General features: G+C 66.2%; 53 protein-coding genes, 4 tRNA genes, 1 pseudogene and 1 riboswitch (2 of these 59 running past the window's edge). Of the genes and pseudogenes, 12 read left to right on the forward strand and 46 right to left on the reverse strand.

The window, feature by feature from the left end; all coding sequences use genetic code 11:
* From OVA31_RS05370 to rplJ, 15 genes are all read right to left on the reverse strand, one after another.
* Positions 1-2035 carry the 5' portion of a DNA-directed RNA polymerase subunit beta' gene (locus OVA31_RS05370; protein WP_267630075.1) on the reverse strand. 1922 nt of this gene lie to the left of the window's left edge, so only the first 2035 of its 3957 coding nucleotides appear in the window; it begins with the start codon at positions 2033-2035; its stop codon lies off the left edge, out of view.
* A 42-nt stretch (positions 2036-2077) separates the two neighbouring features.
* A complete protein-coding gene (locus tag OVA31_RS05375; RefSeq protein WP_267630076.1) occupies positions 2078-5566 on the reverse strand; it encodes a DNA-directed RNA polymerase subunit beta in 3489 nt (1162 codons plus the stop codon).
* 354 nt (positions 5567-5920) lie between these two features.
* Positions 5921-6871 carry a hypothetical protein gene (locus OVA31_RS05380; protein ID WP_267630078.1) on the reverse strand — a complete coding sequence of 317 codons (951 nt, stop codon included), beginning with the start codon at positions 6869-6871 and terminating at the stop codon, positions 5921-5923.
* Positions 6871-7533, reverse strand: coding sequence for a hypothetical protein (locus tag OVA31_RS05385; RefSeq protein ID WP_267630079.1), 663 nt, complete (start codon positions 7531-7533; stop codon positions 6871-6873). Before OVA31_RS05385 ends, OVA31_RS05380 begins: the two co-directional genes overlap by 1 nt.
* Before the next feature lie 76 nt (positions 7534-7609).
* A complete protein-coding gene (locus OVA31_RS05390; protein ID WP_267630080.1) occupies positions 7610-8851 on the reverse strand; it encodes an MCE family protein in 1242 nt (413 codons plus the stop codon).
* Positions 8852-8921: 70 nt separating this feature from the next.
* Positions 8922-10295 (reverse strand): MCE family protein, encoded by a 1374-nt coding sequence (locus tag OVA31_RS05395; protein WP_420714195.1) that lies wholly within the window; start codon positions 10293-10295, stop codon positions 8922-8924.
* A 14-nt stretch (positions 10296-10309) separates the two neighbouring features.
* Positions 10310-11647 (reverse strand): MCE family protein, encoded by a 1338-nt coding sequence (locus tag OVA31_RS05400; protein WP_267630081.1) that lies wholly within the window; start codon positions 11645-11647, stop codon positions 10310-10312.
* Entirely contained in the window at positions 11647-12750 is a 1104-nt protein-coding gene (locus OVA31_RS05405) for an MCE family protein (protein ID WP_267631414.1), read from the reverse strand. Before OVA31_RS05405 ends, OVA31_RS05400 begins: the two co-directional genes overlap by 1 nt.
* Before the next feature lie 78 nt (positions 12751-12828).
* A complete protein-coding gene (locus OVA31_RS05410) occupies positions 12829-13911 on the reverse strand; it encodes an MCE family protein (protein ID WP_267630082.1) in 1083 nt (360 codons plus the stop codon).
* Complete coding sequence (locus OVA31_RS05415) at positions 13908-15242, reverse strand: MCE family protein (RefSeq protein WP_267630083.1); 1335 nt, start codon at positions 15240-15242, stop codon at positions 13908-13910. The genes OVA31_RS05410 and OVA31_RS05415 overlap by 4 nt, the downstream gene beginning before the upstream one ends.
* A gap of 3 nt (positions 15243-15245) precedes the next feature.
* Positions 15246-16118 (reverse strand): MlaE family ABC transporter permease, encoded by an 873-nt coding sequence (locus OVA31_RS05420; protein WP_267630085.1) that lies wholly within the window; start codon positions 16116-16118, stop codon positions 15246-15248.
* A gap of 2 nt (positions 16119-16120) precedes the next feature.
* Positions 16121-16927 carry an MlaE family ABC transporter permease gene (locus OVA31_RS05425; RefSeq protein WP_161061927.1) on the reverse strand — a complete coding sequence of 269 codons (807 nt, stop codon included), beginning with the start codon at positions 16925-16927 and terminating at the stop codon, positions 16121-16123.
* 2 nt (positions 16928-16929) lie between these two features.
* Positions 16930-18159, reverse strand: coding sequence for an ABC transporter ATP-binding protein (locus OVA31_RS05430; RefSeq protein ID WP_267630087.1), 1230 nt, complete (start codon positions 18157-18159; stop codon positions 16930-16932).
* A gap of 326 nt (positions 18160-18485) precedes the next feature.
* Positions 18486-18875 (reverse strand): 50S ribosomal protein L7/L12, encoded by a 390-nt coding sequence (rplL, locus tag OVA31_RS05435; protein ID WP_164310988.1) that lies wholly within the window; start codon positions 18873-18875, stop codon positions 18486-18488.
* 90 nt (positions 18876-18965) lie between these two features.
* Entirely contained in the window at positions 18966-19490 is a 525-nt protein-coding gene (rplJ, locus tag OVA31_RS05440; RefSeq protein WP_267630088.1) for a 50S ribosomal protein L10, read from the reverse strand.
* A 306-nt stretch (positions 19491-19796) separates the two neighbouring features.
* On the opposite strand from rplJ, the gene OVA31_RS05445 reads away from it, so the two are divergent.
* Together OVA31_RS05445 and OVA31_RS05450 are read left to right on the forward strand one after the other, a co-directional pair.
* A complete protein-coding gene (locus tag OVA31_RS05445) occupies positions 19797-20981 on the forward strand; it encodes a glycoside hydrolase family 76 protein (RefSeq protein WP_267630089.1) in 1185 nt (394 codons plus the stop codon).
* Positions 20982-21154: 173 nt separating this feature from the next.
* Positions 21155-23180: pseudogene (locus tag OVA31_RS05450) on the forward strand (CocE/NonD family hydrolase).
* Positions 23181-23310: 130 nt separating this feature from the next.
* On the opposite strand, the gene OVA31_RS05455 reads toward OVA31_RS05450, so the two are convergent.
* From OVA31_RS05455 to OVA31_RS05465, 3 genes are read right to left on the reverse strand one after another with little or no spacing between them, the layout of a single operon-like run.
* A complete protein-coding gene (locus OVA31_RS05455) occupies positions 23311-24954 on the reverse strand; it encodes an ABC transporter permease (protein WP_267630090.1) in 1644 nt (547 codons plus the stop codon).
* Positions 24951-25889: an ABC transporter ATP-binding protein gene (locus tag OVA31_RS05460; protein ID WP_267630091.1), complete on the reverse strand. Its 939-nt coding sequence runs from the start codon at positions 25887-25889 to the stop codon at positions 24951-24953. Before OVA31_RS05460 ends, OVA31_RS05455 begins: the two co-directional genes overlap by 4 nt.
* A gap of 7 nt (positions 25890-25896) precedes the next feature.
* Positions 25897-26403 (reverse strand): TIGR04338 family metallohydrolase, encoded by a 507-nt coding sequence (locus OVA31_RS05465; protein WP_267630092.1) that lies wholly within the window; start codon positions 26401-26403, stop codon positions 25897-25899.
* 98 nt (positions 26404-26501) lie between these two features.
* On the opposite strand from OVA31_RS05465, the gene OVA31_RS05470 reads away from it, so the two are divergent.
* On the forward strand, positions 26502-27452 hold the full coding sequence (locus OVA31_RS05470) for a YhjD/YihY/BrkB family envelope integrity protein (protein ID WP_267630093.1): 951 nt from the start codon (positions 26502-26504) through the stop codon (positions 27450-27452).
* Between the two features lie 4 nt (positions 27453-27456).
* Here the strand turns inward: OVA31_RS05470 and OVA31_RS05475 are convergent, their stop codons facing one another.
* The 5 genes from OVA31_RS05475 to OVA31_RS05495 form a co-directional block, all read right to left on the reverse strand.
* The gene (locus OVA31_RS05475; protein WP_267630094.1) at positions 27457-28287 is read right to left on the reverse strand and encodes a DUF2786 domain-containing protein; all 831 of its coding nucleotides are present in this window, start codon (positions 28285-28287) and stop codon (positions 27457-27459) included.
* A gap of 52 nt (positions 28288-28339) precedes the next feature.
* Positions 28340-28795 (reverse strand): VOC family protein, encoded by a 456-nt coding sequence (locus tag OVA31_RS05480; protein WP_267630095.1) that lies wholly within the window; start codon positions 28793-28795, stop codon positions 28340-28342.
* On the reverse strand, positions 28792-29271 hold the full coding sequence (locus OVA31_RS05485) for a helix-turn-helix domain-containing protein (protein ID WP_267630096.1): 480 nt from the start codon (positions 29269-29271) through the stop codon (positions 28792-28794). Before OVA31_RS05485 ends, OVA31_RS05480 begins: the two co-directional genes overlap by 4 nt.
* Before the next feature lie 22 nt (positions 29272-29293).
* Complete coding sequence (locus OVA31_RS05490) at positions 29294-29563, reverse strand: excalibur calcium-binding domain-containing protein (protein WP_267630097.1); 270 nt, start codon at positions 29561-29563, stop codon at positions 29294-29296.
* A 100-nt stretch (positions 29564-29663) separates the two neighbouring features.
* Entirely contained in the window at positions 29664-30617 is a 954-nt protein-coding gene (locus tag OVA31_RS05495; protein ID WP_267630099.1) for an L-lactate dehydrogenase, read from the reverse strand.
* 153 nt (positions 30618-30770) lie between these two features.
* Here OVA31_RS05495 and OVA31_RS05500 point away from each other — a divergent pair, with 153 nt between their 5' ends.
* Both OVA31_RS05500 and OVA31_RS05505 read left to right on the forward strand, forming a co-directional pair.
* Positions 30771-31235 carry a hypothetical protein gene (locus tag OVA31_RS05500; RefSeq protein ID WP_267630100.1) on the forward strand — a complete coding sequence of 155 codons (465 nt, stop codon included), beginning with the start codon at positions 30771-30773 and terminating at the stop codon, positions 31233-31235.
* Entirely contained in the window at positions 31232-31540 is a 309-nt protein-coding gene (locus OVA31_RS05505; RefSeq protein ID WP_267630101.1) for a transcriptional regulator, read from the forward strand. Before OVA31_RS05500 ends, OVA31_RS05505 begins: the two co-directional genes overlap by 4 nt.
* A gap of 97 nt (positions 31541-31637) precedes the next feature.
* On the opposite strand, the gene rplA is transcribed toward OVA31_RS05505, so the two are convergent.
* The 6 genes from rplA to OVA31_RS05535 form a co-directional block, all read right to left on the reverse strand.
* Entirely contained in the window at positions 31638-32354 is a 717-nt protein-coding gene (gene rplA, locus OVA31_RS05510) for a 50S ribosomal protein L1 (RefSeq protein ID WP_267630102.1), read from the reverse strand.
* Positions 32355-32435: 81 nt separating this feature from the next.
* Positions 32436-32870, reverse strand: coding sequence for a 50S ribosomal protein L11 (rplK, locus tag OVA31_RS05515; RefSeq protein ID WP_164310977.1), 435 nt, complete (start codon positions 32868-32870; stop codon positions 32436-32438).
* Positions 32871-32994: 124 nt separating this feature from the next.
* Positions 32995-33864 carry a transcription termination/antitermination protein NusG gene (gene nusG, locus OVA31_RS05520; RefSeq protein ID WP_267630103.1) on the reverse strand — a complete coding sequence of 290 codons (870 nt, stop codon included), beginning with the start codon at positions 33862-33864 and terminating at the stop codon, positions 32995-32997.
* 69 nt (positions 33865-33933) lie between these two features.
* Positions 33934-34380 carry a preprotein translocase subunit SecE gene (gene secE, locus OVA31_RS05525; RefSeq protein WP_164310975.1) on the reverse strand — a complete coding sequence of 149 codons (447 nt, stop codon included), beginning with the start codon at positions 34378-34380 and terminating at the stop codon, positions 33934-33936.
* Positions 34381-34418: 38 nt separating this feature from the next.
* Positions 34419-34491: transfer RNA gene (locus OVA31_RS05530), tRNA-Trp, on the reverse strand.
* 234 nt (positions 34492-34725) lie between these two features.
* Positions 34726-36126, reverse strand: a complete 1401-nt coding sequence (locus OVA31_RS05535; protein WP_267630104.1) for a PLP-dependent aminotransferase family protein — start codon at positions 36124-36126, stop codon at positions 34726-34728.
* Here OVA31_RS05535 and OVA31_RS05540 point away from each other — a divergent pair.
* Entirely contained in the window at positions 36125-37096 is a 972-nt protein-coding gene (locus tag OVA31_RS05540; protein WP_267630105.1) for a DMT family transporter, read from the forward strand. The genes OVA31_RS05535 and OVA31_RS05540 overlap by 2 nt on opposite strands.
* A gap of 17 nt (positions 37097-37113) precedes the next feature.
* On the opposite strand, the gene OVA31_RS05545 is transcribed toward OVA31_RS05540, so the two are convergent.
* The 5 genes from OVA31_RS05545 to OVA31_RS05565 all read right to left on the reverse strand — a co-directional run bounded on the left by OVA31_RS05545 (position 37114) and on the right by OVA31_RS05565 (position 39070).
* Entirely contained in the window at positions 37114-38196 is a 1083-nt protein-coding gene (locus OVA31_RS05545; protein WP_267630107.1) for a fused (3R)-hydroxyacyl-ACP dehydratase subunits HadA/HadB, read from the reverse strand.
* Between the two features lie 249 nt (positions 38197-38445).
* Positions 38446-38613, reverse strand: a complete 168-nt coding sequence (gene rpmG / locus OVA31_RS05550) for a 50S ribosomal protein L33 (protein ID WP_003929651.1) — start codon at positions 38611-38613, stop codon at positions 38446-38448.
* 82 nt (positions 38614-38695) lie between these two features.
* Positions 38696-38769: transfer RNA gene (locus OVA31_RS05555), tRNA-Met, on the reverse strand.
* A gap of 21 nt (positions 38770-38790) precedes the next feature.
* A tRNA-Thr gene (locus OVA31_RS05560) sits at positions 38791-38863 on the reverse strand.
* Between the two features lie 126 nt (positions 38864-38989).
* Positions 38990-39070 (reverse strand) — tRNA-Tyr (locus tag OVA31_RS05565).
* Positions 39071-39307: 237 nt separating this feature from the next.
* On the opposite strand from OVA31_RS05565, the gene OVA31_RS05570 reads away from it, so the two are divergent.
* The gene (locus OVA31_RS05570) at positions 39308-39799 is read left to right on the forward strand and encodes a YajQ family cyclic di-GMP-binding protein (RefSeq protein ID WP_267630108.1); all 492 of its coding nucleotides are present in this window, start codon (positions 39308-39310) and stop codon (positions 39797-39799) included.
* 133 nt (positions 39800-39932) lie between these two features.
* Here the strand turns inward: OVA31_RS05570 and OVA31_RS05575 are convergent, their stop codons facing one another.
* Positions 39933-40592, reverse strand: a complete 660-nt coding sequence (locus OVA31_RS05575) for a hypothetical protein (RefSeq protein ID WP_267630109.1) — start codon at positions 40590-40592, stop codon at positions 39933-39935.
* Between the two features lie 97 nt (positions 40593-40689).
* Between OVA31_RS05575 and OVA31_RS05580 the strand changes: the two genes are divergently transcribed.
* Complete coding sequence (locus OVA31_RS05580; RefSeq protein ID WP_267630110.1) at positions 40690-41619, forward strand: oxidoreductase; 930 nt, start codon at positions 40690-40692, stop codon at positions 41617-41619.
* Positions 41620-41870: 251 nt separating this feature from the next.
* The gene (locus OVA31_RS05585) at positions 41871-43289 is read left to right on the forward strand and encodes a stealth family protein (protein WP_267631415.1); all 1419 of its coding nucleotides are present in this window, start codon (positions 41871-41873) and stop codon (positions 43287-43289) included.
* Here OVA31_RS05585 and OVA31_RS05590 read toward each other — a convergent pair.
* Positions 43234-44199 carry a phosphodiesterase gene (locus tag OVA31_RS05590; protein WP_267630111.1) on the reverse strand — a complete coding sequence of 322 codons (966 nt, stop codon included), beginning with the start codon at positions 44197-44199 and terminating at the stop codon, positions 43234-43236. The genes OVA31_RS05585 and OVA31_RS05590 overlap by 56 nt on opposite strands.
* A 113-nt stretch (positions 44200-44312) precedes the next feature.
* A riboswitch (TPP riboswitch) is annotated at positions 44313-44405 on the forward strand.
* On the opposite strand from OVA31_RS05590, the gene OVA31_RS05595 reads away from it, so the two are divergent.
* A complete protein-coding gene (locus OVA31_RS05595; RefSeq protein ID WP_267630112.1) occupies positions 44396-45178 on the forward strand; it encodes a 3-oxoacyl-ACP reductase in 783 nt (260 codons plus the stop codon). Its footprint overlaps the riboswitch before it by 10 nt.
* 15 nt (positions 45179-45193) lie before the next feature.
* Here OVA31_RS05595 and htpX read toward each other — a convergent pair whose 3' ends face one another.
* Positions 45194-46054 carry a zinc metalloprotease HtpX gene (gene htpX, locus OVA31_RS05600; RefSeq protein WP_164310965.1) on the reverse strand — a complete coding sequence of 287 codons (861 nt, stop codon included), beginning with the start codon at positions 46052-46054 and terminating at the stop codon, positions 45194-45196.
* A gap of 89 nt (positions 46055-46143) precedes the next feature.
* Positions 46144-47163 (reverse strand): polyprenyl synthetase family protein, encoded by a 1020-nt coding sequence (locus OVA31_RS05605; RefSeq protein WP_267630113.1) that lies wholly within the window; start codon positions 47161-47163, stop codon positions 46144-46146.
* Positions 47164-47265: 102 nt separating this feature from the next.
* Here OVA31_RS05605 and OVA31_RS05610 point away from each other — a divergent pair, with 102 nt between their 5' ends.
* Positions 47266-48540 (forward strand): geranylgeranyl reductase family protein, encoded by a 1275-nt coding sequence (locus tag OVA31_RS05610; RefSeq protein WP_267630114.1) that lies wholly within the window; start codon positions 47266-47268, stop codon positions 48538-48540.
* A 26-nt stretch (positions 48541-48566) separates the two neighbouring features.
* Positions 48567-49544, forward strand: a complete 978-nt coding sequence (locus tag OVA31_RS05615) for an oxygenase MpaB family protein (RefSeq protein WP_267630115.1) — start codon at positions 48567-48569, stop codon at positions 49542-49544.
* Between the two features lie 100 nt (positions 49545-49644).
* Here OVA31_RS05615 and OVA31_RS05620 read toward each other — a convergent pair whose 3' ends face one another.
* The 8 genes from OVA31_RS05620 to OVA31_RS05655 form a co-directional block, all read right to left on the reverse strand.
* On the reverse strand, positions 49645-50343 hold the full coding sequence (locus OVA31_RS05620) for a demethylmenaquinone methyltransferase (RefSeq protein ID WP_267630116.1): 699 nt from the start codon (positions 50341-50343) through the stop codon (positions 49645-49647).
* A gap of 129 nt (positions 50344-50472) precedes the next feature.
* Complete coding sequence (locus tag OVA31_RS05625) at positions 50473-51615, reverse strand: glycosyltransferase family 4 protein (protein ID WP_267630117.1); 1143 nt, start codon at positions 51613-51615, stop codon at positions 50473-50475.
* 94 nt (positions 51616-51709) lie between these two features.
* On the reverse strand, positions 51710-52867 hold the full coding sequence (locus OVA31_RS05630; protein ID WP_267630118.1) for a phosphotransferase family protein: 1158 nt from the start codon (positions 52865-52867) through the stop codon (positions 51710-51712).
* 12 nt (positions 52868-52879) lie between these two features.
* On the reverse strand, positions 52880-53383 hold the full coding sequence (locus tag OVA31_RS05635) for a hypothetical protein (protein ID WP_267630119.1): 504 nt from the start codon (positions 53381-53383) through the stop codon (positions 52880-52882).
* A 40-nt stretch (positions 53384-53423) separates the two neighbouring features.
* Positions 53424-54164: a hypothetical protein gene (locus OVA31_RS05640; RefSeq protein WP_267630120.1), complete on the reverse strand. Its 741-nt coding sequence runs from the start codon at positions 54162-54164 to the stop codon at positions 53424-53426.
* Positions 54165-54286: 122 nt separating this feature from the next.
* Positions 54287-55093: an AAA family ATPase gene (locus OVA31_RS05645; RefSeq protein ID WP_267630121.1), complete on the reverse strand. Its 807-nt coding sequence runs from the start codon at positions 55091-55093 to the stop codon at positions 54287-54289.
* Positions 55090-56622: a nitric oxide reductase activation protein NorD gene (locus OVA31_RS05650; protein WP_267630122.1), complete on the reverse strand. Its 1533-nt coding sequence runs from the start codon at positions 56620-56622 to the stop codon at positions 55090-55092. The genes OVA31_RS05645 and OVA31_RS05650 overlap by 4 nt, the downstream gene beginning before the upstream one ends.
* Before the next feature lie 175 nt (positions 56623-56797).
* On the reverse strand, positions 56798-57315 hold the 3' portion of the coding sequence (locus OVA31_RS05655) for a TetR family transcriptional regulator (protein ID WP_267630123.1). The gene runs 91 nt beyond the window's last position; only the last 518 of its 609 coding nucleotides appear in the window; its start codon lies off the right edge, out of view; it ends in the stop codon at positions 56798-56800.

A 57315-nucleotide genomic window follows, 5' to 3' on the forward strand; every position in this document is an offset into this window, starting at 1 on the left:
CCACCGGGAGCAGCTCGTTGAACAGCACGCGACCCAGAGTGGTCTCGAGCTGCCACGGCTGACCGTACTTCCAGCCGTCGGGGAACTCCGCGGCCTCGATCTCGGCAGGCGGACGCTGATCGGTCAGCCGCACCTTGATCGCCGACTGCACGGTGAGTGCACCACGGTCGACGGCCATGATGGCCTCGGCCGGGGTGGAGTACACGCCACGCTCGACGTCGTCGGAGTTGGCCGCGCTGTACTCGCCTGCCGCACCATCGGTGAGGGTGGTCAGGTAGTACAGGCCGGTCACCATGTCCAGTCGCGGCATGGCCAGCGGACGACCCGAGGCCGGCGACAGGATGTTGTTCGACGACAGCATCAGGATGCGCGCCTCGGCCTGCGCCTCCGAGGACAGCGGGAGGTGCACGGCCATCTGGTCACCGTCGAAGTCGGCGTTGAACGCCTCACAGACCAGCGGGTGCAGCTGGATGGCCTTGCCCTCCACCAGCTGCGGCTCGAAGGCCTGGATACCGAGGCGGTGCAGCGTCGGAGCACGGTTCAGCAGCACCGGGTGCTCGGCGATGACCTCTTCGAGGACATCCCACACCGCAGGACGCTGACGCTCGACCATCCGCTTGGCGGACTTGATGTTCTGCGCCTGGTTCAGGTCGACGAGACGCTTCATCACGAACGGCTTGAACAGCTCGAGCGCCATCAGCTTCGGCAGACCGCACTGGTGCAGCTTGAGCTGCGGGCCGACGACGATGACCGAACGGCCCGAGTAGTCGACGCGCTTGCCGAGCAGGTTCTGACGGAAACGTCCCTGCTTGCCCTTGAGCAGATCGGACAGCGACTTCAGCGGGCGGTTGCCCGGTCCGGTGACCGGACGTCCACGACGACCGTTGTCGAACAGTGCGTCCACCGACTCCTGCAGCATCCGCTTCTCGTTGTTGACGATGATCTCGGGCGCGCCGAGGTCGATCAGTCGCTTGAGGCGGTTGTTGCGGTTGATGACACGGCGGTACAGATCGTTGAGATCGGAGGTCGCGAAGCGGCCACCATCGAGCTGAACCATCGGACGCAGCTCCGGCGGGATCACCGGGACGGCGTCGAGAACCATGCCGAGCGGCGAGTTGCCGGACTGCTGGAACGCCGCGACGACCTTGAGACGCTTGAGCGCACGCAGCTTCTTCTGGCCCTTGCCGCTGCGGATGGTCTCGCGCAACGAGTCGGCCTCGGCATCGATGTCGAAGGTCTCGAGGAGCTTCTTGATCGCCTCGGCGCCCATCGCGCCGGCGAAGTACTCGCCGAAGCGCTCGTCGAGCTGGCGGTAGAGCTTCTCGTCGATGATCAGCTCGCCCGGGCTCAGCTTGACGAAGCGGTCCCAGATCTCCTCGAGGTCGTCGAGCGCACGCTGCGCGTGATCGCGCATACGACGCATCTCGCGCTCGGCCCCATCGCGCACCTTGCGGCGTACGTCGGCCTTGGCACCCTCGGCCTCCAACTCGGCCAGATCCTGCTCGAGCTTCTGCTGACGCTCGTTCAGGTCGACGTCGCGCTGGTCGGCGATCGCCTTCTTCTCGACCTCGATCTCGGCCTCACGGGTCGAGAGCTCCGCGTGGCGCAGCTCGTCGTCCACCGAGGTGATCACGTACGCGGCGAAGTAGATGATCTTCTCGAGATCCTTCGGCGCGAGGTCGAGCAGGTAGCCGAGACGGCTCGGCACACCCTTGAAGTACCAGATGTGGGTGACCGGGGCGGCCAGCTCGATGTGGCCCATCCGCTCACGACGCACCTTGGCGCGGGTCACCTCCACGCCGCAGCGCTCACAGATGATGCCCTTGAAGCGCACGCGCTTGTACTTGCCGCAGTAGCACTCCCAGTCGCGAGTCGGTCCGAAGATCTTCTCGCAGAACAGGCCGTCCTTCTCGGGCTTGAGCGTGCGGTAGTTGATCGTCTCCGGCTTCTTGACCTCACCGTACGACCAGTTGTGGATGTCATCGGCCGTCGCAAGACCGATCTTGAGTTCGTCGAAGTAATTGACGTCGAGCACTTGTTACCTTTCGAGAGCTCTAATGTCGTATGTCGGTGAGGGTCAGTTGGCCAGGTCGTCTACCGTCGCGGATTCGTTGCGCGACAGGTTGATGCCCAGGTTCGCCGCGGCGCGCTCGAGATCCTCGTCGTCGGTGTCGCGCATCTCGATGGCGGCACCGTCCGAGCTGAGCACCTCGACGTTGAGGCAGAGCGACTGCAGCTCCTTGAGCAACACCTTGAACGACTCCGGGATACCGGGCTCGGGGATGTTCTCGCCCTTGACGATCGCCTCGTACACCTTCACGCGACCGACCACGTCGTCCGACTTGATGGTGAGCAGCTCCTGGAGGGTGTAGGCGGCGCCGTAGGCCTGCATGGCCCAGCACTCCATCTCACCGAAGCGCTGACCACCGAACTGCGCCTTACCACCGAGCGGCTGCTGCGTGATCATCGAGTACGGACCGGTCGAACGAGCGTGGATCTTGTCGTCGACCAGGTGGTGCAGCTTGATGATGTACATGTAGCCGACCGACACCGGGTACGGGAACGGCTCGCCGGAGCGACCGTCGAACAAGGTCGCCTTGCCGTCGCCGTTCACCATGACCTCGCCGTCGCGGTTCGGCAGCGTCGAGGACAGCAGTCCTGTCAGCTCCTCCTCGCGGGCGCCGTCGAACACCGGGGTCGCGGTGTTGGTGTTCGGCTCCGCCGCGTACATCTCCTCCGGCAGCTTCGATGCCCAGTCGGGCACTCCGCTGGCGACGTTGATGTTCCAGCCTGCCTTGGCGACCCAACCGAGGTGGGTCTCCAGGATCTGACCGATGTTCATACGACGCGGCACACCGTGGGTGTTCAGGATGATGTCGACCGGGGTGCCGTCCGGCAGGAACGGCATGTCCTCGGCAGGCAGGATCTTCCCGATGACGCCCTTGTTGCCGTGGCGGCCTGCGAGCTTGTCGCCGTCCTGGATCTTGCGCTTCTGGGCCACGTAGACACGGACCAACTCGTTGACGCCGGGCGCGAGATCGTCGTCGTCGTCGCGACTGAAGACGCGGACGCCGATGACCTTGCCGGTCTCACCGTGCGGCACCTTGAGGGAGGTGTCGCGGACCTCGCGGGCCTTCTCACCGAAGATGGCACGCAGCAGGCGCTCCTCCGGGGTCAGCTCGGTCTCGCCCTTCGGGGTGACCTTGCCGACCAGGATGTCGCCGTCGCGGACCTCGGCACCGATGCGGACGATGCCGCGCTCGTCGAGATCCGCGAGGACCTCGTCGGAGACGTTCGGGATGTCCCGGGTGATCTCCTCGGCACCGAGCTTGGTGTCGCGAGCATCGATCTCGTGCTCCTCGATGTGGATCGAGGTGAGCACGTCCTCCTCCACGAGCCGCTGGCTCAGGATGATCGCGTCCTCGTAGTTGTGACCCTCCCACGGCATGATCGCCACGAGCAGGTTCTTACCGAGGGCCATCTCACCGTTCTCGGTGCACGGGCCGTCGGCCAGGACCTGACCGGTCTCCACCCGCTGGCCCTCGTCCACGATCGGACGCTGGTTGGCGCAGGTGCCGTGGTTGGACCGGGCGAACTTGCGCATGCGGTAGGTGTCGCGGCTGCCGTCGTCGGCCATCACGGTGATGTAGTCGGCGGAGACCTCCTCGACGACACCGGTCTTGGTGGACACGACCACGTCGCCGGCGTCGACCGCGGCGCGCAGCTCCATACCGGTGCCGACCAGCGGCGACTCGTTACGGACCAGCGGCACGGCCTGACGCTGCATGTTCGCACCCATCAGGGCACGGTTGGCGTCGTCGTGTTCGAGGAACGGGATCATCGCGGTGGCGACGGACACCATCTGGCGCGGCGAGACGTCGAGGTACTCGACGTCGCCGATGCCCACGAACTCGACCTCGGAGCCCTTCTTGCGGACCAAGACGCGCTCGTCGGTGATCCGGCCCTCGAGGTCGTAGGCGGTGTTCGCCTGACCGATGAGGTAGCGGTCCTCCTCGTCGGCGGTCATGTACTGGATGTCGTCGGACACCACACCGTCGACCACCTTGCGGTAGGGGGTCTCGATGAAGCCGAACGGGTTGACCCGTGCATACACCGACAGCGAACCGATGAGGCCGATGTTCGGGCCCTCAGGGGTCTCGATCGGACACATGCGGCCGTAGTGCGACGGGTGCACGTCGCGCACCTCGAGGCCGGCGCGCTCACGGGACAGACCACCGGGGCCCAGCGCCGACAGGCGACGCTTGTGGGTCAGGCCCGACAGCGGGTTGTTCTGGTCCATGAACTGCGACAGCTGCGACGTGCCGAAGAACTCCTTGATCGCCGCCACGACGGGACGGATGTTGATCAGGGTCTGCGGGGTGATCGCCTCGACGTCCTGGGTGGTCATGCGCTCACGCACGACACGCTCCATACGCGAGAGGCCGACGCGGATCTGGTTCTGGATCAGCTCGCCGACGGTGCGCAGACGACGATTGCCGAAGTGGTCGATGTCGTCGACCTCCACCGGGACCTCCACGCCGCCGGGGACGGTCATGTAAGAGGTGGTGTGCGGGTCGGCCTCGTGCAGGCGGACCAGGTACTCGACGGTCGCGACGATGTCCTCGCGGGTCAGCACCGAGTCGCCGTTCATCGGGTTGGCGGCCAGACCGAGCTTCTTGTTGACCTTGTAGCGGCCGACGCGGGCCAGGTCGTAGCGCTTCTCCTTGAAGAACAGGTTCTCCAGGAGGTTCTCCGCGGACTCACGGGTCGGGGGCTCGCCCGGACGCAGCTTGCGGTAGACCTCGAGCAGCGCCTCGTCCTGGTTGGCGGTGTTGTCCTTCTCCAGGGTGGACATCATGATCTCGGAGAACCCGAAACGCTCGGCGATCTCCTCGTTCGTCCAACCCAACGCCTTGAGCAGCACGGTGACCGGCTGGCGGCGCTTGCGGTCGATGCGCACGCCGACGGTGTCGCGCTTGTCGACGTCGAACTCGAGCCACGCACCGCGACCCGGGATGACCTTCACGGTGTGGAGGGTCTTCTCGGTGGTCTTGTCGATGTTGGAGTCGAAGTAGACGCCGGGGCTACGGACGAGCTGGCTCACCACGACACGCTCGGTGCCGTTGATGATGAAGCTGCCCTTGTCGGTCATGATCGGGAAGTCGCCCATGAAGACGGTCTGCGACTTGATCTCGCCGGTGTTGTTGTTGATGAACTCCGCGGTGACGAACAACGGCGCCGCGTAGGTCATGTCCTTGTCCTTGCACTCCTCGACCGAGGCCTTGACCTCGTCGAAGTGCGGATCGGTGAAGGACAGCGACATCGAACCGGAGAAGTCCTCGATCGGGGACAGTTCGTGAAGGATGTCCTCGAGGCCGCCGGTGGGGTTGTCGTCGCCACGGGCGATCGCCTTGGCGCGCCACTCCGGCGTACCGACGAGCCACTCGAAGGAATCGAGCTGGAGGTCGAGGAGCCCGGGGACCTCCAGTGGCTCACTGATCTTTGCAAAGGATGCGCGCTTTGGCGCGCCCGGGATGGTTGAGGTGGACTGGCGGTCGAGTGCCAAGATCTGTCCTTCCAACACGAAGTGTTCTACCTAGCTCGGTGCTTGGCTTGATGGGCCGTTCGCTGGTGACACCCTGATTTCGGCGATCACCACGAGCACACACAGCAAAGGTGGCTTGAGGAAGGATCGAGAGGTGGACAGGAGGCAGCCAGCGCAACGTCCAACTGTAGCAGAAAATAGACGTACTTTGTCAAGCCACGCCTGGAAGCGAGTACGCGCTGATGGCCGCCTGCACGTCATTCACTGGTGACAGCCTGGCCCGACAACGCAATTTCGTCAAGCGCTACGCGCATCTTTTTGCCGAAGATTTGCCGACCGGGTGTACACGCACGCGAGACAAGCGGATGTCGCAGGTCAGAAGGCTTCCACTTGACTGATGAGCCAGTCGTCGCCGTGCTTGACCATGGAGAACTGATACCTGGGCGCGGCGCTCTGACCGGCGATCCCCGCCTGTTTCTGGCTGACGATCAGGTTCGCCACCACACGTGCGGTGGCGCCGTCGCCGCCGCCGGAGAGGTCTGCGACACCGACCGATTCGACCCGGCAGTCCGCGACCTGCTTGGTCTGGTTGAGGATGTCGCGCTGCTGGGGCAGGTACTTGTCGAACTCGCTGCGGGCGTTGCCGGTGAGAACCGATCGGGCCTCGCCCGCCCATTTGTCGACGTCGAGCGTGTTTACGGTCAGCGAGCAGGCCTTGCTCTGCACCTGAGACGTCAGCTCCGTGGTAGCGGGCTGATCGACGAAGGCCTTGTTGGAACTGATCGACGCCCCGGGATGGAGTCCCGCGATCAGTGCGAAGATCCCGAGCACGACGGCGACACCGATCAGGATGCCGATGGCGCGGCGACTAAAGGGGAACAGGCCCGACGACGTCGAGGGCTTGCCCGTCGATGTCGCGTTCTTGTCCGCCGTGACGGCGCGGGCGGTCGAGGATGCCGCATCGCCGGTCCGCAGCGTGGAGACGCGTGCGACCGGCCGGGTCTTACCGGCCGGCTTGGGCTTCTCGACGGGATCCGTGGTGCTGTCGGCGGGATCCTCGGTGCTCTCGGCGGGATCTGTGGTGCTGTCGGCGGGATCCGTGGTGCTGTCGGCGGGATCCGTGGTGCTGTCGGCGGGATCCGTGGTGCTGTCGACGGGATCCGCGGTGCTGTCGGCGGAATCTGTGGTGCTGTCGACGGGATCTGCGGCCTTCGGCTCGGTCTCCGGGACCGCGTCGGTGGGACGCTGACCACTGCCTGCGACGCGAGGGGTGTAGGGCTTGCGTGCGGTCTTCTTACGCGGCGGGCGCGGGTTCTGCGGCGCCATCAGTTACCTCCCCCTGGTGTGCCCGACGGAGCCGCACCCTGACCGCCCGGGGCAGCGCCACCGGTGGATGCGCCCGGATCCTGGTACGCCAGCGACTCGAGTGGTGCGATGTCGTCGGCCTTCCACGTGCCGCCATCCTCGGTCATCGAGACCGAGAAGCCCATCGTCTGGGTGACACCCGCTTCGTTCTCGCGCTTCGACGTCGCCGCGACGTAGACGAGCACCTTGGCCTTTCCGTCGTCGGCGTCGACCTCGGTCGGCGCGCTCCGGAGCAGTCGCGAGGTCAGCGCCGCGGCCTGCGGGCCGGCCTGCGTGATCATCGAGTTGAGGTTGCTGACGTCCTGGCTCGTGATCTGCTCGCGCGCCTTTCCGGTCAGCGAACCGTCGACGCGCCGCTTCCATCCCGCGGTGTCCTTCGGATCCACGGTGGTCACGTTGATGATCGCCTGCTCAGCGCCATCGATGGCGCCGTCGCGCGCATCCTGGATCGGCTTCTGCACGAAGTACGCCTGGTAGCCCTGGTAGCCGAACCATGCGGCACATGCGGCCGCCGCGATCACGAGGAGCAGCGCCAGCACGCTGGCCACCGTCCGTCCGCGGTCACGACCGCCGGTCGAGGCTGCGGAGCCGTCGCGGCTGGCTTGGGGTGTGTCGCTAGTCATCGGCCGTCACTGTAGTGGTTGGCACCTGAGAGGAGGCAAAGCGAGCTGCGCCCGCCGGCCTCCTGACGTGGTGAGATCACTTCGGGTGGACTCCCATCAACGCCGCCAGCTGCTGTGCCAGCGGGTTGAGGTTCAACCGGTCGGGATCCTTCTTCGGGGTGTTGTCCCACGGTTGCTTGTAGGCGGGATTCGCGAATGCCGCACGATCGGCACTGCGCACCCCGGTCGGGTTGCCGACCGGCACCGAACACTTCGCGTTTGTGTTGAACGGGAAATCGTCGTAATGGATGTCGAACGACGGATCCTTACGCTTCATCTCCCGGATCATCGCGTCGGTACTCTCGTAGCCCCGTGTACACGCAGCAGGGTTGTTCGTCTCCAGGACGACACCGAAGTGGATCTGACCGTCACCCGGCGCGGGCGAATGGCTGCCGGCCGAGAGCGCCGACAGCATCGCGAAGGTGGTCGACGTCGCGTAACTGGTCGGTTCGATGGTCCGCAGCGTGCTCGCCAGCTGCTTGACGACTGTCGAGATGTCACCACCGCTGCGCCGCAACAACTCCGAGATCTGCGTCGCCGACGCCGTACCCGTCGTCAACAACCGACGCAGATCCGGATCCGACGACGCCAACGTCGCCGTGATCAAATCCAAATCATGCGACCACGACAAAATCGCATCCGACTGGTCGGCTTGTGTTGCCAGCACCACATTCGAGTTCTGAATCAACGAAATCGTCTCATCCAACGAGTCATAACCCGACCGCGACAACTTCGACAACGAATCCACCAACCGCGTCAGATTCTCACCCTGACCGTTGAACGCCTTACCCAACTCCGTGATCACCGTATGCAGATCATCCACCGGAATCGACGACGTGAAATCAATCGCCGACGACACCACATCCTCCAACGGCGGCGGCACCGACGACTTCGTGATCACCGACCCATCCGACAAAAACGGCCCCTCCGACGACGTCGGCTGCAAATCCACGAACTGCTCACCGATCGCCGACCGATTCGCCACCACCGCCGTCGCCGACGCCGGAATCTCCGGACCCCCCGAGTTCAGCTCCAACGCCACATCCACACCCGACTTGGTCAACGTCAACTTCCCGACGCGACCCACCGGCACACCCTGATACGTCACCTCGGCATTGGTGAAAATGCCACCCGAATCCTTCATCGACGCCGTCACCGTGTACTGGCCGATGCCGGCGAGGCGGTCCAGTCGGGCGTATTTGGCGCCGACGTAGACGAGCGCCACCAGTCCGACGATGACGAACACGATCAGCTGAATCCTCGCGACCTTCGACAACATCACTGGGCTCCGATCCGTGACACCGAGGTGATCGGGAGCCCGGTTCCGGCGCTACGTGCGGTGTGGTTCATCACTGGGCTCCGATCATGCTGAGCGGACCGTCGATGAACCGCTGTCCCGGCTGCGCCGGCGGCATCAACGTGTACTGCTGATCGTCGTCACGCTTCTTCTTCGTCTTCGCCGATGCCGGCGCCTTGGCGGAGCCGGACGCGGGATTCATCGGATATGTGCCACCCGACGGCGGGGTGTTCGGCCCGGGCCGTGAGTTCGCCGACGGCGGCAGCAGGGTGATGGTCGGCCAGCCGTAGCGCGGGCCGTTGCCCCCGACATACGGGTTGTTCGGGTTGACCGGCACCTTGACGCGCTCCGGCGGCGAGTACTTCGGTGTCCCCTGACCGACGCCCAGAGCCTCGAGCTGATTCAGCGTCCGCAGGTCCAGTGTCATGAACAGGTTGGTCGCGTCGCCCTTCACACCCGGCAACAGCCAGTCCGGGAACGGGACGGTCAGCATCAGCGGCGCAGCCGTGATGAGTTCCGGGGCGGCCTTGGAGAGCTGCGTCAGCACCGGGCGCAACGCCTTGAGGTCGGTGATCAACGCAGTCCGCGACTTGCCGAGGACGTCGGTCCCGACCTTGCCGAGATCGTCGAGCTTGGTGAGCAGGTCCACCAGTTCAGGACGCTGTTCCTCCAGCACTGCGATACCGGCAGGCAACTCCTTGAGGATCCGGTCGATCTGCGTCTTCTGATTCGAAGCCCGCGTCGACAGGCGCGCGAGTCCGTCGATGGCGTTGACGATGTCGTCGCGCTGGCGGTTGAGACCGGTGATCAACGTCTGGCTCTGTTCCAGCAGGCTCCGGAACACCGGGCAGCTCTGTCCCTTGGGTGCGACGTCACACGGCTGGCTGGTCGATCCGGCCAACGCCTTGTTCAGTTCCGTCACGATCGGTTGGAGCTGGTTGATCCCGCCACCGTTGAGCAACATCGACAACGCGCCGAGGACCTGCTCGATGTCGGTGGCCGTGCGGGTGCGATCCAGCGGGATCGGCTGCGCGGGGTTCTGTCGCGGCAACGACTCGCTGCCGTTCGGCTCGCTGAGCGCGACGAACTTCTCGCCGAGCAGCGACGTCTGCTGCACCGCCGCGATCGACTTGTCCGACAGGTCGATGTCGTTCTTCACCTTGATCTTGACCTGGGCGTACCACTCGTTGTCGGGCACCTCGACCGACTCGACGCGTCCGACCGGGATGCCGTCCTTCTTGACCATCGACTGCGGGACGAGGTCCAGGATGTCGGCGAACTGGATCTGGTAGGTGCGTGCGTTGTCGCCGGTGTCCACGCCGCCGGGCAACGGGATCGACTGGATCCCGTTGCCGCACCCGGACACCGCGAGCACGGCAGCCACCATCGCCGCCCCGAGTACGGCGCGAATCGACTTACGCGACAGAACTTCTCGCATCATCAATTCCCACCTGTCCCGGAACGTGCGGACGGTCGCGTCGTGGTCGGCGCGTTCGACGGACTCTTCGGCGTCGACCCGGGGCCGGTCTCCAGATTCGGATCCGGGTTGCCCGGATTTGTGCCGGGCGATGGATACCGCTGCAGCTTGTTGTTGCTCATGATGCCGAAGGGCAGCACGGGCAGCAGCGGATCGAGTACGCCCTTGGTGATCTGCTGGCCGAGATTCTCGCACTGGCTGATCAGCGGGCTCAGCGTGGTGCTGAACTGCTTCGCCGACGGGTTGCCGGGCAGCAGCTTGCCGAGGTCCAGCAAGCGGCACTGCGCGCCGATGAGATCCTGCAGGTCCGGGATGGTCAGGCGCATCGCCAGGGTTCCCGACTCCGCGTCGTAGGCGTTGATCAGGTTGTTGATGGTCACCGGCAGGACCGTGAGGATCTCTTTCAGGTGATCCTTGGTGTCGAGCAGCGCCTTGGTGGTCGGTTGCAGATCCTTGACGGTCTGCCCGAGTTTGTCCCGGTTGTCCTCGACGAAGGTCGCGACATCACCCAGCGCGACGGACAGCTTGTTCAGTGACGCGGACAGCTGGGTCCGCTCCCCCGCCAGGAACTTGTTGAACGACGCCATCTGCGTGTTGAACTGGCGGACCTGGGAGTCGTTCTCGCGCAGCGCACCCACGAACACGTTCAGGTTCTTGACCGTATCGACGATGTTGCCGCGGGAGTTGCTCAGCGTGGTCGACGCCTTCGAGAGCTGCTCGATGGCGTCGCCCAGCTTGGCGCCGTTGCCCTTCAGATTGTCCGCGCCGGTGGCGATCACGTCGCTGACCGCGCCGTTCTTGTTCGCACCCTCGGGCCCGAGGGCCTCGGACAGCTTCTGCACGCTCGAGTAGATCTGGTCGACCTCCACCGGGACCATCGTCTGATCCTGGGAGAGGGTGATGTCGTGGGGCGCCTTCTCGCCGCCCGTATAGGCCGGGGTCAGCTGCACATACCGGTCCGCGACGACCGACGGGATGATCTGGACGGCGCGGACGTCGGCGGGCAGGTCGATCCCGCGGTCCACCGTCATGGTCACCTTGACGGTCTTGCCCTCTGGGGTCACCGAGTCGACCTTGCCGACCGGCACGCCCAGCACGCGGACGTCAGAACCCGAGTAGATGCCGACGCTGCGCGCGAAGGTGGCGGTGATCTTGGTGGTGCCCATGAGCGAGAACGCCCACCACAGGACTCCGGCGGCGATCAACGCGAGGATCAGACCGATCACCAGCATCACGATGTGACGCGGGGTGAACCACCGGCCGGGGCCGGAGGTGCGGCTGAGGTCGGGAGCTGTGGTCATCAGCCGGCCTCCGTTCCACCGTTGTTCTGGAGCTTCTGCTTGTTGGGCGGACGGGTGGTGTTCTGCTGCGGCAGACCAGGCGGCAGCAAGTTGGTCACCACGGACTCGAACCAGCGTCCGTTGCCCAGGACGTTGGCGTAGAGCCGATAGAAGGGCGCCATGTAGGTGATGGTCTTCCGCAGATTGTCGTTCTGGGAGATCAACAGCTTGTTGACGTCCTGGAGCGAGTCGAGTGCCGGACCGATCTGCGCCTGGTTGTCGCGCACGATCCCCGACAGCGAATCCGACAGGGTCGTGGTGGTGGACAGCAGCGTCGAGATGGCCTTCTGCCGGTTGTTCAGCTCGTCGAGCAGCTGACCGGCGCCGGCGATGAGCCGGACGAACTCCTGGTTCCGGTCGGCCAGGATCTTCGACGTGTCCTTCGTCGCCTCGAGGAGATGCTGGACCTCCTGGTCGCGGCTGGCGATGGTCTGAGACAACCGCGACAAACCGTCCAACGACGGCCCGATGTCGCCCGCGGTACCGGAGAAGGCCTCCGACAACGTCTCCATCGAGTGGGCGAGCTGGTCGGTGTTCAGGTCATCGATCTGATCGGCCGCGTCGGAGAACGCCTCGATGACGTCGTAGGGCGAGACTGTGTCGGTCAGCGGGACGTCGGGATCGGCGGGCTCGCTGCCGCGCGGGTTCAGGGCCAGGTACTTCTGCCCGAGGATCGTCTTGATCTGGATCGACGCCTGCGTCTGGTTCCCGATCCACGTGTTGGTCACCCGGAACTTCACGTTCACGCGGTCGCCGTCGAGCGTCACACCGTCGACCTCGCCGACTTTGACGCCCGCCACGCGGACCTCGGCACCCGACTTGAGTCCGGCCGCCTCGGTGAACTTCGCCGTGTAGCGCGCGCCTGCACCGACCAGCGGCAGCTGATTGAGGTAGAACGCCGAGATCGCCATCATCAGCAGCACCAGGATGCCGATGGCACCGATGCTCACCGGGCTGCGGCGCCCACCGAATCGTCGATGCGAGCTCTGCGGCGGCGGTGCGCCGCCATCGTCCGCGCCGGCTTTGCCGTCCGCCGCGTCGGCCTGCGCCGCCGCGTGACGCACCTCGTCACTCGAGAACTGCTCGGTCCGGGCATCATCACCCTCGGGCTGAGCGTGCCGGTTCTGTTCGTCAGCCACAGATCAGCCCCCCGGCCTTTCGTCTTTCCAGCAACGGGTGGCCGCACTGGTGTACAGCACATGGTTGATGTCGGGCAGCGGGACCACCGGCTGCGTCAGCATCGTCGACTTGCCGTTGCCGGCGACGACATCGATACCGCAGAGATAGAACTGGAACCAGGAGCCGAAGGTCGCGGCCCGGCCGATCTTCTGCAACTTGACCGGCAGGTTGGTCAGAATCTGTTTCACATCCTCGTCGCGGGCGTTGATCTGGTCCGACAGCGACTTCAACCCGGCGATGTCACCTTGGATGGCGGGTCGGGTCGGCTGCAGGATCGACGCGGTCACCGCGGTCAGGTTCGACACCGAGCTGATCGCCGACCCCACGGAACCGCGTTGGGCGGCAAGGCCGGTGACGAGCTTCTCGGTGTTGTCCAGCAATGCCGTGAACTGCTCGTCGTTGCGATTGACCGTGTCCAGCACCGTGCTCAGGTTGGTGATCAGCTGCCCGATCACCTTGTCCTTGTCGGCGATCGCGTTGGTCAGGTCGGCGGTGCTGCTGATCAGCTGCGAGATCGTGCCGCTCTCCCCCTGGAAGACCTTGATGATCTGCTCCGACAGCTTGTTCACGTCCCCGGCGGACAGCTCCCGGAACAGCGGCTTGAAACCGTTGAAGAGTTCGGTGAGGTTCACCGCGGGATGGGTGTCCTGGTGCGTCGGATCGGTACCGAACGTGTGCCCGGTGTCGACGGTCTGGTCGGGATCGCCCGCGCCCTTCTCCAGCGCCAGATACCGCAGGCCGGTCAGGTTCCGGTAGCGGATGTAGATCTGCGTGCCCTCGGGCAGCTGATCGCGGTTGACGTTGAACGAGACCAGCGCCTGGTTGCGGTCATGCACCTCGACGTCGGTCACCTGCCCGACGCGGACGCCCGCGATGCGGACGTCGTCGCCCTTGTTGAGCAGGGCGGCGTCGGAGAACACGGCCTTGAAGTCGCTGTCTCCGTCGCCGCCTGCGTTGGCGATCGTCAACGCCAGCAGACTGGTGGCGACCACGGTCACCACCGCGAAGACGATGAGTTTGATCAGTGGTCCGGTGATGGATTTCATCGGATGGTGACCTGCGCTCCCTGTAGCGATACGCCGCCGATCGTGGTGACCCAGGTCGGAACCTTCTCAGGGTCGGTGCCGTTGGCGCCGCCATAGATGACCTTCAGTTGCTTCACGTAGTCGGGATCGTCGAACGGGTTCGACCGGATGGTCCCGGCCGGGGTGGCGGAGAACTGCGGCTGCGGCAACGTCGGCATCGTGCGCGGGCCCGGATTGCGCGACGGTGGCTGGTACGAGCCGTCGGCGAGACCCCCACCCGGGTACTGCGGGAACGGGCGTCCGTTCGTCGGCGGGTCGTAGCAGACCGCAGGCGGATCGCTGTCGAGGAGACGCGGCTCGTCCTGGTTCGGCAGGTAACGACCACGCGGGTTGACGAACTGGAGGTTCACCCGCACACCCGGGTTCGCGGTGCCCTGGCCGACGATCTTGCGCGACTCGGGAATGAGGGTCGCGAAGTTGTGGGCCGTGCAGACGAACGTCGGCGACTGCTTGGCCAGGCCCACGAGGAACGGCTCCGAATCCACCGCGAGGTCGATCAGGTCGGCCCGGTTCTGCTGCAGGAACTTGGTGGTGTCCGTCGCCGCCACACCCACGGTCGAGATGAGGGTGCGCAGATCGCCTTGACGCTCGACGATGGTCTTGTTCGTGGTCCGGAAGTTGTCGAGGGCGTCGATGACGTCCGGCAGCGCGTCCGAATAGGTCTTGGAGAAGCTCGCGAGCCCACGCAGCGTGCCCTGGAGTTCGGGCATGTTGTCGTTGACGCGCGTGAAGATCTTGTTGAGCTCGTCGAACGTGACGCCGAGCTGTTGTCCTCGTCCGGCCAGCGCCTGCGACAGAGATGTCAGCGTGACGTTCAGGTCCTGCGGCGGGATCGCCTTGAGCACCGGGAGCAGCTTGTCGAAGAGGTCCTGGACCTCGCGTGCGTTGCCGCTCTGGTCGGTGTAGATGGTGTCGCCGTTGGCGAGAGTCGCGGCCGACGGGTCGTCGGTCGGGACCTGCAGCGCCACATAGCGTTCACCGAACAGTGTCTTCGGGAGGATGCGCGCAGTGGTGTTCTGCGGCAACTGCGACGCCATGTCGGGCGTCAGTCCGAGGGTGACCGCGACACTGCCGTCGGCGGCGGGTTCCACGTCGCGGACCTCGCCGACCACCACGCCGCGCGCCTTGACGTCGGCGTTGGTCGGCAGTGCGTTACCGGTGGAGTCGGTTTTCAGGGTCACGTTGGCGAACGTCGTGAACCCGTCGTTGAACTTCGTGATCGTGACCACGAAGAACAGCGCCACCACGACGAAGAACACCAGCCCGAGCAGCCGGCGACGTAGCGTCGACATCGGTCAGCCTCCCACTCGCACAGTCGTCGTGGTGCCCCAGATCGCGAGCCCCAAGAAGAAGTCCAACACCGCGATCAGCACGAGCGCAGCACGCACGGCATGTCCGACCGCCACGCCGACGCCGGCCGGACCGCCGGTCGCGTAGTAGCCGTAATAGCAGTGCACGAGAATGATCACGAAGGCGAAGACCAGCACCTTGCCGAACGACCACAGCACGTCGCCGGGTGGCAGGAACAGGTTGAAGTAGTGGTCGTAGGACCCGCCCGACTGCCCGTTGAAGACCGTGGTGATGACGCGCGACGCCAGATACGCCGAGAGCAGACCTAGCACGTAGAGCGGGATGACCGCGACGAAGCCGGCGATCACGCGTGTGGAGACCAGGAACGGGATCGACGGCACCGCCATCGATTCGAGCGCGTCGATCTCCTCCGAGATGCGCATGGCACCGAGCTGCGCGGTGAATCCGCATCCGACCGTGGCCGAGAGCGCAAGACCGGCCACCAGCGGCGCGACCTCACGGGTGTTCACATACGCCGAGAGGAAGCCGGTCAGCGCCTGCGAACCGATCTGATCGAGGGCCGCATACCCCTGCAGCCCGACGACGACGCCGGTGAAGCCCGACATCAGCACCATCACGCCGATCGTGCCGCCGATGACCGCGAGCCCGCCCGACCCGAAGGCGACCTCGGCCAGCAGCCGCAGCACCTCACGGGTGTAGTGGACAAGCGTCTTGGGGATCCACGCGAGAGTGCGCCCATAGAACGACATCTGCTCGCCCGCGCCGTCGAGCAACTTGAGCGGCTTACGCAGCTGCTTTCGGGCTTCGTACAGGTAGTACTCGGGCCGCGACTTGGAGATCGTCACACCACCGGCCATCGCTAGCTTCCCTTCGGCGGAACGATCTGCAGGTAGACCGCAGTGATGATCAGGTTGGCGAGGAACAACAGCAGGAAGGTGATGACCACGCTCTGGTTGACCGCGTCACCGACGCCCTTCGGCCCGCCCTTCGGGTTGAGTCCCTTGTAGGCGGCGACGACACCTGCGAGCACACCGAAGATGGCGGCCTTGAGCGTGGACACATAGAGGTCCGGGAGTTGCGCCAGCGCACCGAACGAGGCGAGATAGGCGCCCGGGGTGCCGCCCTGCACGACGACGTTGAAGAAGTAGCCACCACCGATACCGACGACCGCGACCAATCCGTTGAGCAACATCGCCACCAGCACCATCGCGATGACGCGCGGAACAACCAGGCGCTGGATCGGATTGATGCCGAGCACCTCCATCGCGTCGATCTCCTCGCGAATGGTGCGGGACCCGAGGTCGGCGGCCACCGCGGATCCCGCGGCGCCTGCGATCAGCAGCGACGTCACCAGTGGCGATCCCTGCTGGATCACCACGAGCACGCTGGCCGCACCGGTGTACGACTCGGCACCGAGCTGCTTGATCAGCGAACCGGTCTGCAGCGACACGATCGCGCCGAACGGGATCGCGATCAGAGCGGTCGGCAGGATCGTCACACTCGCGATGAACCAGGCCTGCTGGATGAACTCGCGCCACTGGAACGGACGCACGAAGGATTGACGCGCGACGTCGACGAAAAGCTGCACGATGTTGCCGGTCTGGGCGAGCGCGCCCGTTCCGGCCTGAGCTATCCGATCAACGCCACGCGTGGTGGCACTGGTCATCCTTACGAACTCCGACCGTCGTTGGGCTGCCGGAACTGGCCGGTTTCGATGGGCTGGGTGACGGTGTTGTCGTTGGCGCCCTCGCCAACCGGGGGTGTCGCCCAGCTCTGGGTTGGGGCGTCGCTGCCGGCGTAGTCGCCGCCTGCGGCATGGGCCGGCGTCCACTCGCCCGCCGCGTGCGCCGCCCCGACCGGCACGTTCTCGGTGCTCTGATCGGCGGCATGCGCATCGGATTCGGCGCGCATGCGGTCTTCCTCGTCCATGCTGCGACGAATGGCTTCCTGCGCGTTCGGCGGCATCGTGTGCAACATCTCGTGCACACGCTGACGGTGCCGCGCGACGGCCTTGCGTTCGGGCATCCCCGGATTGGGCTGCACCTGCGGAATGATCTCGGAGAAGTCGTCCTTGGTGCCGCCACCGCCGATACCGGCAGCCTGCATGGCCTCCTCGGCCTTCTGCACGCCCTCGTCCTTCTCTTCCGACATCCCGATCGGACCGAACCGGTCACCGGAGAGGAACTGCTTGACCACCGGCTGCTCGGAGGTCAGCAACTGCTCACGCGGACCGAACATCACCAACTCCTTGCGGAACAACATGCCGATGTTGTCGGGAATCGTCCGGGCGATGTTGATGTTGTGCGTCACGATCAAAATCGTCGCGTCGATCTGGGCGTTGATGTCGATCAGCAACTGGCTGATGTAGGCGGTACGCACCGGATCCAGACCCGAGTCCGGCTCATCACAGAGGATGATCTGCGGATCGAGCACCAGCGCACGCGCCAGACCGGCACGCTTACGCATACCACCGGAGATCTCGCCGGGCAGTTTGTCCTCGGCACCGGTCAGACCGACCAGGTCGATCTTCTCCATCACGATGTCGCGGACTTCGTCTTCCTTCTTCTTCGTGTGCTCACGAAGCGGGAACGCCACGTTGTCGAACAGCGACATGGAGCCGAATAGGGCACCATCCTGGAACAACACCCCGAACAACTTGCGGATCTCATAGAGTTCCTTGGCCGAACACTGGGTGATGTCGGTGCCATCGATGACCACCGACCCCTGCTCGGGATGCAACAAGCCGATCAACGTCTTCAGGAACACCGACTTACCGGTACCCGACGGACCCAACAGGGCAGACACCTCACCCGACGGCAACGTCAACGACACATCACGCCAGATGTTCTGCGATCCGAATGACTTGGTGAGCCCCTCAACACTGACCTCTACACCCACTGCATCCTCCCAGACATTCGCTGCCCCCTGCGGCGGTCAGGGTGACCACTCACGATCCGGTGGCATTGTGGTTGGGGTCACTGTAGCGGACGCCCGCTGATCCCCACACCCGCCCGCGCCCCTCGATCCCCCATCGAGACCAGGCGCGTGTCGGTTCCTTACCCACCGGTAACTTCCCTGCCGAATGAGCGTAGCCCATGCCACGCGGTTCGCAAAGTGCGCCGACCATCACAATCCAGGGACAACAGTGGCCCGTGGGGTATCTCACCCACGGGCCACTGTCGAAGTGCTGTCAGATCCCTGAAGAGGGAGCCTTCGAGCTGTCTTTACTTGACGGACACCGAAGCGCCGGCCTCTTCGAGCTTGGCCTTGGCAGCGTCGGCGGCTTCCTTGTCGACCTTCTCCAGGATCGGCTTCGGAGCACCCTCGACGAGGTCCTTGGCTTCCTTCAGGCCCAGGCCCGAGACGATCTCACGGACCACCTTGATAACCTGGATCTTCTTGTCGCCCGCGCCCTCGAGCACGACGTCGAACTCGTCCTGCTCGGCAGCGGCCTCGGCGCCACCGGCAGCCGGAGCACCGGCAGCGGCAACGGCGACCGGAGCGGCCGCGGTGACCTCGAAGACCTCTTCGAACTTCTTCACGAAATCGCTGAGCTCCAGCAGGGTCAGTTCCTTGAACTGATCGATGAGCTCGTCAGCGGTGAGCTTCGCCATGGTGGCGTCCTTCCTGTCAGTCCCCAGACGGGGCTTGGTTCATCCCGGCACGGAGTCGCCCGCCCAAGGATTGGTGTGTTGCGGCGAGAATTACTCGCCGGCTTCGTTCTTCTTCTCCTGCAGGGCCGCGGCGAGGCGCGCCACCTGCGAAGCCGGCTGGTTGAACAGACCGGCAGCCTTTGCCAAGTTGCCCTTCATGGCACCGGCGAGCTTGGCCAACAGAACCTCACGGGTCTCCAGGTCGGCGATCTGTTCGATCTCCGCCACGGACAGCGCACGGCCGTCCATGGTGCCGCCCTTGATGACCAGAGCCTTGTTGTCCTTGGCGAACGTCTTGATCGCCTTCGCGGCCATGACCGGCTCGCCTTCGATGAAGGCGATCGCGGTCGGACCGGTGAACAGCTCGTCGAGCCCTTCCACGCCCGCCTCGGCGGCGGCACGCTTCACCAGGGTGTTCTTGGCGACGGAGTAGGTTGCACCCTCACCGAGGGAACGACGCAGCTCGGAGATCTGCTTGACGGACAGGCCACGGTATTCCGTGACGACCGTTGCCGTGGATCCCTTGAACTGCTCAGCGATCTCCGCGACTGCGGCGACCTTTTCGGACTTGGCCATACTTCGCCTCCTCTCTCATCACTAGAGTTGGGTCGGGCCCAACCTGAGCCGAGAGGGGCGAGGTGACGTCGAGATCGACTGTCATCCACATACAAAAACGCCCCGGCACGCAGAAGGCCCGGGGCGTGAACAGGCGCACAAGCGCTCTGTCATTCCTCGTTCTCCCTGCGTGGGCCGCCGACCCGGTCATCGTCGATGACATGGATCGGACCTTCGGTCGGGATCTCTCCCGACGACCGACGGTCTCTGGTTGAACCGATACGGCACACGGTTGTGTGCCACACCAAGCGGAAAGGTTACCCGACCGTGGCGGATGCAACCAAATCAGCGGGCGGCGGACCTGCACCGACGACGGCGAACGAGCGCGCAGCGGCAGCCGCCGCGGCGATCACCGACCGCCATCTGAGGCGGATGTTGTGGACGCCCGGCACCCGGCTTGCCGCGGTCGCGTGGCCGAGCGGGGCGGTCGCGGGGCATTTCGGCATGTGGCACTACTGGTGGCATGCCCACCTGGTGGACCTGCTGGTCGACGCGGCCATCCATCGCCCGGGCGACGATACCGCCGACGTCGTGGGCCTGCTGCTGCGCGGTATCAACCTGCGCAACCTGGGCAAATGGACGAACAACTACTTCGACGACATGGCCTGGCTCGGCCTCGCCATCGAGCGTGCCGACCGTCACCTCGCGCTGAGCCACGACCGGGCGATCCGCACGCTCTCCGGCCGCATGATCGACGCCTGGGTACCCCATCTCGGTGGCGGAATCCCGTGGCGCACGATGGACCTCTTCTTCAACGCACCGGCGAACGGCCCTGCGGCCGTCCTGGTGGCGCGGACCGGTCACGTGGAGCGGGCGGCGGCGATGGCGGACTGGATGGACGCACACCTCGTCGATGCCGACTCGCACCTGATCATCGACGGCATCAAACCCGGCACCCGGCCCGGCGAGATGGAACGGGTCACCGCGATCTATACCTACTGCCAGGGCGTGGTGCTCGGTGCCGAGCTCGAACTCCTCAGGCTCACGCGGCACGAGGTGCACGCCGAACGCATCGACCGACTCCTCCACGCGGTGCAGACACGGATGTGCCACGACGGGGTGATCCCGGGAGCGGGCGGCGGAGACGGCGGACTGTTCGCGGGCATCCTGGCGCGCTACCTCGCGCTGGTCGCCACCGATCTGCCGCAGACCATTCAGGGGACCGACGACCTGCGCCGACGAGCAGCGCACATCGTGGCCACGAGCGCCGAGGCCGCCTGGCTCAATCGCACCGAGACCGATCACGGCCCGGTGTTCGGTGCCGACTGGCGGAAACCTGCGGACAATCCGTCAGGTGAGGGCACAAACGCCCAGTTCGTCGAGGGTGCGGTCCATTCCTCACAGATCCCGGAACGCGACCTCTCGGTCCAGCTCTCGGCGTGGATGGTGCTCGAGGCCGCGGCCGCCGTCGACCTGCGGTTACCGGAGCATGTCCAAAAAGAGGCTACCTAGTTAGCAATCCGATATCGGGGCTGAGATACCCTCGTCCGGCGAGGTGAGGAACGCCACATGTGTAACGTCCGTCACCTCGCGGCCGACACGAATGGTGTCGGGGAATCGAGTTTGGCGACGATGCCCTCGTGCATGACCTGAGCGGGCACCGAGCCTGGGCAGGGTGATGCACCATGACGTACCAGTTGGACCAACCCGCGCAACCACGCCGCGGACGCACCGCCGCACGACCAGTCGGAACCGGCAGCGCACCGCATTTCGGCTCGCTCCCGCTCGGCGACCCCACCGGGGGATCCGACGGCATCCGCTGGCGTGAACAGGTCGACGGCAAGCAGCTGTATCCGCGGGTGGCGATCGACCGGGACGTCGTCCTCACCATGAGCGACGGTGTGCGACTGCGCGCGACCGTGGTCCGGCCGGCCAACCGATTCGGCCAGACCGTCCTCACCCCCTACCCCGCAATCCTCAACATCAACCCGTACAACCGGGTCGCGATCGACGCACTCGACCACGCGCTGCACGCACCCGGGCTGGGTAAGGCGCTGCACACCGCCTCGGCGACCATGGATGGGACGGGAACGGGACTCGAAGGCCTGACCACGCTCACCAAGACCCTGTCCGGCGGCGTGTTCGACGTCTTCGGAATCAACCGGAATCTCGTCCGCAGCGGTTATGTGCAGATCATCGTCGACGTCCGGGGAACCGGCGCGAGCCAGGGCAAATGGCAGATCCTCGGCGCCCGCGAGCAACAGGACTCGGTGGAGATCATCGATTGGGTCGCCGAGCAGGAGTGGTGCAACGGTGCCGTCGGGCTGGCCGGGTGGTCGTACTCGGCGATCAACTCGCTGCAGGCCGCTGACAAGCGCCTGCCCGCCGTCAAGGCCGTCTTCGCGGTCGAGGGCTGCGACGACATCGTCCGCGACATCTACATCACCGGTGGCATGCCGTCGGCATTCATCCCGACCTGGCTGTCGGTGGTGAATCTGCTGAAATGGCTGCCGAATCCGTCGAGCCCGGTCCGCGACGTCTTCCGCGGCGACACCGCGCGCTGGCTGCGCGACCGATTGAAGTCGCCGGCCACCGAGATCACGTCGCTGCTGTGGGGATTCCTCACCGCCCGCGACGACCGCATCTTCGACGACCCGTATTTCGACGAGCGTGATCCCGTGGTCGACCGGATCGCCGCCCCCACCTTCACCGTCGGCGCCTGGCACGACCTCTTCGGGCGCAGCGCGACCGGCGTCTACGAACGACTGCAGATGGAACCGGGACGCAAGCAGATGGTGGTGGGCGACGGCTATCACGTCGACGTCGGTTCCGGATACGGCGGCAAGTTCGCGCCGCCCCGGCTCGACGTGCTCGAACGGGCCTGGTTCGACCGCTGGCTCAAAGGCCACCGGCAACGGCGTCGAGTACTACGGCCCGGTCACCATGCTCCAGCAGGGCGGAGCATGGACCTCCGGCCCGAGCTTCCCGCGACCCGGGGTGGTCCCACAACGGCTCTACCTCACCGACACCCCGTCGGGCACCGCCGATCACGCCACGCACGACGGCTCGCTGGCCATCACGCCCGTCGACGACCTGTCGTCGCTCACCGTCCACCCGGATGCGCGGGGCGCCGTCTCCCGCGACATGACGCAGGTGACCGCGGGCGCCGCGATGATCTTCGGACGCTCGTTCACCGACGACGCCCGCTTCCAGGAGCGAGGTGGACTGTCGTTCACCACCGAACCTGTCAGCGAGTCGACCACCATCAGCGGTCCGATGAACCTGCGACTCAACGTGGCCACCACGGCGCACGAGGCGATCTGGGCGGTCACCGTCAACGACGTCGCGCCGGACGGGACGTCGACCGTGCTGACCAACGGCGCCCTGTCCGCGTCCAACCGGGCCCTCGATCCGTCCCAGTCGACCTACGCTTCCGACGGCAACCTGATCTCGGCCCACCACTATTTGTCGCGCAAGCGGAAGCTGCCGGTGCCGGCGGACGAGCCGGTCCGCATCGACGTGGACCTGGTCCCCACCGACGCCGTACTCGAGCCGGGACACCGGCTGCGCGTCGACGTTTATGCGGCCAGCTTCCCGCGTTACCTCACCGTGGTGCCCGATCTGATCAAGGCGCGCGGTCGTCGTCAGCGCCTGGTGCTCGATCCGCGTCATCCGAGCCATCTGACGTTCTGCTCGAGCGGGACCTGGTAGCCGACGGCGGCATACGTCGTCGCCGATCGGGCGCAGTCCCCCGACGATCGTGCGCGGTTTCCCGTCGATCGTGCGCGTCAGCCCTGGGGGGCGGACAGTCAACGGGATTCTGCGCACGATCGACGGGATGTTACGGCGCAGGGACATCCCGGCGCGAGAAGCCGATCATCCCGACACCCGCGAGCAGCACCGCGACCACGGTCAGCGTGACGACACCACCCACCGACACGTCCACGGCCGGCACGGTGCCGACCGAGTAGAGGGGCGAGATCCGCAGCACCCACGTCGGCCAATCGAGGGTGGCGCCGAGGAAGGCGATGAAGGTCGCGTACCCCAGCAGGGCCCACACGACCGTCTGAGCTCTGGGCAGCCACCCGAACAGCGCCACCGACATCGACCCGAACACTGCGACGGCGGGCAGGTAGGCCACCCCGGCCGACAGGTTGCGACCGACCTCCCCCGCGTCGTCGACCTGCAGAGCTACCACGACCCCGAGACCCAACGCGGGCACCATGACCACGACTGCTAGCCCGACCAGGATCACCGCGACGTGCGCCGCGGCCCACCGCGGCCGAGCCACCGCGAGCGACAGCACCATCTCCAATCGACCACCGCGTTCGTCGGCACGCATCTTCGCGAACGCGGAAATGACGAAACCGCTTGCCATCAGTGCGAGGATCACCACGGTCAGTGCCAGATAGGTGTCGATGCCGTGCGATTCCCCTCGCGCACCGAACGCCTCGGCAATCTGAGGGTTCTCGGCCACTGCATCGGCGACCTCCTGCGCCAGGCCACCGAAGACGAGCGCGACGGCGAGTGCGCCGATGGTCCATCCCAGAATCGATCCCCGGTGTTCGGCGATCGCACGGCCGGGGATCGATCGGGCGCCTGAACCGGCACGCGCCGGCCCCGGGCGTGCCGAGACCAGACCCGATCCCAGATCTCGAGTGGCCGCCAGACGGACACCCACAGCGACCAACGCGATCGCCACCCCGCAGGCGAGCGCTGTCGGCCACCAGCGCTCATCATCGGCGAAAGGCCGGGTCTCCTGTTGCCAGGCCAACGGCGACAACCACTTCCACGCATTGCCGCCGACATCGCCGATCGCACGTGTGGCGTACGCGAGGCCGAGCGCAACGAGACTGACGGTGTAGACCTTGCGAGCCCGCCGCAACCACTGTGCACCGCACAGTGCAATCCCCGCCCAGACCGCAGCGAGCATGAACAACGACACGGCGTAGAGCAATGACCTTCCGGCGTCCACAGCCTCGACGACCAGCGTCCCGAATATGCCGACGGCCACCAGCGCGGCCGCGACGAGCGCGCCGAGCACCGCCGCGACATGCGGCGCCCACGACGCGATCGCCCTCGACCGCATCAATTCCAACAGTCCCGACTCTTCCGGTGTCCGGGTGAACCGGACGATCAGATGAGTGGCCATCATAGGGATCGCGATCGCGGCGATGAACGCGAACTCGTTGGCTGCGACGCCACCGAGATTGTCTGCACCGTAAGGGGTTCCGTTGATCGCCGCGATCGCGGCGTCACCACCGACGGTCCGGCCGTACGCGGCCAACAGGTCCGGCGTGCCGTACAGGCCGGAGATCGCCGTCAGGGTGAACCCGTAGCCCGCGACAACAGAGACGATCCAGATCAGATAGACCTTCCACCCCGTCCGCCACTGCAGTCGCAGCATGGCACCGACACCGGCCGCACCCACACTTCCATCCGGGGCATCGGATCGCCGACCGTGCAGGTTCGCTGGCAGGGTCACGGCGCCACGTCCGTGCCGTCGGCCTCGCCATCGACGGTCGTGGCGCTGTAGGAGCTCAGAAACAGTTCGTCGAGGCTCGGTGGCCGCACGGTCAGCGATGCGACCCCCGCCGACAGCACGGCACCCAGCGCAGGCTCGAGCGACTGTGCACCGACATCGAAGCGGACGTCGACGATGCCGTCGTCGCCTGCGGTCGTCGACAGACCGGTCACCCCGTCGATCTCGGACAGCTGCTCGGGCCGACGACGTGTCCGGGCGAGAACACGCGTCCGCGACCCCTTGCGCAGTTCGTCGAGGCCTCCGGTGCGCACCGTGGCACCATCGCGAATGATGGTCACCGCGTCACTGAGCGCCTCCACCTCGGCAAGGATGTGGCTCGACAGCAGGACCGTGACACCCTGCGAGACCCTTTCGCGCACGGCGCACTGGAACACCTCTTCCATCAGCGGGTCCAGCCCGGACGTGGGCTCGTCGAGGATCAACAGCTCGGCGTTCGACGCCAATGCCGCGATCAGTGCGACCTTCTGCCGATTGCCCTTCGAGTACTCGTCGACCTTCTTGGTCACATCGAGACCGAAGCGTTCGACGAACTCCGAACGGCGTGCGTCATCGAGTCCTGCTCCCCCCGACGCCAAGATGTCGATGCACTCACCGCCGGTGAGGTCCGGCCACAGCGCGACGTCACCCGGTACGTACGCGAGCCGTCGGTGCAGGGCCACCGCGTCCTTCCACGGATCACGGCCGAACAGCCGGATGCGGCCCGCATCCGCTCTGATCAGCCCGAGCACGGTCCGGATGGTCGTCGACTTCCCCGCGCCGTTGGGGCCGAGGAATCCATGAACGCGTCCCGGCTCGACGGCCAGGGTCAGGCCATTCAAAGCGCGTGTCCGACCGAACGATTTCGACAATCCCTCCACATCCACGATGAGATCCACAGAGGTATCACACCACCCCGCTGTCGCCGAAAACCACGCGATAGACGAAACCCGCCTCGGGACCCAGCACCAGACCGACCAGATCGATGAGCCCGACGGCGAATCCGCGGCCGTGCGCCGCCCCCGACGATTCGTCGAGGTGATGGGCGATCTCGTGGAGCACCACCAGTTCGCGCAGCGCCCAACGACCGTCCGCCGACGACGGGATCGCGATCTGCGGATCGGCATCACCGGAGCGCAGATACTCGGCCGATCGGTGACCACGACGCTCCCGAACCCGCACCGGCCGGGTGGCGCGGCCGAATCGGGCGCGGACCGATGGCATCGCGAGCACGCGGTCGACGTAGTCACATACGGAGGCCACCGACCCGAAGTGGGCCTCGACCGGCAGGGTGAGCTCGGTACCCGCGATCTGTACCGTGCGATTCGACCCGGCACGATCGAACATGCGGTGCACCAGGCGTTCGGCCTCGTAGAGCCGGGCGCGGCCGGAGTCCCGCGGACGCGTGGTCACACGCCCACCCGCCAGACCACCCTCGACAACGGCGCACGCATTACGATCTGACCGTCGGTCACCTGCCCCGGCAGGTCACCGGAAAGGAGACGTCGACTGTGAGTTCTCCGTCCCTGGGTGCTCGGGCCAAGGCCCGCGCCCTGGCCATCGCCGATCGTGCTCGGCAGATCCCCGGTGCGAACCTGGTGCTGCGCATCCTGCGGGACCTCGCGGTGAACGATCTGACCGATCGTGCCATGACACTCGCCGCCCAGGCCTTCACGTCGGTGCTGCCGATCGTCATCCTCCTCACTGCTCTTCCGAATCACACCTACCTCACCAAAGCCCTCGACGGCCTCGGCATCGACCCGAGCCGCGTCGACGTCGCGTCCACCAGCACCCCGGAATCGTTCACCGCCTTCGGCATCCTGGGTGTCCTGATGACCATCGGCGGCGCGACCTCGCTCTCGCGCGCCCTCGGACGCATGTACGTGTCGGTGTGGGAGGTGAACAAACTCCCCATCTCCGGATGGTGGCGTTGGGTGGTGGTGATCTTCGCGATCCCGCTCGGCGTGGTTGCGCAGGGGCTGGCCGCGGCGCTCCACGATGTCTCGGTCACCGGCATCACGATCGGCGGATACGGGGCGCTGGGTGTGGTGCTCGAGGTGGTGGCCACCTTCCTCATCTGGTCGATCATGTGGACGACGTTGCCGCGTCTGCTGGTGAGTTCGCAGGTGCCGATGCGCCTGCTGGCAGTCAACGGCGCCGTGACCGGCATCTTCATCACCGTCCTGCTGGTGGGCAGTCGGCTCGCCCTGCCGACGATCATGGGTGAGACCACCCACCACTACGGCACGCTGGGCATGGTGTTCGTGGCGATCAGCTGGTTGTTCTTCTTCGCCGGGATCGTGGTGGTCTGTGCTGTCGTCATCCATTCGCTGATCTCCGACGAAGGGACCGTCGGGACGTGGATGCGTACTCATGTCGGGGCTCCCCGGCCCTCGCAGCGCGTCCAGCGCACGGATTTCTTCACCCTCGAATCGGCTGCCGACCAGTCGGCAGGCAGGTAGCTCGTCACCCCTCCAATTCGCCGCGGGCACCACCGAATTCGCGATCCGCACCGATTCGCGCCCGGCGTCCCGCGCGATCGCCCGCGCGCCGAGCCGCCTCGGAGTAGCCCGCCGAGGCACTCGCCGGACGCCACGTCCCCCTCGCCTTCGACTCCGACCGATAGAAGTCGATCACCTCGATCTCCTTGTCCCGCAAGGCCAGCGCCGTCGACGACGGCTTCCGGTCGCCGTCCGGGTCGGCGCGCAGCGCCTCTGCGCGGGCGTCTTCACGGGCCTCGCTGAGTCGTTTGCCGATCCGCTCGGCGAACGCCGACTGGAAGTTGAGTCGTGCCGTGATCGGCGACAGCGGTTTGGTCTCGACGACCCGTTGTGCCCGCCACCCGGCCCCCCGGGTGACGACCCGGGAGAATTCCTCGCCCTTGTAGGCGCCCGACCTCAGGTAGGCATCGCTGGCCGCGACCATCTGCACCACCAACGACGTGTAGAGGGTCTCGCAGGTGTCGATGTCGGAGCCGAATCCGTACGCCATCACGAACGTCGAGTTGCCTGCCACGTCAACGGTCACGTCGTTGGCCTGTGCGATGGCGACGAACAGCTGGACATACGTGCGCAGACCCCGTTTGCCGGCGGTGCCGATGGAGATCTGCCTGGTGACCGGTGCGGTGTCGCGGCGGTCCGCCGGGTCGTGGGAGCGGGCCACCGCGAGATCGATCGACGCCGCGGTCGCCAGCCGCTGTGCCGCCTGCATGAACGTTTCCGCCTCGTGCGGATTGTCGGTGCCCTCGGCCTGTCGCAGCAGGGCCGAGATGCGGGTGAGCAGCTTGTCGTCGCGCATATGTATCAGACTATCGAGCGGCCCGATCGGTTCCACTCGACGCGAAATCGCTTCAGCTCTCGGGCGCCCACCGTACGATGTCGTCGTCGGAGATCTCGCGGTCGTCGGTCCGCTGGGTCATCCGGATGTGGTTGCCGAACGGGTCGCGGAACGCACAATCGATGCCGTACGGCTGGTCTTCGGGTTCCTGGGTGAACTCGACTCCCTTGGCCACCAACTCGGCGTAGGTGCCGCGACAGTCGTCGGTGGCCAGGATCGTCGTCCCCAGCGCACCCTGGGTCAGCAGATCACGGACGGTCGCGGCCGCGTCCTCGGAGATCGCAGGCGGGCCGGGCAGCGACAGCAGGATCTCGCGGTCGGGCTGATCGGGCGCGGCGATCGTCAGCCACCGCATGAATCCCATGTCGACGTCGGTGGTCACCACGAATCCGAGTCTGCCGACATAGAACTCGAGTGCGGCGTCCTGGTCGAGGACATAGATGGAGTGGATGCTGATTCCGTTGATCATGCGCCCGACGATACGACGATCGGGCGTGGCCCGGCTTCTCCGAAACTGCTCGAATCCGGTCGGTTCGAATCCTGCCGGCTCGGATCGTGATTGGGTCGGGTCCAGTCCTTCACGAAACACGACGGCACCGGCGCAGGCGCGGTGGTCCGGCGATACTCGGTCGGACTGCGTCCGATGATCGCGGTGAATGTCCGGCCGAAGGTGCCGAGACTCTCGTATCCGACCGCGCAGGCAACCTCGGTCACCGGGAGTTCGGTGTTGCGCAGCAGCGCGCAGGCCCGTTCGATGCGCCTGCGCTGCAGGTAGCGATGCGGTGTCTCACCGAACAAATCCCGAAATCGTCGGGTGAAATGAGCCGGTGAGACCAGCGCGATACGCGCGAGCGTCGCGACGTCGAGCGGTTCGGCGAATGCGCGGTCGATGGCGTCGCGCGCACGCAGTAGTCGACGGTTCTCGTCCTCACGGGGGGTGAACACACCAGTCAGTGTCGCTCACAGGTCAGTGTCGCTCGCAGGCGATGCCGTCCTTGTCCCGGTCGTGCGACGATTCCTGGCGGTAGACGTTGTCGTTGACCGTGAAGTTCGTGACCGGTGTCCCGGACGTCGAGTCCACGGCTCCCGACTGTCCGACGCCATGCGGGTAGTCGGCATTGAGGGCTTTGCAGTTGGAATATGCCGTTGCCCCCGCCGGCGCTGCTACTGCCAACGGCGCGACGACGAGTGTTGCCGCCGCCAGCATTCCGACGACGATCTTCCGTGAGCACCGCATCGCTACCCTTCCCACATTCTTCGATGAATGGGGTGACGGTAGCCCCGCCCGCGGCGTCCCGGGTCCCGAATCGGCCCGCATTACTCTGAACGACCGAACGCTAGAGCCCGAACTTCGCCTGCATCCCCCGCAGGGTTTCCGCCGAACGCATCAGGCCGGACAACTCGTCGTCGGACATGGGCATCTCAAGACGGGTCTGGGCTCCCGCGCGGTCGACGATCGTCGGCAGCGAGAGACAGACATCGTCGAGGCCCTCGTAGCCCGCGGCAACCGTCGACACCGGCAGCACCCGATGCTCGTTGTTCAGCACCGCCTCGACGATCCGGGTGGCCGCCAGACCGATCGCGTAGTTGGTCGCGCCCTTACCCTCGATGATCTTGTACGCGGCGTGGACCACCTCGTGGTGGATGCGCTCGCGAGCCGCTGCATCGATGGCCTCGCCCGAGCCCAACGGCTTCCAATGCAGCAGTGGCACGCCGCCGATGCTCGCCGAACTCCACAGCGGGATCTCACTGTCACCGTGTTCGCCGACGATGTAGGCGTGCACGTTCTGCACCGCGACGTCGCAGTGCTGCGCGATCAGGAACCGCAGTCGTGACGAGTCGAGCACGGTGCCCGAACCGAACAGCTGATTGTTCGGCAGGCCACTGTATTTCAGCGCCGCATAAGTGACGATGTCGACCGGGTTGGTGACCATGATGTAGACGGCGTTCGGGGCCACCTCGAGCACCCCCGGCATGATCTTCTTGGTCAAACCGATGGTGGCCTCGGCCAGTTCGAGTCGCGACTGCCCGGGCCGCTGCTTCGCCCCGGCGGTGAAGACCACCACGTCGGCGTCGGCACACACCGACACGTCGTCGTCGCCGATGATGTCGGCCCGCGGGACGAACTCCAGCCCGTGCGACATGTCGAGGACCTCGGCGGTCACCTTCGCGGTGTTGATGTCCATCAGCGCGATCGTCCGTGCCACGCCCCGGATCAGCGACGCATACGCGACGGCGGTGCCGACCGCTCCCGCTCCGATGATCGCCAGCTTCGTCGGTCGTACGTCCATCAAGTCACCGCCTGGTCTCGTTGGCCCGCCCCTGACGGCGATTATTCCTGCCTCGCCGGGTGGCCGCAGCGTTCTGCTTCGACGGTTGACTTTCCCAACGGGAAAGTGGACGATGACTTTCCAGATAGGAAAGTCAACCAGGAGGAGGACCTGATGACCGACATGACGCCCGAACAGGCGCGCGCCGCACTCGCCGCGGCCGATCGCGCCCGGCGCGACGTCGCCGAGGAGATCGGTCTGCCCCGGGCCTACTGGTGGGCCATGGCCGGCGGCTGGCTGGTGCTGGGTCTGCTGGGACAGTTCGCCCCGTGGTGGGTGGTGACCGTGGCGACGGCGTTGTTCGGCGCAGGCCACGCGGCGGTGGCCTCTCGACTGCTGGACGGCCGTCGTCGCAGCTCTCGACTACAGGTCAGCCGGACGGTCGCCGATCGTCGTATCCCGTTGATCGTCATCGCGATTCTGCTGACCGCGGTGGCGTTCACCATCGCACTCGCGTTCGCGCTGCAGGCCGACGGCGCCGGACACCCGTCATTGTGGGCGGCGGTGATCACCGCGCTCGTCGTCGGGTTCGGTGGTCCCGAGATGTTCACGGTTGCACGTCGATGGATCGGTGCATGACCGCCGAGGCCGACGGCGCCGCCCGTTTCGACGAGCTGATCCACCCCAGCACCAGGCTCGCGCTGGTCGCCACGCTCGCCGCGGCCGATTGGGCGGAGTTCGCCTTTCTGAAGGAGCAACTGGCGCTCTCGGACTCGGCGTTGTCGAAACAGTTGTCGACGCTGGAGGACGCCGGATATCTCAGCACCGAGCGCCGCCTCACCGGCCGGCGACGAACCGTCCGGGCTCGACTCACCGCCGCCGGGCGCTCTGCCTACACCGGTCACATCGCCGCGCTGCGGGCCATCATCGGCGACACGACCTGACCCACGACAATCCGGGATATGACGAAGCCCCCGACCACAACAGTGATCGGGGGCCTCGAGTCTGCGAGCGCTGCTCCCGGAGGAGCGTCTCGAAGGGTCAGCCCTGCGGGGCCTCGGCGAAGTTACGGGTCACCAGCGGGTCGACCGGGATGCCCGGGCCCGTCGTGGTGGAGACGGTGACCTTCTTGACGTAACGTCCCTTGGCTGCCGACGGCTTCGCACGCATGATCTCGTCGTAGGCGGCGCCGTAGTTCTCCGCCAGCTTCTCGACGTCGAACGACGCCTTGCCGATGACGAAGTGCAGGTTGGCGGCCTTGTCGACGCGGAAGTTGATCTTGCCGCCCTTGATGTCGTTGACGGCCTTGGTGACGTCGGTCGTCACGGTGCCCGTCTTCGGGTTCGGCATCAGACCACGCGGGCCGAGCACACGCGCGATGCGGCCGACCTTGGCCATCTGGTCCGGGGTGGCGATTGCGGCGTCGAACTCCAGCCAGCCGCCCTGGATCTTCTCGATCAGGTCCTCGGCGCCGACCTCGTCGGCTCCGGCTGCGACGGCCTCGGCGGCCTTGTCGCCTGCGGCGAAAACGATCACACGGGCGGTCTTACCGGTGCCGTGCGGCAGGTTGACGGTTCCGCGGACCATCTGGTCGGCCTTGCGCGGGTCGACGCCCAGCCGGATGGCGACCTCGACGGTCGAGTCGGTGTTCTTCGACGACGTGTCCTTGGCGAGCTGCGCAGCTTCCAGCGGGCTGTACAGCTTGCTCTTGTCGACCTGTTCCGCGGCGGCGCGGTAGGCCTTGCTCTTCTGTGCCATTGCTCTGTTCTTTCTCCGTGAATGATGTTCGGGTTAGTGGTTGCTGGGCCGAGCCGGCCCTCCCACGGTGTCGCGGCTGGATCAGCCCTCGACGTTGATCCCCATCGACCGTGCAGTACCGGCGATGATCTTCGCGGCCTGGTCGATGTCGTTGGCGTTGAGGTCTTCCTGCTTGGTCTTCGCGATCTCACGGACCTGGTCCATGCTGACCTTGCCGACCTTGTTGGTGTGCGGCTCGCCGGAGCCCTTCTGCACACCGGCAGCCTTGAGCAGGAGCTTCGCAGCCGGCGGGGTCTTCAACTTGAAGTCGAACGAGCGATCTTCGTATACGAAGATCTCCACCGGGATGACGTTGCCACGCTGCGACTCGGTCGCCGCGTTGTACGCCTTGCAGAACTCCATGATGTTCACGCCGTGCTGACCGAGCGCCGGACCCACGGGCGGAGCCGGGTTGGCCTGGCCTGCCTGGATCTGGAGCTTGATGATCCCGGCGAGCTTCTTCTTCTTGGGAGGCATCTAATGTTCCTTGTTTGTTTTCTTGCAGATCCACGTCCGCTGGAGACGTGAAAGTTTCTTGTCACGCGGCCGGCCCTTCGTGACGCTCGCTCGTTCCTCGCGAGCTCCTCAGGGACCGGTCGGGCTAAATCTTCTCGACCTGATTGAAGCCGAGTTCGACCGGGGTCTCGCGACCGAAGATCGACACCAGCACCTTGACCTTGCGCTGCTCGGCGTTGACCTCGCTGATCGACGCGGGCAGGGTCGCGAACGGGCCGTCCATGACGGTGACCGACTCGCCCACCTCGAAGTCCACCTCGATGACCGCGGTCGCCGCGGCGGCAGCCGCCTCGACGCCCTCGGCCCCGGCCTTGGTGGCAGCAGGCTTCTTGGCCTCGACGCGCGGCATCAGGAACTGCAGCACCTCGTCGAGCGACAACGGCGACGGCTTGGACGTCATCCCGACGAAGCCGGTCACACCGGGTGTGTTGCGCACCGCGCCCCACGAGTCGTCGTTGAGGTCCATGCGCACCAGGATGTAGCCCGGCAGCACCTTGCGGTTGACCTTCTTCGGCTGGCCGTTCTTGATCTCGGTGACCTCTTCGGTCGGAACCTCGACCTGGAAGATGTAGTCGCCGACATCGAGGTTCTGCACACGGGTCTCGAGGTTGGCCTTCACCTTGTTCTCGTAACCCGCGTAGCTGTGGATCACGTACCAGTCACCGGGTGCACGGCGAAGCTGCTTCCGCAGTTCCTCGACCGGATCGGCGTCCTCGGCGGGTGCCTCTTCGGCAGCGACCTCGTCGGCCACGTCGACTTCGTCGGCGACGGCGTCCTCGATGGCTTCCTCGACGACGGCCTCGCCGCCCTCGACGGCTGCTGCGTCATCCTCGGCGGCCTCGACCTGTGCCTCGACACCGGGATCGTCGGTCTCGTCAACGGTGTCCACCGCCGACGTGTCGACCTCACCGATCGACTCTGGGGTCGGTTCGATCTCGTTCTCCGGGGTGCTCACTGCAGCCCACGCTCCTCTATCGGTTCCGGTCGTCCTGGCCTGGCCTCTGCCCCACTGATGTGGGCGGCGTCAGCCGAACAGCCAGAGAACTCCCTTGGCGAAGGCGAGGTCGAGGCCGGAGATGAAGGCGGTCATCACGATCACGAAAATCAGCACGACAATCGTGTAGGTGATCATCTCACGGCGGGTCGGCCAGATGACCTTCTTCAGTTCGGCGACGACCTGCTGCAGGAAAACCCAGATCCGAACGAACGGATTGCGGCTCTCGCCGGCAGGTGCCTTCTTCTTGCGTTCTTTGACCGCGACCGCGGATCCGGTGTCGGAGTCCGCGCCGCCGTCGGTGCTGGAGGCACTTGTCGATGAACGACGACCCCTCGACGAGCGCTTGCCCGACGGACGCAGTTCACCCGACTCCGCGCCGTCGACGTCTTCGCGACCTTCGAGCTCCTCCACCGACTCGGCGGAGGTGTCCTCCGCGGCGTCTTTGGCGCGGGCAGCTCGATCTCGCTTGCTCACCTTCGAGGTCCTCTCGTCTACGTGTGCCCTCACCAGGGCAGGGGCGACAGGACTTGAACCTGCAACCTGCGGTTTTGGAGACCGCTGCTCTGCCAGTTGAGCTACGCCCCTTTGCGACTGTGCGTGGCTGATAGCCACGGTACAGCTGCCTTCTCGACCTCCTCAGATCGGAAAACTCCCGACAAAACCAACGCGCCACCCTATGGGCAGCGCGCAAGTCTGAGTCAATCCAGACAGTTCAGTGTAGATCACTGCCCAGGACAAACCCAAAACGGGTTTCCAGGGCCGCCACAGAGGTTGCTCATGGATGCGGTGGGCGCACCGATCGGCAACCGTCACCCACGACTACAACGCGCCCGCCAGGATCTCCACCGCTTCCGCGTATCGGTCCGGTGATGCGGCGGCGAAGTTGAGTCGGATGAACGGACCGGTCGGCTCGGTCGGAAACCACTCCCCGCCCGCCGAGATCGACAGCCCGCGGGCGAGCGTGCGGGCCGCGACGAGCTCGGCGTCGGCCGGTGTCCCATCGGAGCCCTCGCCGGGCAGAGCGGCCCACAGATTCAGTCCACCGCGCGGTACACGCTCCACCTCGATCATGGGCGCACCGGCAGCGAGTGCCCCGACCAGTGCGTCTCGACGTGCCTGCAGCGCGCGACGCAGGCGCACCAGATGAGTGCGCCACGCGGGCCTCGACACCACGTCGAGCGCAACGGCCTGCAGGACCGGCGCGACATACAGATCCGACACGGTCAACGCGTTCTCGATCCGTGTCCGGGCGGGCCCACGCGCGAGCAGCGCGGCGACCCGCACCGTCAGCGACAGACTCTTGGTCAGCGATCGGATGTAGACGACGTGACCGTCGGTGTCGGAGCAGACCAGTGGCCTGGGCGTGGTCTCCATCGCGAAGTCGTGCGCCCAGTCGTCCTCCACGACGAAGGCGCGGTGCGCACGGACGACGGCCAGGACGTCGTCGCGCTGGGCTGCCGTCCACACGTCACCGGTCGGGTTCGCAAACGTCGGCTGCACATACGCGAGGCGCGCTCCCGACGTCGCGAACGCCTCGTCGAGATCGGCGGCCGCCGGCGCCCCGCCGGTGCGCGGCACGGGGACGATGATCAGCCCGGCCTGACGTGCCGCGGCGATCGCACCCCAGTAGGTCGGCGACTCCATCACGATGGGATCGCCCGGTACTGCCAGAGCGCGGAACGTCGCCGCGAGCGCTGCCTGCCCGCCGGAAGCGATGACCGCATCCGTGTCCCGCCAGCCCTCGGCATCGAGCTCATCGACGAACCAGCGGCGCAGGTCGGGTAGCCCGGCCGTCGGTGGGCGATGAAAACTCTCCTCGCGCCGCGCGACGCGAGCGAAAGCACTGCGGACCTCGCGGACGGGCAGGAGCTCGATGTCGGGGTAGCCGCTGTGCATCGCAATGGTGTCGTGCGGGATCTGGCGCATCGTCGAACCGATCGGCGATGCACCCGCACGTTCCGGTCCGAGCGCCGCGGTCTGCCACGCGACGTCGGCCCGATCCGGGACGACGGATCGTCTACGCACGAATGTCCCGGAACCAGATCGGGTTTCGACGACGCCCTCGGCCACGAGTTGCGCGAGGGCACGCTGCACCGTCACCGGGCCCGCGCCGAACCGCGATGCCAGCTCGCGCGTCGAGGGCAGTCGGGCACCTGCCTCGGCGGTCGCGGCGACAGAACGGAGATGTCGCGCGATCCGATGGCTGCTATCGTCATACATGAAAATCGATAGTAGCGCTATCACACCCTCAGTGCCGGTGCTATCGCGGCCGGGGACGCTATGGGGTCTCCTGGGCGTCGTCGCCTTCTCCTTCACCGTGCCGTTCACCCGGGTCGCCGTCGCGGGCCTCGACCCGCTGTTCATCGGGTGTGGTCGCGCCGTCGTCGCCGCAGGGCTGGCAGCGATCGCCCTCGCGGTGGGACGCGCCCGGATCCCGACGACCCGGCAGCTGGCGAGGCTCGTGCCGGTGTCGATCGGTGTGGTGGCGGGGTTCCCCATCCTCACGTCGCTCGCGCTCCGCGATGTGGGGGCCGGGCACTCGGCGGTGGTCATCGGTGCGCTTCCGGCCGCCACCGCGGTCGTCGTGGCGATGCGCACCCGAGAACGACCCAGCCGTCGGTTCTGGGTGGGCGCCGCGCTGGGCGTGGCTGCCACCGCCGCGTTCACCCTCGCCGGGCACGGCGATCTCGGCGCCGCGGGCATCAGCGATCTGTATCTGTTCGGTGCGGTCGTGCTCGCGGCGATCGGCTACGCACAGGGTGGCCTGATGTCGCGCGAGCTCGGGGCGTGGCAGACGATCTGCTGGGCGCTGCTGGTGGCGTTGCCGGTCATGCTGGTCGCCGCGCTCGTCGTGACCGAGGGGCGACTGCCGCACGCCACCACCGGCCAGTGGGCGGCGTTCGCGTATCTCAGCGCGGTGAGTATGTTTCTCGGCTTCTTCGCCTGGTACCGGGGTCTGGCGATCGGTCCGATGACCACGGTCAGTCAGATTCAGCTCGTCCAGCCGGTGCTGACCGTCGCGTGGGCGGTACTGCTGCTCGGCGAACAGCTGACCGTCTCGCTCGTGATCGGTGGTGCCGCCGTGATCGGTTGCGCCGCGTTCACCGTGCGGAGCCGGGTCGTCGCGCCCTCAGCCGACACCACAGCGCGGCACGAGGCGGATGATCCGTCTCGCGCCGCGCTGCGGTGATGTGTGGTGCCGGTCCGTCAGTTGAACTGAACGTGCGCCTGGGCGCGTCCGAAGATCTTGCGGTCGCCCTGCTTGGCGACCATCGCGATCACGCCGCGGCGGGTCTCCGGGTCGAGCGACTTGATCTTGCCGGTGAAGTCGACCTGGGCGTAACCCTCTGCGGGCACATAGACCGGGCTGGTGAATCGCACGTTGTACTCGTAGATCGCTGCCGGGTCGCCGACGAAGCTGCTGATGAAACTCGCACCCAGACCCATCGACTGCATTCCGTGGGCCACGCAGGTCTCCAGGCCGATCACCTTGGCGACCTCGTCGGAGAAGTGGATCGGGTTGGGGTCGCCTGCCACGCCCGCGTAGTTGACGAGATTGCCGCGGGTGAGGGTCTTGGTGACGGGCGGCAGTTCCTGACCGACGGTGAGGTCGTCGAAGTTGATCGCGGCGTACGGCTTCGGCTCCACCTGCGGATCCGGCTGGTCGTAGCGGTCGAACGGGCCGTGCACGGTGTTCGGCATGACCGGCTCGCTGTCGACCTTCATCATCACGTGCTCGAGCTTGTCGAGGACCTCGGGATCGGCCTCCACCGCGGCACGGGCCACCAGGCTGGTCCAGGTTGTCATCACCGGCTCTTCGTGCTGGTTCCAGATGATGTTCTTGGTGATCATCACGTCGGTGCCGGCCATCTGGCGGAAGGAGTCGAGCGAGACGTCGCAGATGAGCTGGTCGCCCACCTTGATCGGCTGGTGGAACACCAGGCGCTGATCGGTCTGCATGATCTGCCACAGGTCGTATCCGGTGACGACGTCCTCGAACAGACGACGCTGGGCGATGATCCCGAGCACCGACACGAACGTGGGCGCGGCAATGAGGGTCTCGTGCCCCATCTCCTGCGCGGCCTTCTCGTTCCAATGGACCGGGTGGTCGTCCTGCACGGCGCGGGCGTGCTTGCGGACTTCTTCACGCCCGACCTCGTAGTAGTCGTCGACCGTGTAGTTGAAGCCCACCATTTTCTGGGTGTGGGCGGCGATCTCCTCAGGAGTGAGCTTCACGCCCTTCTTCACCGCGTCGATCCGTTCCTGCACCTCGGCCTCGCTGACTGACATCGGATGCCGCTCCTTTGCTCGGCCACTCCGCAAATGGCCAGGATCTCGTGGACGGTCCCTCGTACGACGAGGGCTCGGGCGTGGTCCACGGCGGTAGGCGTCGCGTGAAGGACAACTCCTGCTACCGCTGGTTGTGTGCTGCTGTTGATTCTCTTACCGGGTCCGGTGACGGAGTCCCCTTGCCACGGTAATGGCTGCGGGCCACCTCATCAGAGGTAGCCCGCGTAATTGCCAAACTTTGCTGATCGCTCAGCGCGATTCTTTGTGCGCCTGATGCTTGCCGCAGTTCGGGCAGAACTTCTTGATCTCGAGACGATCGGGATCGTTGCGACGGTTCTTCTTGGTGATGTAGTTGCGGTGCTTGCACACCTCGCACGCCAAGGTGATCTTGGGGCGAACATCTGTTGAGGAGGCCACTTCGTTGCCTTCTTTCGGGTGGTACGTGGCGGGCTCGGCATGCCCTTTGCGTGTCGGGTCCGAGCTGGTCGGCACCGATGTGTAGCGGTGGAGGGACTCGATCCCTCGACCTCACGATTATGAGTCGTGCGCTCTAACCAGCTGAGCTACACCGCCATGTGGACTGGAGGTCCAGCGAGCCCCCTAACGGAATCGAACCGTTGACCTTTTCCTTACCATGGAAACGCTCTACCGACTGAGCTAAGGGGGCGTGCCCGGCCCAGCCGCGAACGGCTGAATCGAGAGCCTTAACGAGGTTACACACCAACGTGGGCGCTCACCAAATCGCTGGTCAGCGACCGGTGGCGAGCGCCGGAGTTCAGCGTGGACCACGTCGTGGCAGGTATAGGATTCGAACCTATGTAGCTTGCGCGACGGATTTACAGTCCGCTCCCTTTGGCCGCTCGGGCAACCTGCCGTGCCGTCCGTCCGGCCGGTGACCGGCCGTAAGAACAACGCCGTGAAGAATACAACGAACTCTCGGTGTCGACGCAAACCGGCTGCTCAGCGCCGCCTCCGGGGTCCTGGCCCGGTCTCCTTCGTGGCGGCTCGGGCGCATTTCCGCCGACTGTGCGCAGTTGTGTACCGAGCGTGCGCAGTCGTTCGACCACCGCACCCGGACGCAGTTCACGGCGGGGCCGATAGGGTGTGACCCATGGCTGATTCATCGTTCGACGTGGTGAGCAAGGTCGACCGCCAAGAGGTCGACAACGCCCTCAACCAGGCCGCCAAGGAGCTGTCACAGCGTTACGACTTCCGCGGCACCAACACCGGAATCGAGTGGTCCGGCGAAGAGAACATCGTGATCACCTCCGACGCCGAGGAGCGCGCTCAGGCCGGCCTCGACGTCTTCAAGGAGAAGCTCATCCGCCGCGACATCTCGCTCAAGGCGTTCGACGCCGGCGAGCCGGCCGCATCGGGCAAGACCTTCAAGATCAGCGGCAAGATCGTCGAGGGTATCGACTCCGAGCACGCCAAAAAGATCTCCAAGAAGATCCGCGACGAGGGCCCCAAGGGTGTCAAAGCCCAGATCCAGGGCGAGGAACTCCGGGTGTCGAGCAAGAAGCGTGACGACCTGCAGGCGGTGATCTCGCTCCTCAAGGGCGAGGACTTCGGGATCGCGTTGCAGTTCGTGAACTACCGGTAGCGGAGGTCCTGGGGCCGCGCCCCTCCCGCCGAGCGAGCCGCGCCACCCCTTTCCGCCGAGCGAGCCGCGCCACCTCTATCCGCCGATCGAGTAGCGGCGACGAAGGAGCCGCGTATCGAGATCACCGCACCCGCTACACGATGCCCAATTCGCGCGCCCGCACACCGGCCTGGAACCTCGACTGCGCACCGAGCGCCGACATCAGGTCGGCGACCCGGCGCCGGTAGGTACGCACACCGAGGCCGAGGCTGCGTGCGGCCGATTCGTCCTTGACTCCGCGGGAGAGCAGGTCGAGCACCTGCGGCGCGAGCCGACGGATGTCCGCGATCCGCGCGTCAAAGGTGGCGAGCTCGGTCGCCGACCGCCATGCCGCCTCGAACAGCGACGACACCCCCTGCACGGTGGCAGCCTGGGTGATGACGCTGTAACTGCGTCCGCCTGCGGTCCGATCGCCTGCGAGGATGACCAGCCGACGATCGAGGATGATCGTCTCGTTGATCTCGTCGGTGGTGACTCGGATCTCCGCGCCGAACTGGTCCCGACGTTTGGCCAACTCGTGTGCCGCCACGGGGTCGAGCAATGTCCCGGCCTGGTAGATCTTGCGAACACGCTGATCGGGCCTGCGCTGCTGTGCGGCCGTGTCCGCGAGCTCCCCCGCGCCGTGTGACCATGCGAAGGTCCACAGGTCGTTGGCTGCACACACCACCTCGGCGGCCGACGCGAACAGGTGCGCCGTCCGCGCGAACAGTTCCTCCTCGCCACGCACCACGGTGACGGAATCAGTGCTGTGCATACCCTCGATTGTGCGCCGGACACGCCTGTCTGCGCAGCCGTGGCAGCTTGTTGCCATCGACTGCCCGGTCGTCGTCGGCGGAGCCATGCTGGATTCCATGACCACTGATTCGACATCCACAGCCACCATCCCCATCGCCGACTCCGCCGGAACCTGGCAGCTGGGCGACCGCACCGTCAACCGCGTCGGCCTCGGCGCCATGCGCCTGGGCGGTATGCCCTGGGAAGCGCCCCGGAGCCGCGACGATGCGCTCGCCGTTCTCCGTCGGGCCATCGAGCTCGGCGTGAACCACATCGACACCGCCGCCTTCTACTTCACACCGACGCGCTCCTCCAACGAGTTGATCAGCACCGCCTTGCAGCCCTACCCGGATCATCTCGTGATCACCACCAAGGTCGGACCGAGTCAGTCCAGGGACGGCGAGTTCGAGCCGATGGGACGTCCCGACCAGTTGCGCGGTCAGGTCGAGGAGAACATCCGTCAGCTCGGCCTCGACCAGCTCGACGTGGTCAATCTGCGCTGGGGAACGACCATGGACAAGATGGAGGGGTCACTGGCCGACCACCTCGGCGCGCTGGTCGAACTGCGTGATGCTGGTCTGCTGCGCCACATCGGCATCTCCAATATCACGGCCGACCAACTGACCGAGGCGATCACCATCACGCCGGTGGTCAGTGTGCAGAACCGATACGGTCTCACCGACCGCGCCGACGACGCCCTGCTCGAGCTGTGCCTCGAACACGGCATCGCATTCGTGCCGTTCTTCGCCGTGGCCACCTCAACCTGGGCCTCCTCTGAAGGACCCGACAGCACCGGCGAGGCCGAGATCGCCGCCATTGCCGAAGCGCACGGCGCCACCCCGGCGCAGATCCGACTGGCATGGACCCTGCAGCGCGGCCCCCATGTGCTCGCGATTCCGGGCACCGGCAACCCAGTCCACCTGGAACAGAACGTCGCGGCCGGCGGACTCCGACTGACCGCCGAGGAGGTCGCCGTGCTCGATCGCATCGCGCCTGCCCGCCGCTAGGACGACGGGCCGACGGGCAGTCCCTGACCTGGGACTAGACTGGTGATGTCGCGGTTGCGGCGAGCACCCGGAAGGCCACCATCACCAATTCCCCCGCCCCGATCGACGTCCTCCGTGCACCCCAGCAGGAATCCCTTCACATCGCTGTGCGTGCGACGACCCCCGCCGAAACCAAGCCACGCGATCCCGATGTGGTCCGATTCAACGGCCGCCTCGCATTGGTGAACACGAGCACCACACCCCACGAAGCGATGGTCGAGGATCTTCTCTTCCTGCGTGACGTCCTCGACCGGGCCGAGATCGGCTACTTGCTGGTTCGCGGGAACGATGAACGTCCCGTGCTGGCGATCGACTGGGCGCTGCGCAAGCGCTTCAGGTCGGCGTTGGCCACAGCGTGCGCGGATCATCCGTTCTATGCCAAGACCGTGGGTGCGGGACGGGCCAGGCCGGTCCTCGTCGCCGACGGCGCGTTGTCGACGCACCGCAAAGCCCGCGTGTTCCGCCTGTTCCGCCCACGCGTCCACCTCGCCAGCGGCATGACGTTCGGAGCGGCGACCGGAGTGCAGATCGAATTGTGGACGACGGCAGGCGACGATCTCCTGTTGCCCGTGGCCAATTCGTTGACACGACGAACGGTCTCGTCACGGGAGGCGGTACGCAGCGAGGTCGAGAGGTTCGGGCGCACGTGGCCGACATTCGAGAAGATGTTCGCCCACCAGGCCTCCGACGTCACGTTCGACATCGATCTGGTGTTCTCCTGGGTGGACGGGTCCTCGCAGGAATGGCAGGCTCAGCGCGCCAAGAGGATGCAGAGCCACGTGGTCGGCGAGGGTGACGATTCCGAGGCCCGGTTCCGCCAGATCGACGAGTTGCGGTATGCGCTGCGCAGTGTCCACATGTACGCCCCGTGGATCCGGAGGATCTTCATCGCCACGGACTCACCGAAACCTGCATGGCTTTCCGATGATCCGCGGGTGACGTTCGTGCGCAGTGAGGAGTTCTTCGCAGATCCGTCGGTCCTGCCGACCCACAATTCGCAGGCGGTCGAGTCACAGTTGCACCGCATTCCCGGTCTCGCCGAACACTTCCTGTACTCCAACGACGACATGTTCTTCGGTCGTTCCGTGAGCCCGCAGATGTTCTTCTCCCCCGGCGGAGTGAGCATGTTCATCGAGGCACCGATCCGAATCGGACTGGGCTCCAACAACGATCAGCGCAGCGGATTCGAGAATTCGGCGCGGGTGAATCGCGGGCTCCTCAGAGATCGGTTCGGCCTGGTCACCACCCGCCATCTCGAGCATGCGGCGACGCCCCTGCGCAAGAGCGTGATGGCGGAGATGGAGGCCAAGTTCCCGGCCGAGTTCGCGGCCACCGCGGCCAGCACCTTTCGGGCGGAGACCAACATCTCGGTCACCAACTCTCTCTATCACTATTACGCGCTCATGAGCGGCCGCGCGGTGGTGCAGCGCTCAGCCAAGGTCAAATACGTCGACACCACGTCGAAATCCGGCCTCCGACAGATGGATTCACTCCTGACGAAGCGGTCGATGGACTTCTTCTGCCTCAACGACGGCAGCACACCCGATGTCGACCTGGACGTGCGCGCCACGAAGGTCACCCACTTCTTGCAGAACTACTTCCCGATCCCGGCACCCTGGGAAGACGTCTGAGCGGCCGTCTCGAGCCGGGTATGCGGACGCCCGCCTCGTTCAGCCGCCGCTCGGTCTCGGCCGAGCTCACATATTCACCGACCGTGTCGTAGTCGCCGACCGGGGCCACCGAGTGAACGACGGTTTCCGGATAGACGTGCACCAGATTGAAGCCCTGGGCTCCGTTACGGCCACGCAACGCCCCCGCCGGGCCGGTGAGATCCTGCGTGTAGCAGGTGGCCGACGCGACCGAGACGGGAATACCGGCAAACATCGCGGTCGTCGAGTAGTGCAGGTGGCCGGCGAGGATGGAGCGCACGTCGCTGCCCCTCAGAACGTCGGCGAGTCGGTGCTGGTCGCGCAACTCCACCAGAACCGCGAGGTCGAGTACATACGGGACCGGCGGATGGTGCATGGCCAGGATGGTGCCGTGTGGCGCGGGCACCGAGAGTTCGGCCGCAAGCCACTCCAGTTGATCCTCGGCGATTTCGCCATGATGGCTCCCCGGCACCGAGGTGTCGAGAGCGACGAGACGGAGACCGTCGATGTCGTAGACACGATCGATCGGTGCCACCGAGGGCGCCTCGCCGAGAAGCTCCGACCGGAAATGCGCTCGATCATCGTGGTTTCCGATAGACCAGATGACCTGCGCACCAATGGATTCTGCGACTTCGTCGACAATCGACCGCAACTTCCGATAGGCCGCGGCCTCTCCCCGATCGGCGAGGTCGCCGGTGAACAGCAGCGCATTGGGGCGCACATGCGAAGCCTCGACTTCGGCGAGGATCTGCCGCAGTGTCACCTCGCTGTCGACCGCACCGTACAGCGGGCCGGCATCGCCGACCAGATGCGTGTCACTCAGGTGCAGGATCAGGTGCGACGGATGGGGGTACTCCGACATCCGGATACCGTCTGGACCCCTGTTGCTCATCGGTCTCCTGCTTCCGCCCGCCCGATGTGCAGAGCCCGATTGGGCGCCTGCCTGTGTCCAACCCTAGACGTGTGTGCCTGCGTCGGGTGCTCGCGCGGGCGCATGATCTGATGAAACACGACACGGGGTGCCGCACCGGCGGCTGAGACCACACCCGCCGAACCTGTCCAGTTAGCACTGGCGAAGGGATGTCCACATGAATGCGCTCGCTCCTGCACTCTCCGAGCAGATCGTCCTGGTCACCGGCGGCGCCCGGGGCCTCGGCGCCGCGATCACCAAAGCTTTTGCCGCACAAGGTGCCCGGCTGGTCATCAATTTTCACCGCAGCGCCTCGGCCGCGGCCGAGCTCGTCGATGAACTCGGTGGCGCGGGGCGGGCGGTGGCCCTGGGCGCCGATGCGACCGACCGCGACGCGGTGTTCGACCTCGTCGCACGGGCCCGCGAACACTTCGGCGCGCCGGTCTGCACCGTTGTCAACAATGCGCTGGCCGACTTCTCGTTCAACGGCGACGACCGCGCCAAGCCCGACACCATCGACTGGCCGGCCTTCGACGCCCAGTTCCGGGGAACCGTCGCGGCCGCGCTCAACACCACGCAGGCGGTCCTCGGCGACATGCGGTCGGCCGGATTCGGCCGCATCGTCAACATCGGCACCAACCTGGTGCAGAATCCCGTCGTCCCCTATCACGACTACACCGCCGCGAAGGCCGCACTTCTCGCACTGACCCGAACGCCCTCCGCGGACCTGGGTCCCGACGGCATCGCCGTCAACATGGTGTCCGGTGGACTCTTGCGCACCACCGATGCCAGCGCCGCCACCCCGACTGCGGTCTTCGACGCCATCGCCGCGGGCACGCCCCTGCGAACAGTCACGACACCCGACGAATTCGCCGATGCCGTACTGTTTTTCGCGTCGCCGTGGTCGCGGGCGGTCACCGGTCAGAACCTTGTCGTCGACGGCGGATTGGTCAAGGACTAGCGCTACGGGCGCCGTTCACCCTCGGCCCGAACGCCTCGCCATCTCCTGCAACCGTGCGATGCGGTCGGGTGTCGGCGGGTGGGACGAGAACATCTTCGCGACGTTCCCGCCTCGGAACGGGTTGGCGATCATCATGTGCGACTGCGACTCGATCTTCGGGTCCGGTGGCAGCGGCGCCTGATCGATCCCGCCGCTGATCTTTGCCAATGCCGAGGCCAGGGCCAGCGGATCGCCGGTGAGTTCCGCGCCCGACTCGTCGGCCTGGTACTCACGCGAGCGGGACACCGACATCTTGATCAACGAGGCCGCCAGCGGCCCGAGCAGGCTGATCATCAGCACGCCCAGGATGCCGGGTCCGTTCCCGTCGCGGTTACCGCCGCCGAAGAAGAACGCGAAGTTCGCCAGGCCGGTGATGACCGACGCCATCGCACCGGCCACCGACGAGATCAGGATGTCGCGGTTGTAGACGTGCGACAGCTCGTGGCCGAGCACCGCGCGCAGTTCCCGCTCGTCGAGCAGACGCATGATGCCCGCGGTGCAGCAGACGGCGGCGTTCTTGGGATTGCGGCCGGTGGCGAACGCGTTCGGCGACTCGGTCGGGCTGATGTAGAGCGCCGGCATCGGCTGGCGGGCCGTCGTCGCGAGCTCGCGGACGATCCGGTACAGCACCGGAGCCTCGACCTCGGTCACCGGCTGCGCGTGCATCGACCGCAGCGCGAGCTTCGCCGAGTTGAAATAGACGTAGGCATTCATGCCGACTGCCGCCAGCACCGCCAGCAGCAAGATGGTCGGGCTGCGGAAGAGCGCCCCGATCCCGACGATGATCGCCGACATCAGCCCCATCAGGGCCGCCGTCTTCAGGCCATTGAAGTGCATCTGTCCCTCGTTCTGAGCATCCGACCCGGCGCCCGTCGCCAAGTCCTTCACATACCGAACGAACAGATGCGCGCCTGAGGTTCCCCGAGCTACCCGGTCCGGTCGATCGTGTACCGCACCAGCGACGACAACGCTGTGTGCGCGGGCCCCTCGGGCAATTGCGCGAGCTCGGCCTCCGCCTCGTCGGCGTAGGCGCGCAAACGGTCGTGCGCGGCCACCATGCCCGACGACGCGTTCAGCACCTCGATGGCCTCGGTGACCACCGCGTCGTCCGTGACCGGACGGGCCGCGCCGGTCTGCGGATCGCAGAGGAGCTCGCGTAGCCGCGTGGATGCCGCATCGTCGGCGCGCAGCGCGTAGAGCACGGGCAGGGTGTGCACGCCCTCACGCAGATCGGTGCCCGGCGTCTTGCCGGAGTCACCACTCGCCGAGCTGATGTCGATGATGTCGTCGGACACCTGGAAGGCGGTGCCGATGATGTCGCCGAGCCGCGACAGCCGCTCGATACGGTCGGGCGTCGCATCCGATGCCATCGCGCCGAACCGTCCGGCCGCCGCGATGAGCGAACCGGTCTTCTCCCACACCACCTGCAGATAGTGATCGATGGGGTCGCCACCCGCGCTGACCCCGACGGTCTCGCGCATCTGGCCGGTGACCAGTTCGGCGAATGTCTCCGCGATGATCCGCACGGCATCCGGGCCCAGTGTCGACACCAGCCGCGATGCACGGGCGAACAGGAAGTCGCCGGAGAGGATCGCCACGCTGTTGGTCCACCGCGCGTTGGCGCTGGGTGCACCGCGCCGCAACTGCGCCTCGTCCATCACATCGTCGTGATACAGGGTCGCCAGGTGGATCATCTCGACGACGGTGGCCGAGGTGATCACCTCCGACGCCCCGGGTCGTTCGCCGAACTGCGAGGCCAGGATCGCGAACATCGGGCGGAACCGCTTGCCCCCGGCCTTGGCCAGATGTGTGGCCGCCTCCGTCATGATCTCGTCGCCTGACGACAGTTCGGTCAATAGCAGGTCCTCGACCTGCGCCAACGATGCGCGCACGGTGTCGGCGAACTCGTCGGTGCCCAGGTCCAGCCCGGCGAATGTGGACTTCACGCGTTCCACCGCTCCATCTCGTCGTCGGTCTCGAGGGCCGCCGGTCGCTCTCGGGGCCTGCTGCCGAGCCTAGTCGCTGAGCGGGGCCGACATACTGGTCGGGTGAGTAGCGACATACCCCCGCCCCCGATACCGCAGCGCGCCGAGGTCCTCGTCGTGGGTGCCGGGCCCGGAGGATCCGCCGCGGCCGCGCACGCCGCGACGGCAGGACGCGACGTGGTCCTGCTGGATGCGGCCACGTTCCCCCGCGACAAGACCTGCGGAGACGGACTGACCCCGCGTGCGGTCGCCGAGCTCGATCACCTCGGTCTCGGCCGCTTTCTCGACGACCGGCCGCGCCTCGACGGACTCACCCTGCACGGTTGGGGCGCCTCGCAGCAGATCCGGTGGCCCTCGGGTCGCTTCCCCTCCTTCGGCAGCGCCGTCTCCCGCGTCGAACTCGACGAGGAGATCCGTGCCCTCGCGGTGGCGCGGGGCGCACGGATGGTCCAGGGAGCAAAGGCGGTCGACGTGACGATGCGCGACGGCCGGATCGCCGAGGTGGTCATCGACACCGTCGAGGGCGCCCGGTCGATCGCGGTGGGCGACGTGATCGTCGCCGACGGCGTGCGATCCGGACTCGGCAAGGCCCTCGGGCGCGAATGGCATCGCGACACCGCTTACGGGGTGGCCGCCCGCGCCTACGTGAGGTCGGGGCGCGCCGACGACAACTGGATGGGCTCACACCTCGAACTCCGCGGCCCCGACGGCGCACTTCTGCCCGGCTACGGATGGGTGTTCCCCCTCGGCGCCGCGGGAGACAACCTGCTCAACGTCGGCGTCGGCGCCCTCGCCACCGCGAAACGCCCGGCGCACATGGCATTACGGCCCATCCTCGAGCATTACGCGCGCATGGTCGGCGACGAGTGGGCCATCGAGGGACCACCACAACGCCTCACGTCGGCCCTCCTCCCGATGGGCGGTGCCGTCACCGGCGTCGCCGGACCCAACTGGATGCTCATCGGCGACGCCGCGGCCTTGGTCAACCCGCTCAACGGCGAGGGCATCGACTACGCGCTGGAGGCCGGTCGCCTCGCCGTCGAACTGCTCGACGAGACCCGCCGCTCCCCCGACCACACGATTCGCTGGCGTGATGTCCTGATCGGCGAGTACGGCCTCGCGTTCTCCGCGGCCCGACGACTGGCCGGACTGCTGACGGTCCCACAGGCAGTTCCCACCCTCGGCCGCCCCGGCATACGGTCGGCACACCTGATGTCGATGGTCGTCCGCGTGATGGGCAACCTGATCACCCCCGACGACGCCGACCTGGTCGCCCGCGCGTGGCGCACGGCCGGGCGACTGTCGTCGCAGATCGACCAGCGCCCACCGTTCCGATGAGACATTTTCGGTGATATGTTTCAACGATGAGTGCAGCCAGCCTTCCCACCCGGGTGAAACATGCCGTGCAGAATCGCGTGGCGTCCCGCTACCGGCTGCGCGGTGAGATCGACGCGATCGACGCCGTCGACGACCCGGTGGGCATCTCCGCGTTGCTCGCCACGCGCGAGTTCCCATGGGGCATCACCCAGGCTCTGAGCTTCGCCCTGTTCCGTACCTACGCGGTGCCGTCGATCGGTGAACTGCTCTACGACACGCAGCAGTTCACCAAGCAGACGCAGAAGCGCTACGACGACACCGTGCTGCTGCTCGACGCACCCATCGAGCACGGCTTCGACAGTGCGGCCGGCCGCGCCGGAGTCCGGCGCATCAACCAGATGCACGCGATGTACGACATCTCCAACGACGACATGTTGTACGTGCTCTCCACCTTCGTGGTGTGCCCGGTGCAGTGGGTGAACTCGTACGAATGGCGCAAGCTGACCGGCCACGAGGTCACCGGACTCACCAACCACTACCGCATGCTCGGAAAGCGCATGGCCATCAAGGACATTCCGGCCACGTACGAGGAGTTCGAGCAGTACTACGAGGATTACGAGCGACGACACTTCGAGTTCAGCACGAAGTCGCTGGCGGTGGCCGATTCGACGCTCGATCTGCTCGGCACCTTCCTGCCCTACCGATTGCTACCGCGCTGGGTGGTGCGTCGAATGTCCTTCGCGCTCATGGATGATCGCCTGCTGACCGCGTTCCACTACCCGAAGCCGAGCGTCGCCGAACGTGTCTTGGTCCGCGGCGGGCTGAAGCTACGCGGCCTCGCCATCCGGCTCGTCGCCCGCCCGCGCACGCAGCCGCTCTACGGCCGTCAGACCAAGCAGGTCCGCGGCTATCCGCGCGGATACCGGCTCGAGGAACTCGGCACGTTCACCCCCGGCTGCCCGGTGCCCCACCACCGCGACAACCCCGCCGACAGCAACCAGGATTCCGCCGACAGCACCGCATAACCGGCGGCCGAGGCGCCACGCACCCGCCACCCGAGCCGCCACCAGATGCCGGTCGAGTAGCCGGCGAGGCGCCAGCCGAGCCGGCGTATCGAGACCCCCCTCAGCGCACCGCGGAATGAATCGCCGCGATCCCGCCGGTCAGGTTCTGCCAGCTGACATCCGAGAATCCCGCCGTCCGGAGCAGCGCCGCCAGATGCGTCTGGTCGGGCCACGCGCGGATCGATTCCGCGAGATACACATACGCGGCCGGATTGCTCGACACCTTGGTCGCCACCGCAGGCAGCGCCCGCATCAGATACTCCATGTAGACGGTTCGGAACGCGCGGAAGGTCGGGGTGGAGAACTCGCAGATCACCAGGCGCCCACCAGGTTTCAGAACCCGACGCAATTCGGCGAGCCCTTTCGGCGCGTCGTGGACGTTGCGCAGCCCGAACGAGATGGTGGCGGCGTCGAAGGATTCGTCCGCAAACGGCAGGGCGAGCGCGTCGGCCGCCACCTTGGGCACGTCCCGGTGTGCGCCCGCCTTGAGCATCCCCAGCGAGAAGTCCGCGGCGATGCAGTGCGCACCCGACGTCGCGAGCTCCGCCGTCGACACCGCGGTACCGGCCGCCAGGTCCAGCACGATGTCGCCGGGACCCAGATCGAGAGCCTTGCGGGTCTTGCGCCGCCAGCCGCGGTCCTGCCCGAACGACAGCACCGTATTGGTCCGGTCGTAGCGCTTGGCCACACCGTCGAACATGGCCGCGACCTCGGCCGGATCCTTGTCGAGCGTTGCGCGTTCCTGCGGCCCGGTTCCCATGTCGACTACGCTACCGGCCGCCGGGCGAGCAACGAGAACCGATATGAATGCAGTCTCAGCGAGAGCTCACGACAATGATCTCCTCGACGGCGCGCTCACACCGCGTTCATATTCCGATCGCCGACGCGCTCAGCCCGCGAGTGGGCGAATCGCGAGGTCACCATCGATGACCGCGAGGTAATGCCCGAGCAGTTCGTCACAAATCACCGGCCACGTACGCGCCCGGACCGCCGACAACGCCGCTCGCCCCATCTCAGCCCGCAACGCGTCGTCACGCAGCACTGCGACCACCGCGGGCAGGCGGTCGGCATACTCCGGCGGGGGCAGTAGATAGCCCGTTCGGCAGTGGTTGACCAGGTCACGGGGGCCGCCGGCATCCGGGCCGACGACCGGCAGTCCGCTGGCCATCGCCTCCTGGATCGTCTGGCAGAACGTCTCGTGCTCACCGGCGTGGGCGAACACGTCGAAACTGGCGTAGGCCCGCGCCAGAGCGGCACCGCGGAGCTCCCCGGTGAACACCGCCCGCGGCATCAGGGCCTCCAACCGAGCGCGTTCAGGTCCGTCCCCGACGATGACGAGTTGCACCGACGGGTTGTCGGCCACCGATGCGAGCCGCTCCACATGTTTCTCGGGCGCGAGCCGGCCCACGAAGCCGACGATCAGTCGGCCTCGACCCCAGTCGGAGCGCAGTCCCGCATCGGCGTTCGCCGGGTCGAACTGTTCGAGATCCACGCCCCTGCCCCAATGGTGCACGCGCGGCACACCTTGCGCGGCAAGCATTCTCATCGTGTCGGTCGAGGGCGCGAGGGTACGGTCGCACATCTCGTGCAGGCGCCGCGTGTAGCGCCACGCCAGTCGCGACGTGACCGCGAGCCCGTAACTGGCGGCAAACCCCGCGACATCGGTCTGGAACACGGCGACGGACGGCAGATCGAGGCGCCGGGCCGCGGCCGCGCCTGCCGCACCGACGACGAACGGCGAGGCCAGATGCACGACGTCGGGGTTCATGTCGCGCAAGGTGCGGTACAGCGTCGGCGTCGGCACTCCGATCGGCAACGACGTCACCTTGGGAACCATCACCGACGGCACCAGGTGCACCGCGGTCCGACGGCCGATCAGTCGTGGTGCCGTTGCCTCACCTCGCGGTGTGTCCGGTGCAATCACCAGGGCCTCGTGGCCGGTGCGTTCGAGGTGCTCGACGACCCGCAGGACGGAGTTGACCACTCCGTTGCACTGCGGCAGGAAACTCTCGGCGACGATCGCGACCCGCATGGCCCCATCGTGCCCCGACCGCCTGTCGGATCCGGTCGGCCGCGGTGAGTGCCGCCCGAACAATCGGTGAACTCTGGATGCCCGACCCAGACGTTCAGCGGTTCTGGTCGATCAGCTCCTCCAACACCGCGAAGCTGTCATGTGTGGTCACCCCCGCGACGGCACGCTCGACCCCGACCCGCGACACCTCGAACGGCTGCATGCGTTCACCCGCCTCTGCCGTGCACACCGCGGCCAGGAACATCTCGGTGATCACGGCGCGGTACAACGTCCACATGCGTTCCGGGTCCGCGTGCACACCTTTCGCGGCGAGGCGCCCGACGTAGCGTTCGACCAGGGCTCGCTCGATCACCCGCAGCAACTCCGGCTCCACCGACGCCGTGGCGAAGTACGCGACGTCGCGGATGCCCACCCCCGCCGATGCGATCTGCCAGTCCAGAAACCCCGGTCCACCTGACTCGAAGAAGAGATTGCCCAGGTGCGGATCACCGTGGATGAGTGTCCGGGGTTGCGCCGCCCAGAACGCGTCGATGTCGCCGCTGCGTTCGTAGAAGATGCGACACCGCCGCTTGGTGTCGCCGGGGATCAGATCCGCAGTGTGCCCGGTGATGTCGGCGATGAACCGGCGGCGGATGAGATCGGCCACGCGGATCTCCGACGCCGACCGATGGGCCAGAGGTTGCAGGTCACCTTCGAAACACGCAGTTTCCCAATAGGTTCCGTGCAGATCCGCCATCGAATCGACGACGGCCTCGGCCTCGGCCTGGTTCACCGAGTCGACACAGGTGCGGAATTCGGCAGTACCCGAGAGATCCTCCAGCACCAGGGCACTGCGCCGCCGGAGCCGGTCGGCCTGCGCCACGTGACACCGCGGCACCCGAATCGGGGGGCTGTCGCCGAGCGCACGGTACGCGACCACCTCCCGGATACCCAGTCGGAACACGTTCATGAGTACGTGCTGTAAGTAGTTGCGGGGCGGCAGCTTCACGAAGAGCGTCTCGGGCAGGTCGGTGTCGGACGTGACCGCCACCCGTGCACGCGCGGCGGTGCCAGAATCCTGATCGAGGACATCTATGGACGTGATCGCGCCGGGCGGCAGGCCGACAGCCCCGGCCAGCCATTGCGAGGTCACGTCGTCGATGCGCAGTGGGATGCCTGCGCGATAGGAGATGCTGCGATCGAGTCCGGCGCGGGCGGCCTCGGTGACCGCCAGGCCGACGCCCAGGAGTGTGCCGAACGTCTGTGCTGCCATCTGAATCCGTCGTCAGTTCTGCGGACCTCCGCCGGGAACCTTCGGTGCCGGCGCCCGCTCCTGCTCCTGCTCCTGCTGAGCAGCCTGCGCCTGGGCCTTCTGACGCGCCTCGCGTTCCTCCTTGTGGCGCACGAGTTCCCGGAACCCGATCCGGTCGAGGCCCGACTTGGGCTGGACGCCCCAATCGTCCTTCGCGGTCTCGCGCCCCGCCCCTTCGGGTTGTCCGCCGAAGGGCGGGCCCTTGATCGGGTACGGGCTGTCGCACTCCGCGTTGTCGTCGGCCCAGCGCACCTTCATGAACTCGTCGCAGATCTGGGTCAGCGACAGGGTGGGCCAGCCGTAGTAGATCGCCAGCGCCGGCACGGTCATCGACCCTTCGATGACGAGGACGACGAGGCAGGTGACGATCCCCCGCTTCAGCCACTTGTGCATCCGCGAGAACTGTTTGGTGGTACCGAGTGGCAGATCCTCGTCGGCGTCGTTGCCGGACTGGGCCGATGGCGTGGTCTTGCTCATGATGTTCTCCTCGCAGAGAAGGCGATGGGCGGCGGGCAGTTCAATCCGAGAAGATCTCGCGGTTGACCGTGTGTAAGTACGGGATCGCCAGGAACGGCGTTATGTAGAAGATGTCGTAGAGCCACCAGCCGATGACGGGCAACACGGTGCCCTGGAACCGGATGTCGCCGTACATCGTCATGTTGACGATGTAGCCGACCCAGATGACCACACCGAACCAGCAGGTAACGGTCAGCCACTGGTGCCCCCAGCGCTTCATCTGCAGGAAGGCGATCGCGGCGGCGATGCGCATCGGGAAAACGACGAAGATGCAGGCGATCTCCCAGCCCTTCTCGCCCGGAGCGCTCGACCCGCCGATCCACAGCTCGTTGTAGTGCCAGAAGTATCCGTTGTCGACGAGATTCCCCCACGCGGTGAAGAACACCCGGTCGATGAGGGTGTGGTTGGCGAGGACGTCCATCACCCAGCCGATGCTGTTCAGGAAGGCGTCGAGGATAACCAGGTATCCGATCAGGGTGACCATGATCGGACGCACCGACAGGCCCTCCTGTTGGGCTCGCCGCTGAAGGTACAGGCCACGGAGGAAGATCGGGAGCCCGATCAGACCGAGGACGAAGGTGCCCATCAGCGCCGTGCCGACGATGAGCCAGTAGTCGGCCTGCCGCTGTGCGCGCCGACTGTCCTCGTCGTGCTCGTCGTAGGTCAACCCGGTCGTGGGCGAGGCCTTCACCGCGGCGCCGCTGCCGGAGCCGTTCTTGCGATTGATCGTCGGAAAGTTCATGTCGGCCTACCAATCCCTGGTCAAGGACATGTTCAGCTGAATCAGGAACATGCACAGCAGGAATCCGTACATGACGATCTGGAACACGATGAGTGCTCGCCTGCGCCTGCGGTCCTGTTCGTTCACGGTGTTCTCCTCGAGATGTCGGAAGAAGTGGAAAGGTGTGCCGTCGCGATCTCGCGAAGGCCTTCGTGGATCGCGCCGTCGCTGCTCAGCGGCGCGAGGATGCACGCCTCGGCGGCTTCCATCTCGCCGGCACCGGCGGCGATGAATCGCGCCGCCGCGACGAGGACCCGGGTCGACGGCGGTTCGAAGTGGAAGACGTCATCGGCGGCCCGAATGGTGATGGCGCACTCGACCAGTCGCTGCGCGACCGCGCGGTCCACCTCGGCCTCGGCCAGCAGCACCTCGACCTCGCGTTCGGGAGGCAGGTAATCCATCGGCACCGTCACGAAGCGTTGGCGGAACGACGGCTTGAGCTCCTTGAGTGAACTGCGATAGGCCGGGTTGTAGGAGCAGACCAGCATGAAACCCACAGGCGCCTTGACGGTTTCGTTCGCGCGGTCGAGGTACAGCGTGCGCCGATGATCGGTGAGCGAGTGCAGGATCGCCAGCGAATCGTGGCGCGCCTCGACCACCTCGTCGAGATAACAGATCGCCCCGCTCTTCACCGCCGTGGTCAGGGGGCCGTCGGTCCAGACGACGTCGCCACCGGTCACCATGAAGCGACCGACCAGATCGGCACTGGTGAGATCGTCGTGACAACTGATCGTGATCACCGGGCGGGACAGGAGATGCCCCATGTGCTCGACGAATCGGGTCTTCCCGCAGCCGGTCGGACCGGTCAGCATCACCGGCATGTGCTGGGCAAAAGCCCATTCGAACAGCTGCACCTCGTTGCCACTGGAGAAATAGAGATCGTCGTTCATTGCGCTACCAACTCTCGGTGAATGTGGGCCAGGACCTCCGGGAGGTCGTCGGAACGCCGGATACGGCGAGACCGCCGCTCTCCGAACACCTCCGGCAGCGGATCGACGCGGACGGGCCCGATGCCGATGTAGTACATCGAGACGCCTGCCTCCGCGGCCTCGACGAGCGCGTGCGCCACATCGGCCCACGCGTATCGGCCCTCGTACCCCTCATCCGACATCAGCCCGTCGCCGATGATGATCAGCAGCCGCCGCTCGGACGGCTGATCGAGCAGTCGTCGGGTGAGGTGACGGATCGGCGCACCGAGGCGCGTGTAACCACCGGTGTGCAAACCCAGGCTGCTCGGGTCCGAAAAGTGCGGATCGGCGAAGTCCTTGAGGCAGTTGACCTCCACCCGGTGCCGGGTGTTGCCGGAGAACACGAAGATGCCGTGCTTCTCTCGGGAGAGCGTCATCGCCCGCGACAATGCGTCGGCGCACGCCAGTTCGGTACGGAAGGCGCGTCCGCCGTTCGAGCTGAGCGACGAACTGCCGTCGAGGAGCAATGCGGTGCTGACGTCACGTGCGCTCGGCAGCAGCTCGCGGAACACCCGCGGTTGCCCCGCCTCCCCTGTGAGGGTGTCGATGTAGTGGCTCACGTACCGGTCCACGTCGATGTCGGAACCGTCCTCGAGACCGCCGCGCACGGCTCGGTGCGTGTGCTCGGCGAACCACTTCCGGATGTCGGGTGAGACCGACGCGACGGGGCCGTTGCGCGTCGGGTGCTTGCGTTCGAGCACCGCGACGTGATCGATCAGGAATTCGTCGCGCCACATGTTCCACTCGGGGTACGGAATCCCGGCCCGCTGGTCGGCACGTATCTCGATCTCGTCGTTCTCGGGTTTGCTCGGCGGCGGCAGGTTGGAGTTGCGTGCACCACCGTCGCCGCCCACCGGCACGGACATGAGCCGCTTCGCGTCGATTCGCGACGACGTCCACGGCATCCGCCCATAGGCGCGGCGGACCGCGGATGAGAGCGCACCTCGCGCCTGCGCGCGCAGCGGGAGCTCCCCGAGCACGGGGTGACCGTCGAGCCGGGTACGTGAGCGTGCGAGGGTCAGGGCCCGTTCGATGATCTCCGCACCGTCGACGTCATGATCACTGATCTCGAGATGCGGTATCTGGCGGCGGATCTCGGGCAGGAGACCCGGGAGTCGGTCGGCGATCCAGCCAGCCGCCACGCTGCCCTCGACCAGCGACAGCGCGCCGCGCTGCCGGGCATCGAGTTCGTGGAGTTCGTACTGGGCAATGCGGTCCTTGGACGGCGAACATTGCAGTGCCACACCGCAGGTGAGCGTCGAACGCCTCCAGTCGGGACTCAGTGGAGGGTACGGGACATGCACGATCGTGCGGCCGGGATTCAACCCGAATCCCCGACGCGGTCCCGTCATCAGCCGAACGCCCTCACGACGCCGTTCGGAGAAGGCGACGGCCGTGAGTCCACAGCTACGCTCGACGGTCATCGCGTGCGATGCCTCTCGAACGGTCATCGCGTACTCACCGCGACGGTTGCACGCCGGGTACCGAGGCGCACATCGGTCAGAACGTTCCGATGTTGCTCATGATCCAGTACCAGAACGCGATGACCCCGATGATCAGGCCCCACGCAAAGCCGAGTCGTACGATTTCCTGCCACATGTTCGGCTCCATCTCTTTCGGTTCGGTTCATCGAGGCTCCAGGCCGCGGATCGCGGTGGTCAGGTAGTTCTCTATCGCCAAGTCGCGCAACGGCTTCGCATCCGAGGTGACCGCCAGCATCGCATAGAGCCCCAAGAGGAAGAAGACCGCGCTGTGGTATGGGTCCACGACGACCTCGGCTTCGCCCTCGTCGCGGGCCCGCTCGATCATGCCGACCACCAGCACGATCACCCGGTGTCCGCGCCATTCGTCGGTCAGCGGCCTCGTTGGCGAGAAGTGCACCGCGAGAACGTCCTTGAAGAGACTCCTACCCAGTCTGCCCTCCATCGCAAGGATCAGGCGCACAGTCTTGGTCAGCGACGTTCGGAGGTCTCGCGGTTTCGCGAGAAACCGATTCAACTCCCGGGCGATCCGTGCCTCTTCGCGTTCCTCCAGTTCGAGAAGTACATGCTCCTTGGTCGGGAAGTGGAAATAGAAGGTTCCACGCGCAACACCGGCGGTTGTCGCGATGGCACCCAGATCGGCATCCGCCATCCCCCGCTCCC

The organism is Gordonia sp. SL306, from assembly GCF_026625785.1.
Lineage (GTDB): Bacteria > Actinomycetota > Actinomycetes > Mycobacteriales > Mycobacteriaceae > Gordonia.

Coding starts and splice junctions, on each gene's coding strand:
- OVA31_RS05420 (WP_267630085.1), bottom strand. CDS start 16,118: ATGGCCGGTGGTGTGACGATCTCCAAGTCGCGGCCCGAGTACTACCTG.
- OVA31_RS05570 (WP_267630108.1), top strand. CDS start 39,308: ATGGCTGATTCATCGTTCGACGTGGTGAGCAAGGTCGACCGCCAAGAG.
- rplL (WP_164310988.1), bottom strand. CDS start 18,875: ATGGCGAAGCTCACCGCTGACGAGCTCATCGATCAGTTCAAGGAACTG.
- OVA31_RS05400 (WP_267630081.1), bottom strand. CDS start 11,647: ATGACCACAGCTCCCGACCTCAGCCGCACCTCCGGCCCCGGCCGGTGG.
- OVA31_RS05580 (WP_267630110.1), top strand. CDS start 40,690: ATGACCACTGATTCGACATCCACAGCCACCATCCCCATCGCCGACTCC.
- OVA31_RS05590 (WP_267630111.1), bottom strand. CDS start 44,199: ATGAGCAACAGGGGTCCAGACGGTATCCGGATGTCGGAGTACCCCCAT.
- OVA31_RS05490 (WP_267630097.1), bottom strand. CDS start 29,563: ATGCGGTGCTCACGGAAGATCGTCGTCGGAATGCTGGCGGCGGCAACA.
- rplA (WP_267630102.1), bottom strand. CDS start 32,354: ATGGCACAGAAGAGCAAGGCCTACCGCGCCGCCGCGGAACAGGTCGAC.
- OVA31_RS05425 (WP_161061927.1), bottom strand. CDS start 16,927: ATGACCAGTGCCACCACGCGTGGCGTTGATCGGATAGCTCAGGCCGGA.
- OVA31_RS05390 (WP_267630080.1), bottom strand. CDS start 8,851: ATGTTGTCGAAGGTCGCGAGGATTCAGCTGATCGTGTTCGTCATCGTC.
- OVA31_RS05475 (WP_267630094.1), bottom strand. CDS start 28,287: ATGCGCGACGACAAGCTGCTCACCCGCATCTCGGCCCTGCTGCGACAG.
- OVA31_RS05645 (WP_267630121.1), bottom strand. CDS start 55,093: ATGAACGACGATCTCTATTTCTCCAGTGGCAACGAGGTGCAGCTGTTC.
- OVA31_RS05650 (WP_267630122.1), bottom strand. CDS start 56,622: ATGACCGTTCGAGAGGCATCGCACGCGATGACCGTCGAGCGTAGCTGT.
- OVA31_RS05635 (WP_267630119.1), bottom strand. CDS start 53,383: ATGAGCAAGACCACGCCATCGGCCCAGTCCGGCAACGACGCCGACGAG.
- OVA31_RS05545 (WP_267630107.1), bottom strand. CDS start 38,196: ATGTCAGTCAGCGAGGCCGAGGTGCAGGAACGGATCGACGCGGTGAAG.
- htpX (WP_164310965.1), bottom strand. CDS start 46,054: ATGCACTTCAATGGCCTGAAGACGGCGGCCCTGATGGGGCTGATGTCG.
- OVA31_RS05410 (WP_267630082.1), bottom strand. CDS start 13,911: ATGAAATCCATCACCGGACCACTGATCAAACTCATCGTCTTCGCGGTG.
- OVA31_RS05615 (WP_267630115.1), top strand. CDS start 48,567: ATGAGTGCAGCCAGCCTTCCCACCCGGGTGAAACATGCCGTGCAGAAT.
- OVA31_RS05575 (WP_267630109.1), bottom strand. CDS start 40,592: ATGCACAGCACTGATTCCGTCACCGTGGTGCGTGGCGAGGAGGAACTG.
- OVA31_RS05415 (WP_267630083.1), bottom strand. CDS start 15,242: ATGTCGACGCTACGTCGCCGGCTGCTCGGGCTGGTGTTCTTCGTCGTG.
- OVA31_RS05640 (WP_267630120.1), bottom strand. CDS start 54,164: ATGAACTTTCCGACGATCAATCGCAAGAACGGCTCCGGCAGCGGCGCC.
- OVA31_RS05495 (WP_267630099.1), bottom strand. CDS start 30,617: ATGGACGTACGACCGACGAAGCTGGCGATCATCGGAGCGGGAGCGGTC.
- OVA31_RS05380 (WP_267630078.1), bottom strand. CDS start 6,871: ATGGCGCCGCAGAACCCGCGCCCGCCGCGTAAGAAGACCGCACGCAAG.
- OVA31_RS05505 (WP_267630101.1), top strand. CDS start 31,232: ATGACCGCCGAGGCCGACGGCGCCGCCCGTTTCGACGAGCTGATCCAC.
- OVA31_RS05625 (WP_267630117.1), bottom strand. CDS start 51,615: ATGCGGGTCGCGATCGTCGCCGAGAGTTTCCTGCCGCAGTGCAACGGA.
- OVA31_RS05385 (WP_267630079.1), bottom strand. CDS start 7,533: ATGACTAGCGACACACCCCAAGCCAGCCGCGACGGCTCCGCAGCCTCG.
- OVA31_RS05500 (WP_267630100.1), top strand. CDS start 30,771: ATGACCGACATGACGCCCGAACAGGCGCGCGCCGCACTCGCCGCGGCC.
- OVA31_RS05620 (WP_267630116.1), bottom strand. CDS start 50,343: ATGGGAACCGGGCCGCAGGAACGCGCAACGCTCGACAAGGATCCGGCC.
- OVA31_RS05585 (WP_267631415.1), top strand. CDS start 41,871: ATGGTCGAGGATCTTCTCTTCCTGCGTGACGTCCTCGACCGGGCCGAG.
- OVA31_RS05480 (WP_267630095.1), bottom strand. CDS start 28,795: ATGATCAACGGAATCAGCATCCACTCCATCTATGTCCTCGACCAGGAC.
- OVA31_RS05540 (WP_267630105.1), top strand. CDS start 36,125: ATGAAAATCGATAGTAGCGCTATCACACCCTCAGTGCCGGTGCTATCG.
- OVA31_RS05535 (WP_267630104.1), bottom strand. CDS start 36,126: ATGTATGACGATAGCAGCCATCGGATCGCGCGACATCTCCGTTCTGTC.
- rplJ (WP_267630088.1), bottom strand. CDS start 19,490: ATGGCCAAGTCCGAAAAGGTCGCCGCAGTCGCGGAGATCGCTGAGCAG.
- OVA31_RS05595 (WP_267630112.1), top strand. CDS start 44,396: ATGAATGCGCTCGCTCCTGCACTCTCCGAGCAGATCGTCCTGGTCACC.
- rplK (WP_164310977.1), bottom strand. CDS start 32,870: ATGCCTCCCAAGAAGAAGAAGCTCGCCGGGATCATCAAGCTCCAGATC.
- OVA31_RS05630 (WP_267630118.1), bottom strand. CDS start 52,867: ATGGCAGCACAGACGTTCGGCACACTCCTGGGCGTCGGCCTGGCGGTC.